Annotated in this window: 55 protein-coding genes (2 of these 55 running past the window's edge); 24 read left to right on the forward strand and 31 right to left on the reverse strand. The window is 61.6% G+C overall.

Translation table 11 applies throughout. The annotated features are described in order from the left end of the window. The 5 genes from YH3_RS13430 to YH3_RS13450 form a co-directional block, all read right to left on the reverse strand. On the reverse strand, nt 1–603 hold the 5' portion of the coding sequence (locus YH3_RS13430; RefSeq protein WP_007730324.1) for a ParB/Srx family N-terminal domain-containing protein. Its footprint begins 441 nt before the window's first position; the window shows 603 of its 1,044 coding nt (coding positions 1–603); the start codon lies at nt 601–603; its stop codon lies off the left edge, out of view. 168 nt (nt 604–771) lie between these two features. Then, on the reverse strand, nt 772–1,632 hold the full coding sequence (locus tag YH3_RS13435) for a 3-hydroxyacyl-CoA dehydrogenase (protein ID WP_064443572.1): 861 nt from the start codon (nt 1,630–1,632) through the stop codon (nt 772–774). Nucleotides 1,633–1,647: 15 nt separating this feature from the next. Next, complete coding sequence (locus YH3_RS13440; protein ID WP_030536169.1) at nt 1,648–2,262, reverse strand: TetR/AcrR family transcriptional regulator; 615 nt, start codon at nt 2,260–2,262, stop codon at nt 1,648–1,650. Nucleotides 2,263–2,346: 84 nt separating this feature from the next. Then, nucleotides 2,347–2,943 carry a hypothetical protein gene (locus YH3_RS13445; protein ID WP_007730333.1) on the reverse strand — a complete coding sequence of 199 codons (597 nt, stop codon included), beginning with the start codon at nt 2,941–2,943 and terminating at the stop codon, nt 2,347–2,349. Between the two features lie 4 nt (nt 2,944–2,947). After that, nucleotides 2,948–3,406, reverse strand: a complete 459-nt coding sequence (locus YH3_RS13450) for a hypothetical protein (protein ID WP_003942982.1) — start codon at nt 3,404–3,406, stop codon at nt 2,948–2,950. A 101-nt stretch (nt 3,407–3,507) separates the two neighbouring features. Between YH3_RS13450 and pip the strand changes: the two genes are divergently transcribed. Beyond that, a complete protein-coding gene (pip, locus tag YH3_RS13455; RefSeq protein WP_058038393.1) occupies nt 3,508–4,467 on the forward strand; it encodes a prolyl aminopeptidase in 960 nt (319 codons plus the stop codon). Here the strand turns inward: pip and YH3_RS13460 are convergent. Then, nucleotides 4,455–5,057 (reverse strand): TetR/AcrR family transcriptional regulator, encoded by a 603-nt coding sequence (locus YH3_RS13460; protein WP_238592613.1) that lies wholly within the window; start codon nt 5,055–5,057, stop codon nt 4,455–4,457. The two genes, pip and YH3_RS13460, sit on opposite strands and share 13 nt — an antisense overlap. Nucleotides 5,058–5,163: 106 nt before the next feature. Here YH3_RS13460 and YH3_RS13465 point away from each other — a divergent pair, with 106 nt between their 5' ends. Then, nucleotides 5,164–6,243, forward strand: coding sequence for an alpha/beta fold hydrolase (locus YH3_RS13465; RefSeq protein ID WP_064443574.1), 1,080 nt, complete (start codon nt 5,164–5,166; stop codon nt 6,241–6,243). On the opposite strand, the gene YH3_RS13470 is transcribed toward YH3_RS13465, so the two are convergent. Then, a complete protein-coding gene (locus tag YH3_RS13470; protein WP_064443575.1) occupies nt 6,214–7,335 on the reverse strand; it encodes an endonuclease/exonuclease/phosphatase family protein in 1,122 nt (373 codons plus the stop codon). The genes YH3_RS13465 and YH3_RS13470 overlap by 30 nt on opposite strands. A 132-nt stretch (nt 7,336–7,467) precedes the next feature. On the opposite strand from YH3_RS13470, the gene YH3_RS13475 reads away from it, so the two are divergent. Further along, nucleotides 7,468–8,760, forward strand: a complete 1,293-nt coding sequence (locus tag YH3_RS13475) for an MFS transporter (protein WP_007730351.1) — start codon at nt 7,468–7,470, stop codon at nt 8,758–8,760. On the opposite strand, the gene YH3_RS13480 is transcribed toward YH3_RS13475, so the two are convergent. After that, on the reverse strand, nt 8,735–9,748 hold the full coding sequence (locus YH3_RS13480; RefSeq protein WP_007730352.1) for an ABC transporter substrate-binding protein: 1,014 nt from the start codon (nt 9,746–9,748) through the stop codon (nt 8,735–8,737). The two genes, YH3_RS13475 and YH3_RS13480, sit on opposite strands and share 26 nt — an antisense overlap. Nucleotides 9,749–9,836: 88 nt before the next feature. Between YH3_RS13480 and YH3_RS13485 the strand changes: the two genes are divergently transcribed. Then, nucleotides 9,837–10,664, forward strand: a complete 828-nt coding sequence (locus tag YH3_RS13485) for a transglutaminase family protein (RefSeq protein ID WP_064443576.1) — start codon at nt 9,837–9,839, stop codon at nt 10,662–10,664. A gap of 12 nt (nt 10,665–10,676) precedes the next feature. After that, the gene (locus YH3_RS13490) at nt 10,677–11,471 is read left to right on the forward strand and encodes a 2-phosphosulfolactate phosphatase (protein WP_064443577.1); all 795 of its coding nucleotides are present in this window, start codon (nt 10,677–10,679) and stop codon (nt 11,469–11,471) included. Here the strand turns inward: YH3_RS13490 and YH3_RS13495 are convergent. The 4 genes from YH3_RS13495 to YH3_RS13510 form a co-directional block, all read right to left on the reverse strand. Further along, on the reverse strand, nt 11,426–12,217 hold the full coding sequence (locus YH3_RS13495; protein ID WP_054780764.1) for an ABC transporter permease: 792 nt from the start codon (nt 12,215–12,217) through the stop codon (nt 11,426–11,428). The genes YH3_RS13490 and YH3_RS13495 overlap by 46 nt on opposite strands. Next, on the reverse strand, nt 12,214–13,155 hold the full coding sequence (locus YH3_RS13500; RefSeq protein ID WP_064443578.1) for an ATP-binding cassette domain-containing protein: 942 nt from the start codon (nt 13,153–13,155) through the stop codon (nt 12,214–12,216). The genes YH3_RS13495 and YH3_RS13500 overlap by 4 nt, the downstream gene beginning before the upstream one ends. 14 nt (nt 13,156–13,169) lie before the next feature. Beyond that, on the reverse strand, nt 13,170–14,045 hold the full coding sequence (locus tag YH3_RS13505; protein ID WP_064443579.1) for a DUF4097 family beta strand repeat-containing protein: 876 nt from the start codon (nt 14,043–14,045) through the stop codon (nt 13,170–13,172). A 65-nt stretch (nt 14,046–14,110) separates the two neighbouring features. Beyond that, nucleotides 14,111–14,626, reverse strand: a complete 516-nt coding sequence (locus tag YH3_RS13510) for a toxin-antitoxin system HicB family antitoxin (protein WP_064444190.1) — start codon at nt 14,624–14,626, stop codon at nt 14,111–14,113. 131 nt (nt 14,627–14,757) lie between these two features. Here YH3_RS13510 and YH3_RS13515 point away from each other — a divergent pair, with 131 nt between their 5' ends. After that, nucleotides 14,758–15,354, forward strand: a complete 597-nt coding sequence (locus tag YH3_RS13515) for a CHAP domain-containing protein (protein WP_003943124.1) — start codon at nt 14,758–14,760, stop codon at nt 15,352–15,354. Here the strand turns inward: YH3_RS13515 and YH3_RS13520 are convergent. Beyond that, nucleotides 15,345–16,115: an acyl-[acyl-carrier-protein] thioesterase gene (locus tag YH3_RS13520; protein ID WP_064443580.1), complete on the reverse strand. Its 771-nt coding sequence runs from the start codon at nt 16,113–16,115 to the stop codon at nt 15,345–15,347. The two genes, YH3_RS13515 and YH3_RS13520, sit on opposite strands and share 10 nt — an antisense overlap. A gap of 124 nt (nt 16,116–16,239) precedes the next feature. Here YH3_RS13520 and YH3_RS13525 point away from each other — a divergent pair, with 124 nt between their 5' ends. Then, complete coding sequence (locus YH3_RS13525; RefSeq protein WP_007730375.1) at nt 16,240–16,584, forward strand: helix-turn-helix transcriptional regulator; 345 nt, start codon at nt 16,240–16,242, stop codon at nt 16,582–16,584. Continuing rightward, the gene (locus YH3_RS13530; RefSeq protein ID WP_230587528.1) at nt 16,584–17,255 is read left to right on the forward strand and encodes a cation transporter; all 672 of its coding nucleotides are present in this window, start codon (nt 16,584–16,586) and stop codon (nt 17,253–17,255) included. The genes YH3_RS13525 and YH3_RS13530 overlap by 1 nt, the downstream gene beginning before the upstream one ends. Before the next feature lie 54 nt (nt 17,256–17,309). On the opposite strand, the gene YH3_RS13535 is transcribed toward YH3_RS13530, so the two are convergent. Next, nucleotides 17,310–17,462 (reverse strand): hypothetical protein, encoded by a 153-nt coding sequence (locus YH3_RS13535; protein WP_007730382.1) that lies wholly within the window; start codon nt 17,460–17,462, stop codon nt 17,310–17,312. Between the two features lie 275 nt (nt 17,463–17,737). Here YH3_RS13535 and YH3_RS13540 point away from each other — a divergent pair, with 275 nt between their 5' ends. Next, complete coding sequence (locus YH3_RS13540) at nt 17,738–18,154, forward strand: hypothetical protein (RefSeq protein WP_003943077.1); 417 nt, start codon at nt 17,738–17,740, stop codon at nt 18,152–18,154. Nucleotides 18,155–18,249: 95 nt separating this feature from the next. Here the strand turns inward: YH3_RS13540 and YH3_RS13545 are convergent, their stop codons facing one another. Continuing rightward, complete coding sequence (locus YH3_RS13545) at nt 18,250–18,462, reverse strand: hypothetical protein (RefSeq protein ID WP_003943015.1); 213 nt, start codon at nt 18,460–18,462, stop codon at nt 18,250–18,252. A gap of 258 nt (nt 18,463–18,720) precedes the next feature. Here YH3_RS13545 and YH3_RS13550 point away from each other — a divergent pair, with 258 nt between their 5' ends. Genes YH3_RS13550 through YH3_RS13560 form a run of 3 tightly spaced genes read left to right on the forward strand, consistent with a single transcriptional unit; the run spans nt 18,721 to nt 21,806 of the window. Next, nucleotides 18,721–19,380: a GAP family protein gene (locus YH3_RS13550; protein ID WP_007730384.1), complete on the forward strand. Its 660-nt coding sequence runs from the start codon at nt 18,721–18,723 to the stop codon at nt 19,378–19,380. A gap of 15 nt (nt 19,381–19,395) precedes the next feature. Beyond that, entirely contained in the window at nt 19,396–20,109 is a 714-nt protein-coding gene (locus YH3_RS13555) for a GAP family protein (RefSeq protein WP_042451601.1), read from the forward strand. Further along, nucleotides 20,106–21,806: a SulP family inorganic anion transporter gene (locus YH3_RS13560; protein ID WP_050655018.1), complete on the forward strand. Its 1,701-nt coding sequence runs from the start codon at nt 20,106–20,108 to the stop codon at nt 21,804–21,806. Before YH3_RS13555 ends, YH3_RS13560 begins: the two co-directional genes overlap by 4 nt. On the opposite strand, the gene YH3_RS13565 is transcribed toward YH3_RS13560, so the two are convergent. From YH3_RS13565 to YH3_RS13585, 5 genes are all read right to left on the reverse strand, one after another. Beyond that, the gene (locus tag YH3_RS13565; RefSeq protein ID WP_003942972.1) at nt 21,798–22,619 is read right to left on the reverse strand and encodes a hypothetical protein; all 822 of its coding nucleotides are present in this window, start codon (nt 22,617–22,619) and stop codon (nt 21,798–21,800) included. The two genes, YH3_RS13560 and YH3_RS13565, sit on opposite strands and share 9 nt — an antisense overlap. A gap of 14 nt (nt 22,620–22,633) precedes the next feature. Beyond that, the gene (locus tag YH3_RS13570; protein ID WP_054188265.1) at nt 22,634–25,333 is read right to left on the reverse strand and encodes a LuxR C-terminal-related transcriptional regulator; all 2,700 of its coding nucleotides are present in this window, start codon (nt 25,331–25,333) and stop codon (nt 22,634–22,636) included. Nucleotides 25,334–25,508: 175 nt separating this feature from the next. Continuing rightward, on the reverse strand, nt 25,509–26,471 hold the full coding sequence (locus YH3_RS13575; protein WP_054188264.1) for an asparaginase: 963 nt from the start codon (nt 26,469–26,471) through the stop codon (nt 25,509–25,511). 15 nt (nt 26,472–26,486) lie between these two features. After that, nucleotides 26,487–27,932 carry an amino acid permease gene (locus YH3_RS13580; protein ID WP_007730398.1) on the reverse strand — a complete coding sequence of 482 codons (1,446 nt, stop codon included), beginning with the start codon at nt 27,930–27,932 and terminating at the stop codon, nt 26,487–26,489. Continuing rightward, the gene (locus tag YH3_RS13585; RefSeq protein ID WP_050655022.1) at nt 27,932–29,371 is read right to left on the reverse strand and encodes an aspartate ammonia-lyase; all 1,440 of its coding nucleotides are present in this window, start codon (nt 29,369–29,371) and stop codon (nt 27,932–27,934) included. Before YH3_RS13585 ends, YH3_RS13580 begins: the two co-directional genes overlap by 1 nt. Nucleotides 29,372–29,587: 216 nt before the next feature. On the opposite strand from YH3_RS13585, the gene YH3_RS13590 reads away from it, so the two are divergent. Then, the gene (locus YH3_RS13590) at nt 29,588–30,298 is read left to right on the forward strand and encodes a FadR/GntR family transcriptional regulator (RefSeq protein WP_039973154.1); all 711 of its coding nucleotides are present in this window, start codon (nt 29,588–29,590) and stop codon (nt 30,296–30,298) included. Next, nucleotides 30,298–31,056 (forward strand): ankyrin repeat domain-containing protein, encoded by a 759-nt coding sequence (locus tag YH3_RS13595; protein WP_007730406.1) that lies wholly within the window; start codon nt 30,298–30,300, stop codon nt 31,054–31,056. Before YH3_RS13590 ends, YH3_RS13595 begins: the two co-directional genes overlap by 1 nt. Here YH3_RS13595 and YH3_RS13600 read toward each other — a convergent pair. Further along, nucleotides 31,041–32,057 (reverse strand): helix-turn-helix domain-containing protein, encoded by a 1,017-nt coding sequence (locus YH3_RS13600; protein ID WP_230587526.1) that lies wholly within the window; start codon nt 32,055–32,057, stop codon nt 31,041–31,043. The two genes, YH3_RS13595 and YH3_RS13600, sit on opposite strands and share 16 nt — an antisense overlap. A gap of 99 nt (nt 32,058–32,156) precedes the next feature. On the opposite strand from YH3_RS13600, the gene YH3_RS13605 reads away from it, so the two are divergent. After that, nucleotides 32,157–32,963, forward strand: a complete 807-nt coding sequence (locus YH3_RS13605) for an alpha/beta fold hydrolase (RefSeq protein ID WP_030536147.1) — start codon at nt 32,157–32,159, stop codon at nt 32,961–32,963. A 30-nt stretch (nt 32,964–32,993) separates the two neighbouring features. On the opposite strand, the gene YH3_RS13610 is transcribed toward YH3_RS13605, so the two are convergent. The 4 genes from YH3_RS13610 to YH3_RS13625 form a co-directional block, all read right to left on the reverse strand. Beyond that, entirely contained in the window at nt 32,994–34,184 is a 1,191-nt protein-coding gene (locus tag YH3_RS13610) for a lipid-transfer protein (RefSeq protein ID WP_030536146.1), read from the reverse strand. Then, nucleotides 34,181–34,657 carry a Zn-ribbon domain-containing OB-fold protein gene (locus YH3_RS13615; protein ID WP_003943075.1) on the reverse strand — a complete coding sequence of 159 codons (477 nt, stop codon included), beginning with the start codon at nt 34,655–34,657 and terminating at the stop codon, nt 34,181–34,183. Before YH3_RS13615 ends, YH3_RS13610 begins: the two co-directional genes overlap by 4 nt. Before the next feature lie 210 nt (nt 34,658–34,867). Continuing rightward, nucleotides 34,868–36,595: an FAD-dependent oxidoreductase gene (locus tag YH3_RS13620; RefSeq protein ID WP_064443581.1), complete on the reverse strand. Its 1,728-nt coding sequence runs from the start codon at nt 36,593–36,595 to the stop codon at nt 34,868–34,870. 33 nt (nt 36,596–36,628) lie between these two features. After that, complete coding sequence (locus YH3_RS13625; RefSeq protein ID WP_003943163.1) at nt 36,629–37,636, reverse strand: diiron oxygenase; 1,008 nt, start codon at nt 37,634–37,636, stop codon at nt 36,629–36,631. 277 nt (nt 37,637–37,913) lie between these two features. On the opposite strand from YH3_RS13625, the gene YH3_RS13630 reads away from it, so the two are divergent. After that, the gene (locus tag YH3_RS13630) at nt 37,914–38,756 is read left to right on the forward strand and encodes an SDR family oxidoreductase (protein ID WP_074447109.1); all 843 of its coding nucleotides are present in this window, start codon (nt 37,914–37,916) and stop codon (nt 38,754–38,756) included. 111 nt (nt 38,757–38,867) lie between these two features. Here YH3_RS13630 and YH3_RS13635 read toward each other — a convergent pair whose 3' ends face one another. Further along, complete coding sequence (locus tag YH3_RS13635; RefSeq protein ID WP_064443582.1) at nt 38,868–40,106, reverse strand: HNH endonuclease signature motif containing protein; 1,239 nt, start codon at nt 40,104–40,106, stop codon at nt 38,868–38,870. A 1,103-nt stretch (nt 40,107–41,209) separates the two neighbouring features. On the opposite strand from YH3_RS13635, the gene YH3_RS13645 reads away from it, so the two are divergent. Beyond that, nucleotides 41,210–41,833, forward strand: a complete 624-nt coding sequence (locus tag YH3_RS13645; protein ID WP_064443584.1) for a hypothetical protein — start codon at nt 41,210–41,212, stop codon at nt 41,831–41,833. Between the two features lie 670 nt (nt 41,834–42,503). Here the strand turns inward: YH3_RS13645 and lanKC are convergent. Further along, complete coding sequence (lanKC, locus tag YH3_RS13650) at nt 42,504–45,086, reverse strand: class III lanthionine synthetase LanKC (protein ID WP_064443585.1); 2,583 nt, start codon at nt 45,084–45,086, stop codon at nt 42,504–42,506. Nucleotides 45,087–45,454: 368 nt separating this feature from the next. Between lanKC and YH3_RS13655 the strand changes: the two genes are divergently transcribed. From YH3_RS13655 to YH3_RS13665, 3 genes are read left to right on the forward strand one after another with little or no spacing between them, the layout of a single operon-like run. Continuing rightward, entirely contained in the window at nt 45,455–46,648 is a 1,194-nt protein-coding gene (locus tag YH3_RS13655) for an acetyl-CoA C-acyltransferase (RefSeq protein WP_030536138.1), read from the forward strand. A 28-nt stretch (nt 46,649–46,676) separates the two neighbouring features. Continuing rightward, nucleotides 46,677–47,438 carry a 3-hydroxyacyl-CoA dehydrogenase gene (locus YH3_RS13660; protein ID WP_003942978.1) on the forward strand — a complete coding sequence of 254 codons (762 nt, stop codon included), beginning with the start codon at nt 46,677–46,679 and terminating at the stop codon, nt 47,436–47,438. Between the two features lie 13 nt (nt 47,439–47,451). Continuing rightward, nucleotides 47,452–48,078 carry a TetR/AcrR family transcriptional regulator gene (locus YH3_RS13665; RefSeq protein WP_064443586.1) on the forward strand — a complete coding sequence of 209 codons (627 nt, stop codon included), beginning with the start codon at nt 47,452–47,454 and terminating at the stop codon, nt 48,076–48,078. Between the two features lie 86 nt (nt 48,079–48,164). Here YH3_RS13665 and YH3_RS13670 read toward each other — a convergent pair whose 3' ends face one another. Continuing rightward, the gene (locus YH3_RS13670; RefSeq protein ID WP_003943212.1) at nt 48,165–49,787 is read right to left on the reverse strand and encodes a long-chain fatty acid--CoA ligase; all 1,623 of its coding nucleotides are present in this window, start codon (nt 49,785–49,787) and stop codon (nt 48,165–48,167) included. Between the two features lie 101 nt (nt 49,788–49,888). Continuing rightward, entirely contained in the window at nt 49,889–51,574 is a 1,686-nt protein-coding gene (locus YH3_RS13675; protein WP_064443587.1) for a dihydroxyacetone kinase family protein, read from the reverse strand. A 54-nt stretch (nt 51,575–51,628) separates the two neighbouring features. On the opposite strand from YH3_RS13675, the gene YH3_RS13680 reads away from it, so the two are divergent. Continuing rightward, nucleotides 51,629–52,492 (forward strand): patatin-like phospholipase family protein, encoded by an 864-nt coding sequence (locus tag YH3_RS13680; protein WP_047269365.1) that lies wholly within the window; start codon nt 51,629–51,631, stop codon nt 52,490–52,492. Continuing rightward, nucleotides 52,489–53,343 (forward strand): LLM class flavin-dependent oxidoreductase, encoded by an 855-nt coding sequence (locus YH3_RS13685; RefSeq protein ID WP_064443588.1) that lies wholly within the window; start codon nt 52,489–52,491, stop codon nt 53,341–53,343. Before YH3_RS13680 ends, YH3_RS13685 begins: the two co-directional genes overlap by 4 nt. Before the next feature lies 1 nt (nt 53,344). On the opposite strand, the gene YH3_RS13690 is transcribed toward YH3_RS13685, so the two are convergent. Beyond that, on the reverse strand, nt 53,345–54,355 hold the full coding sequence (locus tag YH3_RS13690) for a low specificity L-threonine aldolase (protein WP_064443589.1): 1,011 nt from the start codon (nt 54,353–54,355) through the stop codon (nt 53,345–53,347). A gap of 335 nt (nt 54,356–54,690) precedes the next feature. On the opposite strand from YH3_RS13690, the gene YH3_RS13695 reads away from it, so the two are divergent. Together YH3_RS13695 and YH3_RS13700 are read left to right on the forward strand one after the other, a co-directional pair. Continuing rightward, nucleotides 54,691–55,221: an HNH endonuclease gene (locus YH3_RS13695; RefSeq protein WP_099697175.1), complete on the forward strand. Its 531-nt coding sequence runs from the start codon at nt 54,691–54,693 to the stop codon at nt 55,219–55,221. 19 nt (nt 55,222–55,240) lie between these two features. Continuing rightward, nucleotides 55,241–55,498, forward strand: coding sequence for a WhiB family transcriptional regulator (locus YH3_RS13700; RefSeq protein ID WP_003943196.1), 258 nt, complete (start codon nt 55,241–55,243; stop codon nt 55,496–55,498). 4 nt (nt 55,499–55,502) lie between these two features. Here the strand turns inward: YH3_RS13700 and YH3_RS13705 are convergent, their stop codons facing one another. Next, nucleotides 55,503–55,982, reverse strand: the end of a protein-coding gene (locus YH3_RS13705; RefSeq protein ID WP_047269369.1) for a DUF2252 domain-containing protein. The gene runs 942 nt beyond the window's last position; the window shows 480 of its 1,422 coding nt (coding positions 943–1,422); its start codon lies off the right edge, out of view; the stop codon is at nt 55,503–55,505.

Below are 55,982 nucleotides of genomic sequence, written 5' to 3' on the forward strand. Positions count from 1 at the left end.
CCAGACCCACTTGTTCTTTTCCATCTCGGTCCAGAAGGCGCCTTCACTCAGGCCACTGAGGTTGCCGAGAACCCGCAGTCGCACGTGCAGGTCGGGGCCTCCGTCGGCCGTCTCGATGAAGGACGTGAGGGTGTGGTGACCGTCGGTCAGGTAGAGATCGCCGCGGGGTCCGACGACCACGGTCTTCATGGGCGCGATGCTCTCGGCGGTTTCCTGACCCACTGGAATCTGGCAGGTGAAGGACGACGGGTCCTTCAGCGTCGACGCCGCAGTAGCGGTCGCGGCCTGGATCTGGCCGTTCGCCTCACACCAGTCGTCGAACTTCTTGTTGATCGTGTCTTTTCCGAGCGTGTATCGCCCGAGCTTGTAGTACACCTCGTCGTAGCCGAGTGACGGTTGTGTCGCGTGAACGTCGCCGATGCGCACGTCCAGGAGATCACCTTCCTTGGCGCACAGGTACTCCGATCCGCCGGCGGAGCCTGAGAACGAACCGGTGGAGATTCCGCCACACGCGAGGGGAGCGGCGACAGCGGGTGTGCTGACCAATGTTCCGGCGCCGAGCAGTGCCAGTGTTGTGAGTGCCGAGATGGCGGAACGACGCATGTGGGGATCTCTCCTGATGATGGGTTCGCACGTGAAGAAGCTTGCGTCACAATCGCTCAGGGTGGTTTCGGACTTACTGACAACAGACGTCCGCGCGGTGGCTACCACGTGAATTCACGTCGTAACCACCGCGCGGTGAGCCGGTTGGTTGATCAGCCTTGCAGTTGATCAGCCCTTGTAGTTGTAGAAGCCCTCGCCGACAGCAACGCCGAGCTTGCCCTCGTCGATGTAGTTCTTCTTGATGTAGTCGGCGAATTCGCGCTGCTTCTCGCCGCCCTGGGAGGAGATGTTGTAGACGGTGGTCAACCCGACGACGTCCATGATCTGGAAGGGGCCGAACGGGGCTCCGGTGCCGATACGCCACGTCTTGTCGACCATGTCGGGATCGGCGATGCCGTCGATCAGCAGGTCGGAGGCCGCGTTGAGGAGCGGGACCAGGAGCGAGTTGAGTACGTAGCCCGCCTTCTCCTTCTTGAGTTCGATCGGCACCATGCCGATGTTCTTCGCGAACTCGACGACCTCGCGGTACACGGCGGGGTCGGTGGACTCGGTGCCCATGACCTCGGCAGTGTTGTTGACCCACACGTGATTTGCGAAGTGCAGTGCGAGGAACTTCTCGGGGCGGCCGGTGAACTCCTTGAGATCGCTCGGCAGAAGCGTCGAGGAGTTTGTGGCGAACACCGTGTGCTCCGGAGCAACCGTGGCAAGCTTCTCGTAGGTGTCGCGCTTGATGGCGATGTCCTCGGGAATTGCCTCGATGACCAGGTCGGCCTTGGCGACGGCTTCGGCTAGATCGTACGAGTACGTAATACGTTGCAGCGCTTCGTCAGCCTTGCCTTCCTTGGCGCCCTCGACGTTCTCGGCCTTGTAGGCCGCGGCCAACGAGTCGAACCGAGCCTTGGCCTTTTCGATGACCTCGACGTTGATGTCGTACGCGACGACGTCGAAGCCGTGATAGGCGGTCTGATAGGCGATCTGTGAGCCGAGAACTCCGGTACCCAGAACGGTGATCTGCTTCAGTTCAGTCATTTTCGATCCTCAATCCTATTCGGTGGGTAGTCCGGCAAGCGTCAATCGGACCTGTGCGGCAACGATGTTCGTGAGTTCGTCAGCCGTGATCCGGTCCAATGCCGCGCGGGCTATTTCGAAGTGCAGCACGTTGGAAATAGTTCGCGCTGCAGTGGTTGTTCGGGTGGTGTGGTTGGGGTGTGCCTCGTGCAAGATTTGCGCAATCCGCGTTTGCAGGCGCTGCGAGAGTTCCAGGCCTTCGGCCCGGAAACACTCGCTGGGCTCACCGAACAACACCTCGCGTTGGTAGATGCCGGTGTTCTCGTCGTTTCGGCGACTTGCGATCAGCAGGGGTGAAACCAGCTCGAGCACACGATCTTCTGTGCCGGTCGACTTGGCTTCACGCTCTTCTCCCAATTCGATCTGCTTGCGGTATTCCGCGTTGTACACCATGAGCAGCAACTCGGCTTTGCTTGCGGCGTAACGAAAGAGAGTGCCGCCGGCTACATCGGCGCGGTCGGCAATTTCTTGAGTTGTGACTGCGCTGTAGCCCTTTTCCGCGAACAGTTCGGCAGCGGCGTCGAAGATGCGTGTCTGCTTCTCGAGTTTGTTGCGTTCGCGACGGCCCAGCTCTTGGTCCGGCTTCGTCATCCCGCTCACCTCGTTCCATTTCGGATCACGCTCATAAATGAGTCTACTCCGAAATATCGGGAGGGTGGAGTCTCCTCCGTCACATCACCGCAGTCCGCTGACCCAACCGGCGAACACGTCTGAGAACACGTCCGCTTCGCACGCATGCGCCGATTCGGGATAGGCGCACTCTGGGTATCCGGCGACGACGGCGGCAAGTTCGACGTTGCAACACTGCGCCAAGAGGCCACGCAGGAGATCCGCAACCGACCAACCCGCGACGGATACCGCAGGGATTCCCTCTTCCTCGTACACCTTCACCAGATCGGCGTGCCTCCAGGACAATTCCTCGGCCACCAGTGCATCAGGGTTGAAAGACATGGCGCGGTCGAGTGATCCGCGCAGAAGTGAGTGCGGATCGTCCTCGCCGCGAAGCCTGGTCGCGAGGTCCGCCGGCGCCTTCTGCATGACGAACATCCAAGGTTTGCCGTCGGGAAAGACTCCACCGAAGCCTGCCACGTTGAACGGTAGGTGGCTACTGAGAAAATCGGTCTCCACGTCGACGTGTTGATCGTCGCCCAGATGAATGAAGTGGCCGGAGGCAATTTCCTCGCCCATTGCCGGCTCAGCCCATGTGTTGTTCCACAGATCGGTCATCCGACTGCCTTCGGGAAAATCGAGAACCTCGAAGAGAAAACCCATGTCTCTACAACTCCCCGTCGAAGTGGGTGGTTACTCCACCGGTCAGTCGAGAAACCGTCTGCGCCGAGGTCGCGAGGACGACTCGGCTTGTCTCGAAGGTCATCTCGTCGCGTTCGGTGTCCTCCGATTCGGGATCTTCGGCGAGTGAGAAGTCGAGTTCCACCTCTCGATCGGTGCTGGAACAGACCGAGATCATCAGCCCGAGTCGTTCGTCGGTGAACGCCGGAAGCGATTTCTCGGGATGGAAGTCTGCGGCCGCGTGAAAGAAGAACGCCGCCAGCCGTTCGACGAATCCGTCGTCCGTATGTCGGCTGAGATACTGATTGAAGCGGTCGGGGCTGAGCAGCCCGACGTCGAAAACGAGTGTGGGTACGTCGGATTCGAAGACAGTGGCGGGAACCGCATGACTGCGAAGGAAGACTGCGGCGCCGCCGTATCCCGGCAACCTGAACCCATCACGCATCTGGTGTACTCCCGTCGCAGTGGTGTCCTGTCCACGCTAGGCCATTGCTCGGCCGCGTGCTGCCTACTCGAGTAGGCAGCTTGATGGAAGAATCACCGCCTATGACTGCTGTCCTGTACCCGCCCGTCGAGCCGTACGAGTCGGGGCTGTTGGAAGTGGCGGACGGTCAGAGTCTCTACTGGGAGACAGTCGGCAATCCGGCGGGCATTCCGGTTCTCTACCTACACGGCGGTCCTGGTTCGGGATGCACTGTCGGCGCCAGGCGTTTCTTCGATCCCGAAGTCTTTCGCGCAGTTCTGTTCGATCAGCGAGGCTGTGGGCGCAGTCTTCCGCTAGCGAGCAGTCCGGACGTCGATCTGACCGTGAACACCACGGCGCACATTGTGGAAGACATCGAGCGTCTTCGTGAGCATCTCGGTATCGAGCGATGGATCGTGACGGGACTTTCCTGGGGCGTGAGTTTGGGTCTGGTGTACGCGCAGGCGTTTCCCGCGCGGGTGCAAGCGATGGCCCTGGGCGCGATCACCGGCGGGACGAGGGTCGAAATCGAGTGGATCACCCGTGCCATGGGCCGGGTATTTCCGCGTGAATGGGAAGAGTTCGTGGCGCCGTTGCCGGTGGACGAGCGTGACGGAAACCTCCCCGCGGCGTACGCGCGACTGCTTGCCGATCCGGATCCTGTTGTGCGCGAGAATGCCGCGTTGCAGTGGTGCCGTTGGGAAGACGTGCACGTGTCGCTGATGCCGGGGTGGACTCCGAGTGTTCGATACCAGAATCCGGACTTCCGCCGGGTGATGACCAGGCTGGTTACGCATTACTGGGGTAACGACTGCTTCCTGGCGCCGAATCAGATATTGGACGGAATGGACCGTCTCGCTGAGATTCCCGCGATTCTCGTGCACGGACGGTATGACATTTCCGGGCCACTCGACACTGCCTGGGCGATCCACCGGCGTTGGCCGGGTAGTGAGTTGGTGGTACTCGACGACGCCGGGCATGGCGGCAGCGGATTCAACGAGGCAATCGTGGAAGCGCTGAATTCACTGGCTCATTCGGCCTGATCGAGTGCCCCGGCACGGGCCGCAGCCAGCGCGCCGGCAGCAGCACGATCGGCAACCGACTGGTCGACGGGTAGATCGGCGACCAGCAGGCGATAGTAGATGGGTGCGGCGACGGCCGCCAGAAGATCAGCGGCCGAGACCTTCTCGGAGATCTCCCCGCGCTCGACTGCTCGGTGGACGACGATGTCTGCCAGTTCGTAACGTGCGGAATAGAACTCGCGCTTGAGTCTCGCGACCTCGGGCGTGCGGACCGCATCGGAGAACAGTGCAGCCACCAACGCGCCGCCCGACTCGCTGGTCACCAGTGCGACTATCGATCTGGCCATCTCGCGCAGGTCGGATTCGATGGAACCGGTATCCGGGATGGGGACGGTGGTTGCCGATACCTCGACCGCCGCGTCGGCCACCAACTGGGACAGCGTGCTCCACCGCCGGTAGATCGTGGTCTTGTGGACTCCGGAGCGGGTGGCTATGTCCTCGATGGTCATCGCGGCGAATCCGCGTTCGGACAATTCGGCCGCCGTGGCTGCCAGGACGGCCTCGCGCACCCTGGCACTACGCCCTCCGGGCCGTTGTGGTGTCGAAGTCATAAGCCAACCTTATCGCAACAAGGTGTTGTGTTAGCTGGAGGCACGTGGTTCACTGAGCTAATGCAACTGATCGTTGCATTAGAGATGAATTGAGGGGTGTTTTCCCATGTCATACGAATTTCCTGTCAATCACCGAGGTCTCTTCGAAGAGCGCGCAGGACAGTTTCTGAGCTTCGGGCTCCCCGTCTCGGATCTCGAGGAACTGCGCGCGTCCATCCACTCGACCTGGGCCGACGCGCCGGGTGGTTGGTCGTACGAGTGGTCGGCGTTGGCAGCAAAGTACTCCGCCGACGGCAATCATTCACTCGCGGCGATGATCTACGGAATCGCCAAGTTCCCCGTCCTGACCAACGATTCGCGGCGCCGGGCCCTGCAGAATCAGGTGGACGAATACGTCAAGGCAGCACCGGGATTCGGGCTCGAGTTCGAGCGTCGAATCCTGTCCCTGCCCTACCGAAACGGCGAGATCGAGCTACCGGTACACATCCTCTCGGCGGACGGACGGTACGAAGACGCACCCGTCCTGTTGCTCAGCGGCGGCGTCGACGGCTGGAAGATGGACATGCATCCGTTGGTCAGTGCGTTCGCGAAGAACGCCGGAGTGACTGTTGTTGCCTTCGACCAGCCGGGAACTGGTGAATCACCGGTTCCTCTCGACGCTTTCGGTGACGAGGTGATCGACGGACTGGTGGCGACGGCTCGCGCCCTCGGCAATGGCCAGGTGGCACACCTGGGAGTTTCCTTCGGTGGCAACTTCGCCGTGCGGTCGGGGTTGACCGGCGCCGTCGATGCGGTGATCAACATCGGCGCCCCGGTCAAGGGCGCGTTCGAGACCGCGAACGCGGAGCGCCTGGTCTACGGCATGGGTGACATCGTCGGAAACGCACTGGGTTTCGATGCGCCGGCAACCAAAGATGCACTGGTACAAGGTCTCCGTGCTTTCGATCGCAGTGCCTTGATGACCGCAGACGACGGCCGGACCCCGATGCTTGTGGTCAACGGGGCCGACGACGTTCACATTCCGCTCTCGGACACCACTCTCTTCGAGGAGCGCCCGAACACGCAGGTACACGTCATCCCGGATGCGGGGCACTGCGCAGTGACCAAGCTGCCCGAGTTGACGCCGATGATGATCGACTGGCTACGAGATGCCCTGTCAGGAACCGCTCCACGAACCGGTCGATGATCCGCCGCCGAAGCTGGCAAAACGATACGTCGCAAGAACGGCTTTGTGATCGGTCGGCCACGGCGTCGGCGAAGCGATGAAGTTGTCCTGGGAGTTCTCTTCCACTCTTTGGTTGTGCACGATCGTCTTTCGCGGGCCGATGATCCCGACGGATCCCAGCTTCAGGTCCGAAGCGCGATCGGCGAAGATGTAGTCGATCCGATCGCGTTCGTCTGCCTCGGGTGCCCAGGTGAGCTGTGAGGTGTCGACGTCGGGATTGTCGGACGGCCAGGTGAAGCCCGGGTGTGTGGCCGGGTTCGGGTACTTACTGCGGTAAGCGTCGACGAATCCGGTTTGGTCGAGCAGGCGGGTGGATTCCCAAGGAACGACTACACCGTTGTGGTCGAACAGATTTCGCGTGCCGTCGGTCCAATCCAGGGCCGACGGTTCGTTGAAATCGCCACCGAGGATGACGGATCTGCCCTTGGCCCGTTCTTTTGCCGCATCGTCGACGAACGTCGAAATTGCCTTGGGTCGTCCCGAATTGATGTTCACGCGCTGAACCGTCTCGGGGTCCGTGACCGGACCGGACGGCATCTTGTTCCAGCCGAACTCGGAGAACTCTCCGGGCTTGGGAACACCCGCGCCGTATCCGCGCGGTAGATACGTCGCGTAGGACGTGTAGGCCAGATGTGCCGAGTAGGCGGCGATTTGTTTGCCGTCGACCGTCACGACTGCCTTGATCATCGAGTTCAGGTCGGCTGTTTCCTCGATCGGAAACTTGGAGAGAATCCCCACGTCGGAGGACGCTGCTCCGTAGAAGGTGGTTCCTGATTTGGTCAGCATGTCCGCCAATGCAGTTGTCGCAGTGCCGGCTTCCGACAGGAGAACTATCGACGCCTGTGTCGAGATGATCATGTCGGCGATCAGCTGCAGGCCACCGTTGATCTTGGTTCCGCCGTGCCAGGTGTTGAGGGAGAGCACTTTGATCTCCTGCGCGGGGCTCGCCCCCGCGACGGAGGTATTGGCACCCAATGTAAATGCGCTCGCGGTGACTGTGCCCGCGGCTACCGCCATCGCCTTGACCATCTGGCGGCGCGTCAATCCATTCATCAAATCCCGGCTCTCGTTGTCGTGTGCTCGAACCCCCGGAAGATAATTACCATCGCTACCTAAACGGACAGTTAACCAATTGTAAAATGGCAGATTTCCACAGAACGCCGTGCGGGCAATAGTCTTCTGATCGTGGTACTCAGTGAGCGTTTCCCCGGTAACAAGACCTTCGCGAAGGTTCGTGTCCTGCCGCCGGTGGTGAAGCTGCTCCTCCTCTCGATGGTGCTGTTCAACATCGGGTTCTATCTGGTTGTCCCCTTTCTGGCGGTGCACCTTTCGGAGGACCTCGGATTTGCGGCCTGGATTGTCGGCCTGGTCCTCGGATTGCGGATGTTCAGTCAGCAGGGCATGTTCTTCATCGGTGGAAGCCTCGCCGACAGGTTCGGCAAGCGTCCGATCATCCTGCTGGGCATAGCCGTTCGTGTAGTCGGTTTTCTGATGCTCGGTCTGGCAGAAAGCATGAGCGCCGTGATCGTCGGCGTGCTCCTGGTCGGCTTTGCTGCCGCGCTCTTCGCGCCCGCAGTGGAGTCGGCCAACGCGGAGTACGGACGCGAACTCGAGTCCGCCGGAGTTATGCGTCGTACCGATTTGTTTGCAGTGGAACAGATGTGCAGCCGCCTGGGAACAGTGATCGGTCCGGCGCTGGGAGCTGCTCTCCTGATGTTTCCGTTCTCGTGGACGGCGTCGAGCGCCGCGTTGCTCTTCGCGATCATGTGGGTCGGGTTCTTCATCTGGTTCCCCCGACCGGGCGATGCCCACGACGGCCCGGTGTCGACCTATACGCTGCGCGACGTCTGGCGAAGTGTCCTGACCAACAACAACTTTCTGCTCTTCGCGACGCTCTGCAGTTTTCAGCTGGTTGCGTACAGCCAGCTGTACCTGATGCTTCCGGAACAGCTCGAGCGCGGAATCGGTTCGCAGTCGGCGCTGGGATGGTTCTACGTGGGCGCGGCGGTGTTGGTGATCGTCGGGCAGGGACCGACGGTCGCGGTTGCCCACCGCATCGGGCATCGGCGCGCGATCACCTTCGGGCTTGTGCTCATTTCGGTGTCGTTCCTGGTTCCGCTGGTCACCGGCGTCGACTCCGCAGCTTCGGCGTCGACGCAGATAGTCGGTCTGGCGGTGTGGATCGGGCTGCTGCACCTGGGACAGATGTTGATGGTGCCGCCGATGCGAGACACCATCGCGATCCTCGGTCGTGAAAGCAACCTCGGAGCGCACTTCGGCATGCTCAACACGATCGGCGGTCTGCTCGCGCTCCTGGGAACCGTGGGAGTCGGATTCGTGTACGACCTCGTCGACAACGGCCACGCAGCGCCGGCGTCACCATGGGTGATCGTTGCGCTCTGCGTGGCCGTGTCGGCTGTGGTGTTGTGGGTGTGGTCAGGCCGAACGAAAGTTATCGACCAGCGATCGTCTGATTGATCTTTGCGACGAAATCTTCCAGCACAAACGGAATGGTGAGTGGGTTCGGCATGGACACCGCGTCACTGACGATGGGGTCCAAGCTGATCAGGCCTCCGGTCTCGACCACGTTCAGATTGGTGAACGCCGGCTGCGACTCCATCTCGGCGCGAGCCTTCTCGTAGTTGTCGAAGAGCAGGTAGTCGCACTCGAGGAGGTCGTAGTTCTCGGCGGAGATCTCGTAGTTCAGCTTGCCCGCGAACCGATCCTTCAGTGCGGCAGGCGCCGTGAATCCCAATTGCGTGAGCAGCTGAGCCCGCGCTGCCTCGGGGCTGAACGCTCGCAGATTTCCGTCGCTCCAGCGAATGACGAGAGCTGCTGTCTTGCCTTCGAACTGGGGGTTCTCCGCGCGGGTGCGAACGATGAGGTCTTCGACTTCCTGGACCTCCTTCTTTGCCTGCGCGGGAACGCCCACAGCCGTACCGATGCGGGTCGTGACTTCCTGCCAGGGCAGAACCCAATCCGTCTGATCGGCGGCGTGCAGCACCGTCGGCGCGATGGCGCTGAGCTGCTTGTACAGATCCTCGTCGATCGCGTTGTTGACGGCGATGATCAGGTCAGGCGCTGCAGCCACGATCGTTTCGATGTCGAAATCGGTGGTGGCGTTGGCCAATGGCGTCGGCTCGGCGCCCTGGACTGCGGAGTCGGCCCAGACGCCGATTCCGTCGTCGGTCGATCCCTTCCACACCGGGACCAGGACGGGCGTCAGCCCGAGGGAAAGCAAAACGTCCGCGTCGCCGATACCGACCGCTGCGATGCGGCTGGGTGCCTGCTCGATGGTGGTGGAGCCGAACTTGTGGTCGATCGTCACAGGGAAGGCGTTGGCCTCGGCGTGAGCACCTTCGGTGCCGGGAGTGGATTCGTCCTTCGCGCTGTCGCCACAGGCAGCAAGGGCGAAACCGGCTGCTGTTGCGAAGGTGACGGACAGCATGGCACGGCGGCTCAACATAGGGTTCACGGCAACCTCGGGTTTCATGGTTATGGGACCCTAACCATAGTGGAGTTGCTGTGTCGGCAGTGTTTGTTAACCTCCGCCCATGACGGCGGTTCTCGACTACACATCAGCAGGACCGTTCACCCGCATCGACGGGGTGGACATGCTCGCCCTCGAGTCGCTCCCCACCGACCCCATGCAAATATGCCGGGTAGTGCCGTACCTGGTGGTCCAACCCACCGATGCACGGTCGCTGAATCTGCCCACCGACCGATTCGACGAAAACCAGATCCGGCCGGCAAGCGTTCTGCTTCAACGCCTGCTTGCGCTCGATCCGGCACCGGTGACCTCCGCCCGAGAACCCGACAAGCGGCTCGTCGGAACCTGTCGGCACTTTGCTGTTTTGAGTTGTGCGTTTCTGCGCTCTCGCGGAATTGCCGCTCGCGTCCGCTGTGGTTTTGCCACCTACTTTCAACCGGGACAGGGCGTGGACCACTGGATCACCGAGTACTGGGACGACGCCGGCAAGCGGTGGATCCGCATCGATTCGGAGATCCTCGGACAAAACGTCCTTCCTCACGCCCATAACCTGCAGCCGGGAGAATTCCTCAGTGGTGGTGAGGCGTGGCTGGCGTATCGACGCGGCGTGATCGACGGGTCCCAGTTCGGGGTGTACGGCACCGAGAACTGGGGGCCTGCCGAGATCCGCGGCAACGCAGTGAAGGATCTTGCCGCGATGAACAAGGTCGAAACTCTGCCGTGGGACGAGTGGGGTCGTATGACGGCCGCCTACGACGGAAAGACAGGCGCCGACTACGACCTACTGTTGGACGATGTCGCCGCGGTGTGCGCCGCCGACGATCCCGTTGCCGTGCGAGCACTGTACGAGCACGATGACTTGCGCGTGCCGGACAAGCTGATTCGTTTCTGAGATGCTGGTGCGATGAATCCGGAGCATCGCCAACTCGATTACGGACTTCGATTCGACTGGGGGTTGCGCGGCGCCGAAGCGATTGCTGCCGGCGTCGATGTGGCAGTGGTGGTAGACGTTCTCTCGTTCACGACGACGCTGAGCGTTGCCGCCGACGCGGGAATCGACGTACTTCCCTTTTCCTGGAACGACGAGCGCGCGGTCGATTACGCGCGTGATGCCGATGCGGTCCTGGCGGTGAGGCGGAGCGTAGCCGCGGAGGGTCAGATCAGTCTGTCTCCCAAGACGATTCGCGAAGCCGAGGTGTCGAGTCGGCTGGTGCTGCCGTCGCCGAACGGGTCGACTATCGCGTTTGCGTTGGCGTCTCAGGTTGCGGTGTGTGTCGGCGCTTCGTTGAGGAACGCTTCCGCCGTCGCGGATTGGATTGTGCACGAACATGGTTCGAGATCGAGGGTTGCGATAGTCGCGTCCGGTGAAAAGTGGCCCGGTGGAGAGTTGCGTCCGGCGGTGGAGGATCTGTGGGGCGCCGGTGCGGTTGTCACGGCGTTGACCGCGAGTGGTTGGGAAGGGTCCCCATCGCCCGAGGCGCAGATGGCGGCGACTGCCTGGACGGCGGTGTCGGATTCGTACGAGGAACGGTTACGGGACTGCGCCTCAGGGCGCGAGTTGATCGTCATGGGGTTTCCACACGACGTCGCCATCGCCTCGGAACTCGACGACAGCGACACCGTACCTGTTCTCGAAGATCGTGTGTTTCGAGGTCAGCGCACCGGGCGTCGGTTGAACAAACTCCGCGCCCAGAGGTAGGAGAGGAAGGTGATTGCGACGCACCATCCGATCGCGAGTATCGCGTTGTTCCCGATAGCTTCGCCGAGAAGAAGTCCTCGAAGAGTCTCGATGATCGGAGTGAACGGCTGATACTCGGCAAACCATCGCAACACGGTCGGCATCGAGTCGGTGGGGACAAAGCCGCTTCCCAGGAACGGCAAGAGGATCAACACCATTGGAAGGTTGCTGGCCGTCTCGACACTCTTGCTGACGAGGCCGAAGGCGACCGACAACCAGATCATGGCGATGGAGACCAGGACGAGGAGTGCAAACGTCGCGGCCCACTCCACGAAGCCTGCAGTGGGCCGGAAGCCGACGGCTATCGCTACGGCGATGACGACAACGAGGCTCACGATCGTCTGAAGGAGGCTGCCGAGAACGTGACCGGTCAGGACGGACGTGCGCGTGATCGCCATCGTTCGGAATCGTGCAATGATCCCGGCGGTCATATCGGTTGCGACGGAGATGGCAGTACCTTGTGCCGCTGATGCCACGGTCATCAGAATGATCGCCGGTGCAACGTAATTGACGTACTCGGCTCGACCGCCACCGCCGGGGCCGAGGCCGTTCCCGAGCGTTCCGCCGAGCACGTAGACGAACAGCAGTAGGAAAACGACTGGCATTCCGACGAGCATCACCGTCATCGACGGATATCGAAGGATGTGTCGAATACTGCGACGCAGCATGGTTTTCGAGTCCTGATAGGCAAGCGTCATGGTGGTCATCGCGCGTCGGTCCTTTCGGTGGCGGTCAGAGTCAGGAACACGTCGTCCAGGTCGGGTGTGTGCACGGAGAGTTCCTTGACGTCGATCGAGTGAGCGTCGAGTTGGTCGAGAAGAGAGCGCAGCGAGCGGACACCCCCGTCGCTGGGGACCTGGAGGACATAGGCGGCATCGTCACGTGAAGATTCGTCGAAAACAGCTGCAGCAGAATCGAGCTGATCTCGGTCGAAGAAGTGAAGACGAATGTGGCCGCCGGGGATGTGCCGTTTGAGTTCCGCTGCCGTACCTTGGGCGACGATCCGTCCCTGATCGAGGACGGCGATGTGGTCGGCCAGTTGATCAGCTTCCTCGAGGTACTGGGTCGTGAGGAAGATGGTGACACCGCCCTCGACCAACTCCCGGATGATCTGCCACATGGTGCGTCGGCTCCGGGGGTCGAGGCCGGTGGTGGGCTCGTCCAGGAAGATGATCTCCGGTCGTCCGATCAACGTCATTGCCAGGTCGAGCCGTCGACGCATGCCGCCCGAGTAGGTCGACGCCAGCTTGTCCGCGGAGTCGATCAGATCGAACTTCTTCAGGAGTTCTTCAGTGCGCGTTCGACGTTCGTCCTTGCCGAGATGGTGCAGGTCGGCCATGAGGAGAAGGTTTTCCTCACCGGACAGATAGTCGTCGACTGCTGAGAACTGCCCGGTGACGCCGATGCGCGAACGCACCGCGTCGGGATCGTCGGAAGGGTTGTACCCGGCGATGCGGATGTCGCCGCCGTCTGCGGGAACGAGGGTCGAGAGGATTTCCACGATGGTGGTCTTGCCGGCGCCGTTGGGGCCGAGGAGTGCAAAGACGGTTCCGCGGTCGACGGAGATGTCGATTCCGTCCAGTACCGTCTTGTCGTCGTAGGCCTTCTTCAGGCCCGTCGCGGTGATGGCTGGTTTACGGGACATCAGCGTTCCTTTCGCTAGATCTTCTTGTTGGATTCTTCTCGAGGCTCCGAACGTCGAATGACGATGTCGCCGTAACTGGTGTGTGCCCGGACGTCTACCCGGCGTTCAGTGGAAGCCGGACCGTGCGTGGCATTCATCTGGTTGTCGACGCGGCCGAAGGACGTATGAGCGTCGAATCGCGCGGCGGTTCCGGATCGAACACCGATATGGATTCGTCCGGCGGCCGTCTTGGCGGATACGACTCCACTCTCGATGGCCTCGAAGCGGATGTCGCCGTTGGCGGTTGCGGCGCTCGCATCGGATTCGGCATGCTCGACGGCGACGCTTCCGTTGGCGGTCTTCGCCTTCAGTGCGCCGGTGATCGTGCCGATGTTGATGTCGCCGTTGGAGTTCTTGACCTCCGCGTTGCCGTCGACGCGGCCGATGCGGATGCTTCCGGACCCGGTGCTCGTGTCGATGTCACCGGCCACGTGCTCGACGATGATCGCGCCGGCCCCGGTGCTGATGTTGAGCGGCCCGGTGGTTTCCAGTGTGCAATCGCCCGCGGAAACCTTCACCCGTGATCGTCCGAGAGTGCCTTCGCTACGGAGGTTGGCAACTGCGGCAGTGCCTTCGAGTTCCGAGCCGGAGGGAAGCTGAACGGAGATGTCCACAGATCCTGTCTTCCCGAAGATGCCGAGGCCGCGCTGTCTCGGAGTCTTGATCTGCAGCCGGCCACCCGCGAATTCGACGCGTGTTTGTTCGGCGACTCGAACGTCGACCTCGCGAGACGAGTTGCTGGGCAACACTTCCACGACAGTGTCGTTGCGGCTGCTCGCCGTGATCCGGATGTGTCCGACTGCCACGTCGAAGTTCAAGGTGATGGGGTCAGGTGTGCTGAATGTAGGCATGGTGATACTCCCGATGAGGTTGTCTCGGTTGATGAAAGAGGGTGGTGCGAAAGATGAAGCCGGTGTCAGTGCACCCAGCCGCTGAAGCTTTCGGAACCTTGGGACGTGCGCTGTCTCGGAGTGCTTCTGTTCGCGCTGCCTTCCAGAGCCGTTGCAGCCGAGCGAACCAGCCACGCGTTGACGGAGATCCCGGCTTCCCGGGCCGCCGCCTCGATCCGGTCTTTGAGGTCTTGCCCCAGCCGCAGGTTGATTCGAGTCATCGAGGCGTCGTCGGACTCCGTGACGGGGCGCGGTGCCGGAGTCGGGTCCTCTTCGACGGGGGCTGGAACCGGTTCACTGATGGCTGGTGCCACCACGAATTCGGGTTCGCGTCCCCGCAGGCGCAGGTCCACCGAACCCGGGGCGAGGTCACGCGTGATCTCGGCGGCTGCCGCAGACAATGCGTCGAGAAGGGTGAGTCGCACTGCTGATTCCAGCGGTGCGGTCAAACGATCGGCGAGTGCCTTTGCGTCTTCTCCGCCTGCTTCGGCCGCCACCGCGAGTTCGTGGCGAAGGTTGTCTACGTACGGTGTCAAGTCCATGGCATCACTATGGCACCACTTTGGTGCCACCGCAATAGTTTGGTGGCACATTCGTGTGAATTTGGTGAGAATTGCCAGGTCATCGGGGTGGTTGGCGATTCGGTCCGCGGCAGGCTGGCACACTCGTAGGGGTGAGTCCTGCCGAATCGAACCGCCGACGCCGCATCGTGCTCTGGATTGCCGGGGTGCTCGGCGTCGTGATCGTGGTTGGGGTGGTGGTCGTCGCGGTCGCACCATCGCGGTACCTGCCCTGGGACACGGCTGAGTTCCCGGCGGTGGACGCGAGTGCGCTCACGTCGGATCAAGGTCGGGTGCTCGAGCTACTGCAATCCGAGCATGAGCAGGACCGTCCGGGCACCTTCTATTCCGACGGCATCGACGAAGAGTGGTGCGCCGACTTCGTCAGCTGGATCATGAGGGAAGCGGGTCGACCGTTGTCCAACCCGAACTCCGGAAGTTGGCGCATCCCGGGGGTGTACACCTTGCAGGAGTATTACCAAGGGATCGGCGCGTACGCCGAGAACGGCAGCGGGTACACCCCGAATGTGGGTGATGTGGTGATCTACGACAGTTCGAGATGGGTCGGTCAGCACACCAACATCGTTGTGGCAGTGGACGGCAACTCTGCGATCACGGTTGGCGGCAACGAGTTCGGCAAGGTGCGGGTTCATGATCTGGACTGGCAATCCGACTCTGCCGTCGTGGGATTCGGAAAACTTCACCCCTGATCGTTGCTCTTCGGAGACAAGGCGAACCACCGCGCCGACGCACGTGCCTCGTCGCCTGCGTCGATGTGCAGCGTGTTCGTGCCGGTTCGCACGCTCACCTGCTCACCTCTCTTGATGGGCTGGGTGTACTCGAGGATCGCGCGAAAGGGCCCGCTTCGTAATCTGTCGGGCAGCGCATCTTCCACGGGCTGCCAGTAGATTGCGTTGTTCACGTGATCGAAGGGGTCGAAATCGCTCGAGCGCAACGGGAACGGCGTATCCGCTGACGGCGTCGTGTCCGGGGTCGGGTCGATCCACCGACGCCAGTGAAGATGCTGGTCCACGGCCGTCGATGCCAGGGCAGCGGTGAACTTTTCACTGATGGATGCCGGCATTCCCGTCTTCGGGTCGATGTTGATCCAGAACGCCTCGGTTTCGATCAACCCGCCGCCATCGGATCTGATGCGAACTCGCATCGAACACCACTTGTTCGACAGGCCTGAACACCAGCGCTGCAGGTGAACTCGATCCGGCCAGACGACCGGTTGGAGTACATCGATCACCGTTCTTCGTACCATCCACAGCGGGTGTGTATCCATGGCGCCGCGGTCGACGAGATTGTCGAAGCCCGCGTCTTGGAGGTAGCGCGCGATCGCGTCGAGGCGCAGTTGTTTGTCGGTGTGGATGTCACCCGTACGCACCGGCCACGAGGCCTGGAAGATGCTTCCGGTTGTCGGTAGTTCGGCCATCGCTACGTGGTCGTCGACTTTTGTACGGTTCATCGGATGTGGGCTCCCGGTGTTCGCTTGGTTGGGTGGCTTCACGCTTGCGTTACCCGATGGTGGGATCTTGAACCATCGGAGTTCATCGTTTTCTGAATCCAGTTTTCGATGTACTGTCGCACGTATGGATATCGAGGGCGTAGATGTGGTGACCAACGTGGCGGTGCTTGCGAGGTTCGGGCATGCACTGTCCGACGAGACTCGGACACGGATACTGCTCGAACTGAAGACCGCACCGCGGTATCCGTCCGACCTCGCTGAAACGCTGGCTGTGACCAGGCAGAAGCTGTCCAACCATCTGGCGTGCCTGCGCGGTTGCGGCTTGGTGGTGGCCGTCCCGGAAGGGCGCCGGACCAGATACGAACTCGCCGATGTACATATCGGTCGGGCCCTCGACGACCTGCTCGGGGTCGTACTCGCGGTGGATCCGTCGTACTGCCCGGACAGCGAATCAGAGGGGTGCTGCTGATGGTTGCGCCCGTTGACGGTGTCGGGCTCTCGACTGACCGGCGTGCGCTCTTGTCGAGAAGAATTCGCATCTTCGTGGCGATCACGATCAGCTACAACGTCGTCGAAGCGATCATCGCGCTGGCGGAGGGCACACGGGTGTCGTCCGCAGCACTGTTCGGTTTCGGCCTCGATTCGGTGATCGAAGTGTCCTCGGCGGCAGCTGTTGCCTGGCAGTTCTCGGCGCCGGATCCGACGAGCCGTGAGAAGACGGCACTGCGAGTGATCGCATTCTCGTTCTTCGGGCTCGCTGCGTACGTCTCGTTCGACGCGATTCGGTCGCTGTTCGGTCTGGGGGAAGCTCAGCATACGAGCGTCGGAATACTCTTGGCTGCGGTGAGTTTGGCGATCATGCCGGCCCTGTCCTATGCGCAACGCCGAGCCGGTCGGGAGTTGGGTTCGCTGTCGGCGGTCGCGGATTCGAAGCAGACGCTGCTCTGCACTTACCTCTCTGCTGTCTTGTTGGTCGGTTTGCTGCTCAACTCGCTGCTCGGCTGGTCGTGGGCGGATCCGATTGCGGCACTGGTCATCGCCGTCATCGCGGTGAAAGAAGGCATCAACGCGTGGAAGGGTGATCCGTGCTGCCCGGTTGTGGCTGTGCCCGAGAGCGGTGACGAGTGCGACTGCTGCTGAGTGAACACAGGTTTTGTCGAGTGAGCACTCGCTGCGGTGCGTCAGAGCGGGTGTTCACTCGATGAAAGGCGTGCCGACTTCTGCGCGGCCCTTGATGTGCGCGGCGCGTTGCTCGAGAAGGCGCCGCAGATACGGGCCGACAGCCAACCTCAGCGCCAGGTGTCCGAGCGCCCCGAAGGGGGCCGTAACCGTGAAGCGGTCATGCATCCGCGTCCACCCACCCGGCTGAACGTCGAAGACGTGCCGGAGAGCGATGACGAGTGCGACTACTGCTGAGTGGGCACAGGTTCAGCTGAGTGAACACCCCCACAAGTACGCCACAGCCTGTGTTCAGTCGAGGAAAAGGGTGTCAGGCCTGGTTTGCGATCCCGGCAAACGGGTACGGGTCGGTGACCTGCGGTTCATCCGCGACGGGTGATGTTTTCGCCTTCCAGCCCCTCGAGACTGAGTAAGGGAAGTGCATTCTGTCGAAAGGAACGCTGATGACTGCTCCACCGCGGGAACCCGCGAATCACCCTGTCCGGCAGGGTTTCGCGGTAGGTACGACGTTTGCAGCAGCAATTCTGCTGCTCACCGCAGGCATTGTCGCTCTGCTTCAGGGCATCGCGGCCGTTGCCGACAACAATCTGTTTGTCGTGGGTATCAACTACACGTACAAGTTCGACATCACGACGTGGGGTTGGATCCACATCATCTTGGGCATCATCGGGATCGTGGTGGCCCTCGGCCTCTTCACCGGTGCAGTGTGGGCCAGGGCGGCGGCAATCGTCATTGCGTCGCTCTCGATCATCGCCAACTTCTTGTGGATGCCGTATTACCCACTGTGGTCGATCCTGGTCATCGCGCTCGATGTCGTTGTGATCTGGGCGGTCGCGACCTGGGACAGGGACAGAGTCTAGGCACCGAACAACCCGAGAGCAGTTGGTCCCGACCGAGTCGACTCGGTCGGGACCATCGCTCGTGCGTGGGACATTTCGACAGGGTGTGGCTCGGATCAGTCTGGGAGTCGACGCATTTCGGCGACGGTCAGGCCGAGGGAATCGAGACGGGCCATGATGCTCCGCATAGCCGTGTGGTCCGCGACGGGTCCGTACAAACTGGTGAACCCGCCGGCGGCACTGGCGACACTGAGTTCAGGAAATGCGGCCTTGACGCGGTCCGACACTTCGCCGTCGATGAGGAATTGATACCGAGTGGGAGCATTCATCAGTATCCGCTCCATTTCGTAGGGCCATGAGGTTCGAGAAGGCAGCGCTCCGAGCCTCGAAATCGCATGTCGTCAAGTGCAATCGGCGTCGCTGCCCGATCCAGGACTCCGCATCCGTGGGATCCAGTCTTACTCCCGTACGCGCTCGGGGCGTCATCCCCTACGGGTGAATGTCGTCGCGGGTCCGTTCATCCCTTTTGTGTGAGGCTCCGTAGAGTCGCCACCCCTAGTGTCGACCGGGAGAGAGAAGAGGTCGGCATGGGATCTGTCATCGGGGATCTGTTACCCCTCGCGGTCGGCGTTGCGGTATCGCCGATCCCGATCATCGCGGCAATCTTGATGTTGTTGTCCAAGCGTGCCGGCAGCACGAGCGTCGGGTTCGCGCTGGGCTGGATACTGGGAATCGTCGTCGCCACCGTGATCTTCGTGCTTCTGTCCAGCAAGCTCGGTGACTCCGAAGGTGATCCGTCAGCGACAGTGTCGTGGATCAAGCTGGCGTTGGGTGTATTGCTTCTTGCGTTCGGAGTCAAGCAATGGCGCGGACGCGGAGGCGAGCACGAAACCCCGAAGTGGATGCACGCCATCGATGACATGACCGCTGTCAAAGGCCTCGGCTTGGGCTTCGCTCTGGCTGCGATCAATCCGAAGAATCTGATGATGTGTATCGCGGCCGGAATCTCGATCGGATCCGCGTCATTGGGCTCCGGAGAAGTTGTTGTCGCCATTCTGGTTTTCACGATCATCGCGGCCTGCACAGTGTGCGTGCCCGTGATCGGCTACCTCGTTGCCGCGGAGCGACTGCGTGGTCCGCTGGCCAAGCTGAAGGTGTGGTTGCAGGAAAACAACGCCACGGTGATGAGTGTGTTGATCCTGGTTATCGGTGTTGTTCTCATCGGCAAGGGCATCGGCGGTCTCTGACAACTGGAGGTAGTTATGGGATCGCTGCTACTGCAACAGATCCCGCTGGCGCTCGGGATCATCATGAGCCCGCTGGCGGTTGTCGCCGTTGTGGCCGTACTGTTTTCCGAACGAGCGCGTATCAACAGCATTGCGTACCTGATCGGGTGGTATCTCGGAATAGTTGTCGCGCTGGCCGGTTCGTACGTCATCTTGACCGCACTCCAGGTTCATCAGCGCACACACCCTCCGCTGTGGGTGCCCATCATCCATCTCGTTCTCGGGGCAACTCTGCTGGCGGGTGCCTGGTTCGTCTACTCACGCAGTCGTCGCGGGGTTCAGGCGATGGCGGCTGCAGTTGCCCCTGGCGACGTTGTGGCTGCGGCCCCTCAGCTGCCGAAGATGCTGCAATCGGTTGAGCACTTCCAACCAATGCGATCCGGTGTGCTCGGTTTCGCGCTGTTCGTTCTCAACCCCATCGACATGTCGTGTGCCATCGCAGCAGCGATGAACCTTCGTCTCAGCACCGTGGCACCGACGTCGCAGATCGTCTCGGCCGTGATCTTCTCGTTGGTGTCCGTGACCTCGGTCGCGGTACCTGTTGCCCTCCTGCTGATCAAGAAGGACGAGGCAACCGAACCGCTGCTGAAGATCCGCACCTGGATAGCCACCAACACGCACTTGCTGAACGTCGGGCTCCTCGTCCTGATCGCGGCGATGCAGATCAGTAAAGGGGTGCAAGGACTATGAGTGCTCCGCACACGCGGACCTGGTGGGTCTTCGGATCGTTGTCCGACTATCAACGCGCTTGGCTTCGCCCCGACATCATTGCGGGCCTTACGGTGTGGGCTGTCCTTGTTCCGGAAGCGCTCGCGTACGCCACCATCGCCGGAGTTCCGCCGGTGGTCGGGCTTTATGCTGCGGTTCCGTCATTGATTCTGTATGCAGCAGCCGGCAGTTCGCGCCATCTGATCGTCGGGCCGATGTCGGCGACCGCAGCGTTGTCCGCGGCGATGATTGCGCCATTGGCTTCAGGAAACGACGGCCGATTCATCGCGCTGTCGGCGGCATTGGCGATCGTGACCGGGCTCGTCGGACTGCTCGCAGGATTCATGCGCCTCGGATTCATCGCGTCCTTCATCTCCGAGCCGGTTCTCAAGGGATTCATCGTCGGTCTGGCGCTCACGATCATCATCGGTCAAGTACCCAAACTCCTGGGCGTGGACAAGGGGGAGGGAAACTTCTTCGTCCAGACGTGGACAGTGGTGAAGGAACTGGGTGAGGTCGACCTACCGACCGTGATCATCGGATTGCTCAGCCTGGCAATGGTCCTGGGCGTCAAGCGATGGCTTCCGCTCGTACCGGGTTCGCTCCTCGTCGTGCTGCTGGGCATTACCGCAGTAGCGTTGTTCGGCCTCGACGATCGTGGCATCGACATTGTCGGACACATCGACTCGGGCCTGCCGTCGATGGGTCTGCCGAGTGGTGTGGGAGCCGAGGACTACCTCGACCTGGTCGGACCTGCGGTCGGCGTTCTGCTCATCGGTTTCGCCGAAGGTCTTGGCGCTGCAAAGACATACGCGGCCAAAGCCGGCTACACCATCGACGCCAATCGTGAACTGGCAGGACTGGGTGCGGCCAATCTCGGATCGGGTCTCTGCTCGGGAATGGTGGTCAACGGCAGCCTGTCGAAGACCGCCGTCAACGGAGGAGCGGGCGCCAAATCTCAGGTCAGCGGACTGGTGGTCGCGGCGCTGACGCTGGTGACACTGCTGTTTCTCACCGGCCTGTTCGAGAAGTTGCCAGAGGCGACGCTCTCGGCTGTGGTCATCGCAGCAGTGATCGAACTGGTCGATTTCTCCTCCCTCGCAGCGCTGTACCGGGTGTGGACGAAGAGGTTGGGCAGTATCTACGGGCACGCTGCCCGGGCCGATTTCGCGGCGGCGATCGCGGCGATGTTCGGGGTTCTCCTCTTCGACACGTTGCCCGGTCTGATCATCGGAATCGCCGTCTCGATGTTGCTGCTCCTGTATCGGGTCTCCAAACCGCACGTGGCCGCTCTGGCCAAGGACGGCACGCGCTGGGTCGACATCAGTGGGCATCCTGATCTGAAGACACTCGACGGCGTCGTAGTGGTCAGGGTCGAAGCGGGGATGTTCTTCGCCAATGCCGATCACGTGCGTGATCAGATCACCGGTCTGGTGACCGCCGGCACCACCATGGTCGTTCTCGACGCCGAGACGTCACCGTTCATCGACGTCAGCGCTGCGCAGATGTTGGCTCAGCTTCGAGATTCGTTGGCACGCAGAAATGTGAGCTTCCGAGTGGCACGCGACATCGGGCAGTTCCGCGACGTTCTGTCCGGTGCCGACCAGGGCGCGCTGAAGGTCGACGTCTATCCGACCGTCTCGAAAGCGCTTGCAGGTCGAGACAACACCTCAGCGTGATGTCCGTAGCCAGATTCCCAGGGGACCGGAATCTTTGGCCACTGATCCGACGATCGACGACGCGACAACCACGATGGCCGAGAAGATGAACAGCCAGCCGATGACGGTGAACATCACGCCCAGAAGACCGAACTCGTCCTGCGACGTCTTTGTCATTCGGGGGAGGAAAAGAGTGCCGGCCACGTGCAGTCCGGTCAGGCCCGTCGCGGTGAGCAATCCTGACCCGACGCACATTCGAGTGGTCATGCGATTGGCCGTCAGCAGCATGGGCACGGCTGTCCACACGAGTGCCCACACGACGTAGACCGCTGTGAACTCCAGGACTCTGCCTACTCCCGGAACACCATTCAGTTCACGGCACAGGGCCGCACCGACCACCGACGCGGCCACGACGCACACTACCGCGAACCACCGCCACGCCTGACGGAGTGTCGCCGTCGGCACGCTCCAGATCCGTCCGTACATCCGGCCGAGAGCGCGAGCGTAGGACGTGGAACTGATCAGCAGCATGAGCAAGCCGACAATCCCGAACGCTGCCGCGGTAGAGGTACTGGTCAATACGGTGTCGGGGAGTTGGACGCCGAGGTCGTCTTTGGCGGCATCAGCCAACGGCTTCAGCTTCTCCAAGGTCGACGCTGCAATCATGACCGGGAGCAATGACGTAAAGGCCTGGGCCGCCAAAGTCATGGCGCTGTCCACGAGCCCGACTTCGAAGACCCCGATGGTTGCATCAGTCGCCAACCGTCGACTGGGTGTACGTCTCGCCCACACGGTCAATCGATCGCGCGTATCGGAATACAGCTTCGGGGGCATGGAAGCAGTCTTGCTCAGATGAGTCCGCCGCGTCGCGCAGCCTTGAGCGCGTCGCGTCGGTTGCTCACTTCCAACTTGCGATAGATCCCGCGAAGATGCGTCTTGATGGTGTTGACGGAAAGGAACAGCGTGTCGGCAATGGACTCGGTGGTGTCTCCGGAAGCCAGTTCACGGAGCACGGTGTATTCGCCTGGCGTGAGGATCGGTGCACTCACCAATTCTTGTGGGCGAATGCGGCTACGTACCTGTTCGGCAAATGCTTCCTGATCGCCGAAATGTCCACTGAACTCGTCGAACACCGGCCGCAGGGATGCGCCGTAGTCGAGGAAGGGGCGTAGCAGGCTACCGGCTTCCGCGGCGCGCAGCGCTTTGTGGAGGGAGCGAAACGACTTGCGCTCGTGACCTGTTGCAGCGTGGATCCCGGCTTCGAGTGTCCAGGCGTAGACGTGATGTGCGAGCAACGGGATTTCGGAGGACCCGAGAGCTTCGGAAACTTCGACGAGTGCTTCCGCGAACTTGTTGGACGAGAAGGCGACGGCACCCCGTGCGAGATGTATCTCCGACGTTTCTCCGAATTGATCGGCTGCGTCACGCACGAGTCTCGCTGCCCATTCCACCTCGCCGACGGAAAGGCATGCGTGGACGACGGGTGGTAGAAGAGCCAAGGTCGCGAACGCGAAGGTACGTAATTCGATCGCGCTGAGCATCGCGTCGCGGACATCGGCGGCGGTCGAGCGTCGGTCGGTCGAGCCGTCGAGACTGTGAAGGCCGAAGGTTACGACGGAGTGCCACCCGAACACCGGCGCGCTGGCGCCGAGAACGTCTGTGCTCCGGTAGTTTCCGATTGTCGGGATGCGGTACGGGAGTTCGCTCGAAGCGCAGAGATATGTGGCAAAGGCGGCCACCGACGCGGACAACTCGTACTCCGCAGTCGTCGTGATGCGATGTTCGACCGCGTAGTCGAGAGCGTAGACGGAGTGAGCCCTCATCGCCCCGATGTCTCCGCTGAGAGAAGCTACGTAGCCCAGTCCGGTCAGCGACTTCAAGACGAATCGCGCCCTGCCCCGTATTGTCCCGAGTGCGACGGCTTGAGTGTATTCGACAGTCGCCCTGTCGAACTCACGTCGCAGTAAGTGTGCCGTCGCCAATTCCATGTGTGCGTAGGCTTCGATGTCGGAGTGGGTGCTTTTCTGACGCCGCTCCAGACGTGCCGCCAGCGGCTCGTTGTCGGAAGTCGCCGTAACGCAGGAGATTTCCAGGCTCATCGCCAGGAACAATGGATCTTCTGCAATCGGTGGATGAGTTGCCTCGAGAAGATCGAGGCACGTGGTCGCCGAGGTCACGTCACCGGAGTGGAGGGCGGCCGCCGCCAGCACCAGTCGGGTGATCGGGGATTCCGAAACCTGCGTCGACACCGATTCCAGGACTCGCACGACGTCCCCGCAGTGCCCGTCGAGTACGAGGCCCAGCCCGCAGCGTTCGAGAAACGCGAGAATGCGGTGTGGGTCTCCGATCGACACCTCGAGTTCGAGCGCCTCGAGTTCGAAGTGATTGCTTTCGAACCAGCTTGCTGCTCGCAGGTGTACGCGGTTTCTCTCGACGTGATCGACGCGACGGAACTCTGCCCGAAGGTGCTCGCGCAAGAGAGGGTGATAGCTGAACCACGTTGTGTGGTCGGCGGAATCGGTACGGGTCACGGGGAAGTTGAACTGAATCAGCGAGTCGATCTCGGATAGAGCGTTCGAGTCCGTCAGAGTTTCCGCCAGTTGGGCGGAGAAAGAATCGACCACCGATGTTCGCAACATGAACGAGGTGACATGTTCGGGCAAGGACGTCAGTACCTCGTCGACGAGAAAGTCGGCGATCGGGCGGGGTGTGTGCGTGAACTCGTTCAGTGCATCGCCGATGTCACTGCGGCCAGCCAGAAACGCGGCGGTCAGGCGAACGACGGCGCCCCACCCCTTGGTGAAGTTCTCGACGATTGCGAGTTCGTCGTCGCGCAGCGTGATGTCGTACTCGCCGAATATCGCGGTGATCTCGGAGCGATCGAAAGCGAGATCGGTGGATGCAAAGCGGGTGAGTCGGCCGTCGAGAGCCAGACGATGCCACGTGAGCGGTGGTTCGTAGCGGGCGGCAACGATAATCGACAGGTTGCCCGGGGTCTGTGTGAGTATCCGATCGAGGAGACCGATCGACATCGGATCGTGGAGGGTGTGAACGTCGTCGAGGATCAACGTTGTTCGGCGCTCGTGCGTTTCGAGGGTTTCCGCAAAGTGCGCGAGCCACTGCTCGACGGGCGGCCTGGATCCGGTCTGCACGGGGAGCCTCTGGCCGGCCGCATCGACGGAGGTCGCGATCGCCTCGGCGAGGGATTCACACAGTATCGACACGTTGTTGTCGCGCTCGGCCAACGTCAGCCAGGCCAGCGCAACATCAGGGGAGGCTCGAGAATATTCGCGAGCCCAATCGGCCAGAAGTAGGGTCTTCCCCGCACCGGCCGGAGCCGAGAGCAACCCGACAGGCCCGGGGCCTGAGCCTTTGGTGGCAGTGGATGCGGTGAGTTTGCGGTGCAGGCGCGGACGCGCGACCAGTCCTTTCACGGCAGTTGGCGGGTGAAAACGACCGTTGAGTGCGGCGCCTGGCACGTGCGCTTGCCCGACGCGGTGAGCCGCGTCGAGCGTTACTGCAGCGGCATCACGAAATGGGCTGCTCATCCGACTCCTGTTCGACTGGCTGCACTGGACGTGACCGCTGGATCGAAATTTTGAACGAGTTAGATGATGTGAAACTACCCAATTCGGACACCAAATAAGCGTCCAAGTCGAAAATTCGGACCAAAGTCCCTGATTTAGTGGAGTGAATTTCGAACAATGAATGGTGTCGCCAGTTCTACCGCCCGAACGGCGGGGTGCGAGCAAACCTCGAATAGCGGTCGAATACCTTTTCCAGGCCCACGAGATCCGGATCTGACAACAAGGCTGCCAGAAGTACACGTGCCTGCCCGGCTCGAAGATCGGTGGAAAATACAGCGCCTGCGGCGATCAAGTCGTGCCCGCCACCACCGCCACCGTAAACCGGGGAGATTGGCCCCGAGGGCACCCGAGTTGTCACGGCTACCGGAATGTGAGCGCCTACGCAGTCTCGTACGGCCTCGACTATCGTCGGATTGGCATTTCCCGAACCGAGTCCGTCGAGAACAAGTCCCTGCGCCCCGGCGTGCACGCAGGCGTCGATTTGTACGCGGTCTGCCCCGGGATACACGGCGATGATGTCAACGCGGGTGTCCGAAATCGGATGCCACGGCAATGGTTCGGGATTACGCAGCAGGAGCGGATCGATGTGCACGCGGCGGAAGGCATCGAGTGCCGTCGTATCGGACTTTCGCGTACCTGCGGCTGGATGGACCGAACCGCCGAAGGCGATGAGGACACCACGCCCGTGTGACGAGATGTCCAGTCCGGCTGAGATCGCCGCGGCGAGATTCGAACGAGCGTCGGATTCGGGATGGTCGAAAGTGCGCTGCGCGCCGGTGAAGACCACCGGGCGTTGGTCGTCGTGGTGCAGGTCCAACAAGAACGCAGTTTCCTCCATCGTGTCGGTGCCGTGAAGCACGACCACCGAGTCGAGTCCGGGATCTTTCAATTGATCGGCTACGGCGTCGCGAACACGATCCATGTCCGCGAAGGTCATGCTCGAGCTGTCCTTCGACATCACGTCGACGACTCGAAGCTCGATGTCGTTCTGCTCGTTGCCGACCAGATCTGCACCGGTGATTGCGGGCCGGCTGATTCCATGCGCATCCCGGGTGCTGGCGATGGTGCCACCGGTAGTGACAACTGCGACTTTCGACACTGTGGTCCTTTCACGTCAAGCTGCGGGGTGGTGGATGGCCAACTCGCGAATACGATTCCTGGCGGCGTACCAACCAATCATCAAGAGCGGTGCGATGATCGCGATGGATCCGACGGTCCACGTTCCAACAGGGTTGTCGAATGCCATCAACACGATAACGACCGCAAGAAAGACCAGTGTCGCGATCCCGGTGTACGGTGCGCCGAATATGCGGAAGGAAGGGCGAGTGACTTTGCCTTGTTTCGCAAGTTGCCAGAGCCTCAACTGGCACAGCACAATTACCGCCCATGCACTGATGATGCCCAGTGCCGCAAGATTGAGGACTATTTCGAAGGCTTGCGCTGGGACAACAGCATTGAGCCCGACGCCGAACAGGATGACCACGCCGGTGAGTGCGATTCCCCCGTACGGCACTCCGGCTTTGTTCATTCTGGCAGCGAAGGCAGGCGCCGAACCGGCCGTCGCCATCGAATGGAGTATTCGTCCGGTCGAATACAGTCCGGCATTGAGGGAAGACAACGCCGCCGTGAGAACGACCAGATTCATGATCGCATCTGCGCCTTGGATGTTGATCGAACCGAAGAATGTGACGAATGGACTTTCACCGGCGTGGTATTCGGTGTACGGGAGCAACAGCGAGAGCAGCAGGACCGACCCCACGTAGAAGACGAGGATCCGAATGATCACTGTGTTGATCGCCTTGGGTATCACCTTCCGGGGATTTTCGGTCTCTCCAGCCGTGGTCCCCACGAGTTCAATTGAAGCGTAAGCGAACACGACGCCCTGAATCACCACGACTGCCGGGAGTATTCCGTTGGGGAACAGCCCACCGTTGTCGGCGATCAGGCTGAATCCGGAGGAATGCCCTTCGATGGGCGTGCCGAAGAGTACGAAATAGACACCGAACCCGAGGAATGCGGTCAAGGCCACGACCTTGATCAACGCGAACCAGAACTCCAACTCTCCGAAGACTTTCACGGACACGAGATTCAGTCCGAGAACCAGCAACACCGCGATCAGAGCGAACATCCACTGATCGATGTGTCCCAGTGGCGCCCAGTACTTTTTGAAGAAGTTCATGTACAACGCCACAGCCGTGACGTCGACCACGGCAGTCATTGCCCAGTTCATCCAGTACAACCAGCCCGCAGCGAAAGCCATCTTTTCGCCGAAGAATTCGCGTGCGTAGGAAACGAAGGATCCGGAAGTCGGTCGGTGCATCACCAGTTCGCCGAGCGCCCTCAGGATCAGGAACGCGAAGAATCCGCACAGCGCGTACACGAGAACCAAGGCCGGGCCCGCCTGTTGTAGTCGCCCTCCCGCCCCCATGAAAAGGCCGGTTCCGATCGCGCCACCGATCGCGATCATCTGAATTTGTCTGGGGCCGAGCGCCTTCTGATATCCGAGATCCTCCTCAGTGGCAACTTCGGCGCGGCCTGTCTCTTCCCGTTCGACGGTCATCAAACCTCCTCCGCAACAGCGGTGGCATGAGGCTTCTCCCCCGAAACGCGGAGATTGGCGAGATGTTCGGGGCTGAGCAACCGATCGAGTTCCTCGCGGTCGAGCAGGCCGGCTTCGATTACGAGATCGGCGACGCGACGCCCGGAAATCAACGCCTCCTGGGCGATCCGAGTGGACGCGGTATATCCGATGTAGGGGTTGAGCGCGGTGACGAGGCCGATGGAGTCTTCGACTCGGGCGCGCAGCAGTTCGGTGTTAGCCGTGATGCCGAGTACGCACCGGTCCGCCAAAATGCGGCAAGCCGCACCGAGGTGTCGCATTCCTTCGGACAGTGAGTGCACGATGATCGGCTCGAAAGCGTTGAGTTGGAGCTGACCGGATTCCGCAGCCATCGTGATCGTCACGTCGTTGCCGATGACTTCGTACGCGACCTGATTGAGGACTTCGGGAATGACAGGATTGACCTTGCCCGGCATGATCGACGAACCTGCCTGCACCGGTGGAAGATTGATCTCGTTCAATCCGGCTCGCGGGCCCGAAGAGAGCAGTCGGAGATCGTTGCACACCTTGGACAACTTCACAGCGACCCGCTTGAGGACGCCGGAGAGGTGGACGAACTGGCCCACGTCTTGGGTCGCTTCGACCAGATCCGTTGCCAACACCAGCGGCAGTCCGGTCAGTGCGCCCAGGTCGGAACAGGCCACCTCGGCGTAGCCGGCGGGTGCGTTGAGGCCAGTGCCGATAGCAGTCGCGCCGAGGTTGATCTCGTGAACGAGAAGAGCGGCCTCAGCCAGACGCGCCCGATCCTCCTCGATCATGACCGCGTAGGTCCCGAACTCCTGACCCAGAGTCATCGGCACGGCGTCCTGCAGTTGGGTGCGTCCCATCTTCACTGTGTCGGCGAACTGAAGAGACTTGGTCGTGAATGCGTTCTGGAGTGTAAGAAGTGCATCCAGCAGGTCATCGATCGCGAAGATCGTCGAGATATTCACGGCCGTGGGGTAGACGTCGTTGGTCGATTGGCTCAGGTTCACGTGTTCATTGGGGTGAAGCCGTTCGTAGTCGCCGCGCTGGTGGCCGAGGATTTCCAACGCGCGATTGGCGATGACCTCGTTCGCATTCATGTTCGTCGACGTGCCGGCGCCCCCCTGGATGACGTCCACCACGAACTGTTCGTGCCACCGCCCGTCCACGATCTCCTTGCATGCCTGTGAGATGGCCTCCGCGCGCGGGCGGTCGAGGATGCCCAGCTTTTCGTTTGCGCTGGCTGCGGCCCACTTGACGTAAGCGATGCCGCGGATCAGATGCGGGTTCGTGGCGATTGTTCGACCAGTGATCGGGAAGTTCTCCATTGCGCGCAAGGTGTGGATACCCCAGTACGAATCGGCTGGAACCTCGCGATCGCCGAGCAGATCGTGTTCTGTTCGCGTTTCGAGCACTTGATCAATTCCTCGTGTCTCTTCGCGCAAGCATCACTCTGCGCGGTGGGTGTATTTCGGGATCGCAGCGCTGACGGTCGAGTAGTAGTCCCGCCCAGCTATCGGGCTATCAGGCTGTCTGACAGGTGTAATTGTTACCTCGCTCACTCCGGCACGTCAACCCTTCATCAAGTGCGATGTTTGACGCGGGTCTTCGGCAGTCGCAACAATGACGGCATGAACCTGTCAGACAGCTGGGCCACCAGGCGACCCGTCGCCTCGCGGGTGAGTGCTGCCGAGGCGGTTCTCGCCGACCTCCGTGCCGCAATAACCTCCGGCGAACTGGCAGTCGGAGAGCGTCTCCCGTCCGAGGCGTCCCTGGCCGAAAGACACGGGGTCAGTCGATCGGTCATCCGTGAAGCCCTGCGCTCGTGCCATGCCCTCGGGCTCACCGAGACAAAATCCGGGCTCGGCACCTTCGTCGTCAGTGATTCGATAGCGCGAGACCTCGATTTCGGCAGTTACGCGGCCAACGAATTGGTCGAAGCACGGCCTCATGTCGAAATTCCGGCCGCAGGATGGGCTGCGCAACGGCACACCGCGGAGGAACTGGCAGCCCTCCGCGGACTGGTACAGCAGATGCGTGACGAGGACGATCCGCTCGTATGGGTTGCACTCGACGCCCAATTTCACGGACTGATCGCGAAAGCCAGTAGGAATCGTGTCTTCGAGTCGGTAATCGTCGATATCCGTGAAGCGCTGACAAGGCAATCCGAGACACTCAATCTTGTTGCAGGTCGCCAGGAAAAGTCGAACGAGGAACACGAACGAATAGTCGAAGGAATTGCATCCGGGAGTTACGACCACGCCTCCAGGGCGATGGCCGAACACCTGGACGCCGTCAGGATGACGCTCGAAACACTTGTCCAAGAAAGTGATTCGTTGTGATGGCGCGGCCGCGCAAGTCTGTCCTCGCCTGCGCAATCTTCGCGGCATCGGTGACCGGAGCGTTGGCTGGCTGCAGTTCGTCCGACACCCCGCTGACGCCGACAACCGCGGCGTCAGCACCAACAACGGCAGCTGTACCGCCTACGGGTGTAAATCCACCATCGACGCCGGAATCCGAACGCGCGCTCTTCGATGCTGTGGACCGCAATGATCCCGCAGCTGTTACCGCTGCCCTGACTGCCGGCGCGAACATCGAAGCGCGCGGCGAGGGCGAACGGACTCCACTCGTCGAGGCCACCAAGAACAACGCCGTCGCTGCGGCTTCTACGTTGATTTTTGCCGGCGCTGACGTGAACGCGAAGGACTCCATGCAGGATTCGGCCTTCCTGTATTCCGGAGCCGAGGGTTTGAACGAGATTCTGGCGCTCACGCTCGCCCACGGCGCGGACGTCGACAGCGTGAACCGTTACGGCGGTACGGCGCTGATTCCGGCGAGTGAACACGCGCATGTCGAGACCGTCCGGATGCTGATCGCTGCCGGGGTTCCGGTCAATCACATCAACGATCCCGGGTGGACGGCGCTACTCGAAGCCGTTGTGTACGGCGATGGTTCGGCGCGCTATATCGACGTGATCACTCAGCTTCTCGACGCGGGGGCAGATCCCTCGATCCGCGATGCATCGGGGAAGACCGCGTTGGACAATGCCGAAAGTCGTGGTCAGTCGGACGTTGTGGCGCTGCTTCAATCGCGGAGCTGACGCCAACGAGTCGGGCTCAGCCCGTAGGCCTGTCGAAAGCGTCGGCTGAAGTGTCCGGCGTCGACAAACCCCGCCCGGTGCGCAACGGTCGCGATCGGCAGATCGACGGTAGCGGGTCGAGCCAGTTCGTCCCGAGCCTTCTGCAGGCGCTGGGTGATGATCCACTGTTCGATCCGAAAGCCGTTGTCCGAGCAGATCTTGTACAGCTGTCGCAGTGAGATGTTGTGGGCTTGAGCAATTCGTGCGGGATTCAGTGTCGGATCGTGAAGGTGTTCACGGATGTATCGACGGATCGAAGTCATGGCAAGGGCCGATCTCGGAGCGGATGCGTCAGGATTCGCATGTGCGATCGAAGCGACCAAAGCACGTGCGAGTTCGATCGAGGCCTCGCCCAATTGTTCGGCGGCAGGATCGGTCTCCAACAGAGCGGCGCTGCGGAACAATTCACGAACGTGCGCGATCATCACGGGGTACAGATTGCTGTGATGAGGCCGGGTAGCTGCGTCCCGCACGGTGTCGATCGGCAGTCCCAGCCGATCCATCGGAACGTAGAGGCACTGGGAAGCGCCCGTTCCCGGCCAGGAGAAATCGTAGGTCGACGTCAGGTCCGTCATCAACAGCTCACCGGCGGGCACTCTGCGTTGTTCGTCGTGCTGATCTAGATGGCCGATCCCGATCTCCTGCAGGGCAATCGCAAGGACGGGCATCGACGCGGACCGGACGTGACGTGGTGTTCGGGTCAACCGCATACCGGTCGACTCGGAGCGGAACAGTGATGCTGCACCGAGGTTCCACACGTTCATTCTCGCGCTCACCCGTTCCGGGTTCTCCAAGTGGATTGCACACGGGACCGAGGCACGACCCATCGCGTCGACAAAGGCGTCCGCGCGTTGGTCAGGCTCCAACACGGAAGTATCCAGGAGCAAAGCCATGCAGCCCTGATACCCCGCGATGCGGACGCTCAACCAGAAGTTGTGCAGTGTGAGCTCAAAAGTCTGCACGGACAGTCACGTCCGTCGCAGCAGGTATTTCTAGGATCGAAACGGGCGTGTCCCGGCCTACCGCAGTTTCTCGCTTTTCGACGAGAGTGAAGGAAACGCATGAAGATCTCACGTGTATTCACCGCAGTTCTGGCGTTACTCATGACAGTCGCGGCTGGAGTGATCTTCGGCTCCGGCGCTGCGGTGGCGAGCCCCAAGCCAACCGTCGTTCTCGTCCACGGCGCTTTTGCCGACGCGACCAGTTGGGACGGCGTTGCCGCCGATCTACGCTCGCGTGGCTATCGCGTCGTGACGCCGGACAATCCTCTACGCGGGCCCGCTTACGACGCGTCCGTGATCGAGAAGACGGTTGCGGACATCGACGGACCTGTCGTGCTCGTCGGACACTCGTACGGCGGCGCGGTGATCACCAATGTTCACGACCCGAAGGTGCAGTCGTTGGTGTACATCGCGGCGTTTGCTCCGGTTCAGGGTGAGCCGGTGCAGATCACGATCGATCCCATCAGGTTTCCTGGCAGCCAATTGCTTCCTCCGGCTCTGGGATTGAAGATCGTCGACGATCCTCACGCGATCGGCGGGAAGAACGCCGACGGCTACGTCACGGACGAGTATTTCCATTCCGTCTTCGCTCAGGATGTTTCCGACGAGACAGCGGCAACGATGTTGGCGCATCAGAAGTCTGCGGCTTTGTGGGCGAACCTCGAGCTCGGCGGGCCACCGTCGTGGGCGAACACACCGAGCTGGTATCTGGTTGCCGGTGAGGATCGCGTGATCCCAGCATCGGCGCAGCGGTTCATGGCAAATCGGATGGGCGCGAACACCAGCGAACTCCCGACCTCGCACGCATCGCTGGTTTCCCGGCCAGGGGCAGTGGCAGACGTGATCGTGGCGGCCGCTCACGGGTGAGTGTGCGACCGCCACGAAAGTAGAACAGGGTCAGGCGGAAACGATTACCGAGGAGCCGTGTCCGAACAGACCTTGGTTGGCGGTGATACCGATGCGGGCGCCTTCGACCTGACGGCCTTCGGCCTGTCCACGAAGCTGCCAAGTGAGCTCGCACACCTGCGCAAGTGCCTGTGCGGGAACGGCTTCGCCGAAGCACGCGAGACCGCCGGACGGATTGACCGGGATGCGGCCTCCGATACTGGTGTCACCCGCACGCAGGAGGTGCTCGGCCTCGCCCCGCTTGCAGAGGGCAAGGTCTTCGATCCAGTCCAGTTCCACGGAGGTAGCGAGGTCGTAGACTTCGGCGACGTCGACGTCCTCGGGAGAGATCCCGGCTTCTTCGTATGCGGCGTAGCCGATGGATTCCTTGAACGTGCGCTCCGGAGCGGGAACGGCGGAGCTGGAATCGGTGGAGAAGTTCGGCATGTCCATGATCGTCTGGGGGAACGTCGGCGTGACTGTCGAAATAGCCTTGATGCGAACAGGTTCCGCGATGCCCATCTTGCGGGCGTATTCCATCGACGTCAGCAAGATTGCGGCGCCGCCGTCGGACGTCGCGCAGATGTCGAGCAGGTGAAGGGGATTGGACACCACGGGGGAGGCCAACACGTTCTCGACGGTGACTTCCTTGCGGTAGCGCGCATTCGGATTGCTCAGCCCGTGCCTGGCGTTCTTGACCTTCACGTTGGCGAAATCCTCCGCGGTGGCGCCGTAGAGGTCGATGCGACGACGCGCGTTGAGCGCGAAGTACGCCGGGTTGGTCATACCCATGAGGCGGAAGCGCAGCCAGTCCGGGTCGTCCCAACGCTCACCGGCGACGGGAGCGAGGAAGCCCTTCGGCGTGGTGTCGGCGCCGACGACCAGGGCAACTTCGCTGAGGCCGGCCAGGATTCGTGCGCGAGCGGTGTCGAGTGCCTGGGCTCCCGTCGCACACGCGGCGTACGACGTGGCGACGCGAGCGCCGTTCCAGCCGAGTGCCTGCGCGAAGGTGGCTCCGGCGACGTATCCGCCGTACCCGTTGCGGACGGTCTCGCCGCCGACGATGAAGTCGACATCCTGCCAATTCACACCCGAATCGGCGAGCGCGGCGCGAGCGGCCGCAACGCCGTATTTCACGAACGACTGCCCCCACTTGCCCCAGGGGTGCATACCGACACCGAGTACTGCGACGTCCTTGCTCATGACTGCAACTCCTGATCAGCTGCGGCGACAGGCTTCCATCGCCACGTCGTACGTACTCCGGTTTCGTCGGTGTACAGCGGCTCGACAACCAATTCGACGGTATTGCCGACCTTGAGATCGTCGACGCCGAATCCGTCGGCCACCTGGCCGAGGATGACGATGCCCTCGGGCAGTTCGACTGCTGCGAGAGCAAAAGGCTCGTACGGATCCGAGCGCGGGATGTACGGCGGCGGGGGCTGGTACTGCGCGTCGGTGTACGACCAGACAGTGCCGCGGCGGGAGAGTTCCACGTCGTCGAACTCCTCGCTGAAGCAGCTCGGGTTCTTGCAGAACGTCGCCTCACGAGGGAAGGAAATGGTGCCGCAGGATTGGCACTTCGTGCCGATCAGAGCAGGTTCGTCGCCGGTGGTGAACCAACCCTCTACTGCAGGTGTCACACTCCCGTTCGGCGCCGGCGTTGCAGTCTCGCTCATGCAATCCTCATCTGGTTGGCGAGCGTGATCCGGGGATCGTGGCTCGCTGTGCCGCTTACTGGAACAGGTTGCAGTATTACACGATTTCGGCCGCTGACGGGCATAAATTTTCGCTGAGTGGGACGTTGCCGGAACGCAGACGGCCCCGCCGGGCAGACGAGTCTGCAGGCGGGGCGGTGTGCGTGAAAGTAGCTGTTTACCTGTAGTGGATCAGCGAACGCGTACGGGTCGACCGAATCGACGCGTCGGTTTCACTCGGGCCGCAGCGTCGAGGATGGAGGTGATCTCGACCTGATCCAGAACCTTTTCGCGGGCACGATCGTGCGCAGCGCCGCGTTCCAGTTCCGCCTTGTCGATGGCGTGCCAGCCCTCGCGGTCGACGACGTCGGACTGTCGCGCCCGGACCAGACGATCGACTGCGGAGTCGTCTGCGACCGGGTTGGTCAGGCGTCCGTCGTTGAAGTCGTCGACGAGCATCCTGATCGTTTCCTGCGCGCAGGACTTGTTGGTGCCGATGAACCCACTCGGTCCGCGCTTGATCCAACCGGTCGCGTAGACCCCGGTGGCGGGATCACCGTTCGGAGTTTCGAGGACTCGGCCGTTCTCGTTCGGAATGACCGACGCACGCTCGTCGAACGGGACGCCGGGGATGGGCACTCCGCGGTAGCCGATCGAGGTGAGGACCAAGCCGGTATCAATGGTCTCGGTATCGCCGGTTGCTTCGATCTGCACGGTTCCGTTGGCGTCGACAAGAGCGTTGCGAGCGAACTCGATTCCGCTGACCTGATCGTCGCCGGTGATCGAGGTCGGTGTGAGCAGGTAGCGCAACGTGATGCGCTTGTTGCCGACGTCGACGTGATCGCGGTTCTTCAGTGCTTCGAGGAGACGCAACTTCTGCTCGACGGCATGCGGAAGCTCGCCGCGTTTTGCCAGTTCTTCGGTGGCCGAGTCGAGAACCATGTCGTCGGGTCCGACAGAGAGTTCGATGTCCGGCAGTGCCATCAGGCCGGTGAACTCGGGGACTGTGAACGCGGACTGCGCGATTCCGCGTCGACCCACGATGACAACTTCTTCGACGCGACTCTTCCGCAGAGCGGCGAGTGCGTGAGCGGAGATGTCAGTGCCCGCCAACTTCTCGGGATCGGCCGTCAGAATGCGAGCGACGTCGAGCGCGACGTTTCCGTTTCCGATGATGACCGCGCGGCGATGCGAGAGATCGAAGACGTCGTCGGCGTGATCGGGGTGGCCGTTGTACCAGGCCACGAAGTCGGTGGCCGAGGCCGTGCCAGGCAGATCAGCGCCCGGAATGCCGAGACCACGGTCGGACGAAGCGCCGACTGCGTAGAGCACCGCATGGTGATTTTCGAGCAGTTCGCTGTGCGAGATGTGCTTGCCGATCTCGACGTTGAGGTAGAACTCGAAACCCTTTTGTGCGGCGATCTTGTCGAACAAGCGAGTGACCTGCTTGGTCTTCTGATGGTCCGGAGCAACGCCGGCGCGAACCAAGCCGTAAGGCACAGGAAGGCGATCGAAGACGTTGACCTGCACGTCAGGCTGAGTCAGCAACTCGTCCGCGGCGTACATCGCCGACGGTCCGGAACCGACGATCGCAACGCGCAACGGCGGTCGGCCCTTGTCGACGTGGGCTGCCGGGATGACCTTGGCGAGAAGCGGCCTGGGTCGCTCTTCCTTGTAGAAGTCCGCATTGATGGACAGGAAGACTCGCTGCGGGTCGGTCAGCTTCGACTCGGGGACGATGGCGTCGACCGGGCAGGCCGAGACGCATGCGCCACAGTCGACGCAGGCCTGCGGATCGATGTGCAGCATCTCGGCGGTGAGGAAGTCCGGCTCGTCCGGCGTCGGATGGATGCAGTTGACCGGGCAGGCGTAGACGCACGAGGCGTCGCTGCAACAGGACTGCGTGACTACGTGTGGCATGGCGCTATGAGTCCGATCTCGACTGTCCGGGAGCTACGCGGCGGCGTTGTGCGAGCTGCGGTGAGGTTCGCTACGGAAGCGTGATGCGCGGCCGTCCATCTTGCAGGCCTTCCACACCAGGCGCGAGGCACGGTTCATCAGGCCGGTGTCGGTGGCCAGCATGCGGACGTCACCGAAGTAGTTGCGCAGGGTCTGGCGCGACTCGGGCAGATCCCAGAACAGGTCCTTCTTCACGGACTTCGGGATGTCGAACTGCTTCCAGAAGGACTTCGGCGGGATGACGATGGCGTCACAGAGAATGCGCATGACGATCGGGAACAGCAGCGAGAGGACGAACCGGTTCGGGCGTGACATCAGCGGGATGCGACGGCTCAGAAGCTTGTGCGCGAACGAGATATGACGCGCTTCCTCGGCTACGTGGATGGCCATGACCGACTGCATGATCGGGTGGATCTGGCCGCCGGCGCGCAGGATGCTCTTCTGAATGTGGTCGATCGGCTCTTCACCGGCGAGGACACCGACGAAGAACAGTTCGGGGAACGGACCCGCAGCGAGGGGGATGAAGGGTGCAAGCATCTTCATCGGACGGCTCATGCCGGGAGCGTCGGCACCGATGCGGTTGACCATCTCCTGGAACATCATCGTGTGGTTGCACTCTTCGACCGACTCGTGCGTGCAGTAACGCGCCTCGGCCGAATCGTTGGGCAGCGAGAAGACGTACTGCATCATGCCGCGGATCAGAATGTTCTCGAACTGGAGACCGACCTTCGCGACATTGGCCTGGCGCCACATGCCGATTTCGATCTGCCTGGCCTCGGACTGCGACTGGTACCACGGGTGAGCACCCAGCGGATCTGTCTCGGCCGGGAGGATCCAGCGGCGATCGTTCGGGACGACGGCAAACTCGGGGGAGTCCCAGTCGATGTCGAGGTACGGGTCGAAGTGCTTGTGCACCGAGCCCTCGGACAGGAGTCGAAGCGTCTCGTTGTACGAGTCGTCGGATGCTTCTCCGCGCTTGTCGAGCGGCGATGTGAGCGTCATGGCGTCTCCTCTTCGTTTCGGTCACCGCTGGTATTTCTCGCGGTGTTCGGTGGAATCGAGGGCCGGTTGTGTGATCGCTGGCACTCGGTCTGGATTTAATGTAACCCGAGGTATCAGGAAAAGCTAGTGGCAGATACTCCTGAATCCCGACGAATTCTTGACACGGCCGAAACGGCGCCATAACTTACTTTTGAGTAATTTCCGCGGTGCGTCCGAAGTGGGCTGTTCAGGGACGGGTTCGCACCGAATCGCACGCGAAGATCGAACCGAGGCCGACGTGATCAGATCGATTCTCAGCAATCTTGCATTGAGACCGCCGACGCGTCTGCGCTCCCTTGTTCCGTCTCGCGGCGTCACGCTTTCCGACAAGACCATCGTCCTGACGGGAGCCTCGTCGGGGATCGGTGAGGCGACAGCTCATCTTTTGGCTCGTCGGGGAGCCGAGATGATCCTGGTCGCGCGCGGTGAGGAAAACCTCGAACACGTACGGGACGAGATTCACCGCAGGGGAGGATGGGCACACATCGTGCCTGCGGACCTCTCCCGCGGTGAAGCCGTTGACGAACTCGCGGAGACGATCGCGGATCGATTCGGGTCGGTCGACATCCTCGTCAACAATGCGGGTCGCTCGATCCGGCGTACCGCGTTGGATTCGGTCGACCGATTCCATGACTACGAGCGCACCATGGCGCTGAACTACTTCGGGCCGACAAGACTGACGTTGCGGCTACTGCCCGCGATGCTCGAGGCGAAGTCCGGACACATCATCAACGTCGGAACCTGGGGAGTCACTGCGGGCGTGATGCCCAGGTTCAGCGCCTATCACGCGTCGAAGTCTGCTCTCAGTGCATTCGGCCGAAGCCTCGGCGCGGAATGTCACGGCACCGGTGTCGATGTCACCACAGTGCAATTCCCACTCATACGAACACCGATGATCGCGCCGACGGCGGATTACGTGAGCCAGCCGGCGCTGACGGCCGATCAAGCTGCATCGTGGATCTTGAGGGCGATCAATACGCGTCCCGTCGAGCTGTATCCGCGGTACGCGGGGCTGTTACGAGCGATTGACGTTGTATCCCCTTCTGCCACTGACGCTCTCGTGCGAAGGGCTGGGATCTGAGGGGCTGGGATTTGAGGGGTTGGGATTTGAGGGGTTGGGATCTGACCAGAAACGTGCACCAGCACCGAGGCATGGTTCGTCCCCGGTGCTGATGTATTCGATTGTCGCGATTCACGCCGCTGTGGGTGGGCTGTTCCCGCCGATCGGCTGTTGATACGGATCGATCGACATCGGTGGATAGAACACCGTCTTTCGATCCGGGCCGATCTCCACCCGCCACTCCGTGTGGTGCAGCGTCCGATGGTGATGACCGCACAACAGAACCAGGTTGTCGAGATCTGTTGGGCCACCATCACCCCAGTGAACAATATGATGAGCATCGCACCACCCCGACGGAGTCCCGCACCCCGGAAACGCACACCCACCATCACGAACCGCCAACGCCCGCCGCTGCGGCACCGTCGCCGTTCGCGCTTCCTTACCGCACTCGAGCGGAACACCATTCTCGTCCAACAAAATCCGCGTGACCGTGCAGTCGCACGCCAACATCCGCGCGGTATCGATACTGATCGGGCCCACCCAATCCGCCCACGCAAATCCGAGTTCTTCGGTGGACGGCAGGAGGTCCTTCAACGCTTGCAGGTCCGTCATGTCTTTTGCGCTGGCGGTGACCGTGATGTGTGGTTTCACCCCGCCCTCGATCGGTCCCAACCCCGCCCGCTCGTACCGGCGCAACAACTCGCAGAACCCGTCCGCCCGCCGCAGCGCCGGAGTACGCGTGTCCTTCACGCCGTCCTTCTCCGGCGTCGGCGCCGACAGACTCGACAACAACGTGATCAACCGTGCCCCGTTCACAGCATCCAGTTCGCCCTTCACAGTCACTCTGCCGTACAAGCCTTTCGAGGCGTAGAACTCGTTACGTTCGGAATCCTCGCCGACCGGAACGCCGTCCTCACGCTTGCCGTACTGCTTCTCGATCCGCCGGATCGCTGCCCGCACCGCATCACAATCGGCGATGTTCTTCGACGCCAACCCCAACAAGATCCCGCGGGCCTTGTCCACATCCGCCGAGGTCATGTTCTTCGGTGGATGCTGACAAAACGACGCCACCTGACGGGCTTTCAACGCATCCACGTCACCACGATGAAACGCATCGCCCACAACGGGTTCGAGCATCAACAACCGCGCCAACCCGACCAGCAGACTGCACTCACCGATCTCCAGATTCGTCGACCCGTGCAACCACTGCGCGATCGCCCGAAAACCCTTCCCGCCGAGAACGTCCCGGGAAAACATCTCCACGATCAGCAACACCATCCGCGACTGCAACTCGTGCCGGACACGCACCAGATCCAGAACCTCACTCTTGAGGCCCTCGCCATCCAGCTGCCACGCTTCCCGACTGTCCATACTCAAAGTCTAATCGAACAAAGTTTCGAACACAAGATGATGTGGATCGAAAATTGCTGCTATCGAATCGATTTCGGCATTTCCGACATTCGGTTGTAGGTGGGTCGCCGACGTCGTCCACGTGCGCCGACGAGTGCGAGCGCCACCATCAACCCGGAGCACAACAGCATCACGTCGGAATTGTCTGAGCCCCAGCACATTGTGTAATCGGCGTCGATCATGTTGCCGCCTGTCCCCGGCAAGCGCATGGGTCCAGCCGAGCACCAGGCCCAGGAGTGTCATCGCCAGCGTGATGGGAACGAAGACCACCAGGACCCGCAAGAAATGCCCTCGAACAAGGCTGGTGGATTCGCGAAGATCGACGAGTGGTGGAAGCGCCGGACACGACGGACACCGATTTATTACTCATCGGTCTGGTGTCGAGTGCGCATCTGCAGTCCCGAGCCAAAACCAATCTTCAGCGCTTCCGGCGGCCGAACAATACGCCGACAGCCGAGATCATGATCAGCGCCACAAGAACGACGACGATGTACGACCTGTCCGCGGCCGGTGCCACCGTTTCGCTTTCTTTGGTCACTGCATCAGTGAATGTACAGCTTATGCCTGGAGGGAACCATCCCCAGAAGTCTGTAATTCCTGCCGCTACCCTCTCCGCCCGGCCGGGAAGGAGATAATTGAATCGTGATGGGATTCCATAGTGATCAATGCACCAGCTGGGCTGATGTTGGAGGCGCAAAGAAAATGCGTCCAACAAATAGACCAAGGTTAGTGCGATCAGCGATATTGCTAAAGACGCTTGGCTTGCTCGTAATAATCGAATCTTCACGACTCGCCCGCAACAGTCACGTCATCATGGGGTGACGATGGTATTGGTTGCTGCGATCCACCGAATCCAGCCGTGCTCAAAATTGACCTGTCGACTTTGGGAGTCGCCGAGCTCTCCTGACATCGGTAGTTCAAATCGACCATCCTCGCAGCCCTGCCTCCCATAGTCAGCAAAGATAGCACCGTGGACACTTTCTCCGTGCCGAGAAACAATCGATCGTGAGATCGGGGAAGTGGTTACTGCTAGTCCGCGACAAACAGCTCGCTATTCTCATCGAATGGATCAGGCAGTGTCGAACTCGCAGGCAACGAGAAGGTCCGGTGCTCTTCGTTGGGTTGTTTTGGTAAACGCACTTATCGCAGCGTCGGCGTCGGCGATGTATGTCGCAGCGAAATGCCATCTCGCCTGGCCCGAACCTGCGGATAGTGCACTCTCGATCGCCGGTGCGGTCGTTCTCTGGGTCCTCACGGCGAGTGTTGCAATCGTGCTGCTCGGAGTGTGCTGGTGGCAGCGACGCCGATGGTTGTGGTCCGATGTCGCTGTTCCGGTTCTCGTGGTGATCGCACTCGGGATCGCGGCCGCGGGGCAGCCACATTTCGATCAGTATCGGGCAGACTTCGAAACCGTTGCACAGCAACTACTTCAAGAACCTGACGATCCCTATTCCGATGGGTATCATCGTGATCTACGAATCGGCAGATTCGATATCTCCTATGCCAACGTCAGCAGTGAAGGCCACGTCTATTTCTATGACGCACGAGATGGATTGGACATCTTGGACAATCCCGGCTGGGTGTACGCACCCGATGGTGTGTCCGACAAGACCTTCAATCAGCTCCGGCTGGAAGACATCGGGGGCGGATGGTACCGATTCCCTCATCTTGTCGTTGACAGCTATTGAAACTCAAACCACCAGACCCTCCGCTCGAAGTCTCGGGCGAATGTGGTGACGCCGACCAGCATTCCTGAGGCGAAGGGAAGTAGGAGTACGAAAAGCGTCGTGAAGGTCAAGGCGGTGGCGGCGCGGCAACCGCCACCCCCCGTCGTACCAGCGCGAGCAGATGTCCCCGAAGTCCCAACTCTCGCCCCAACGCTGAACGAACCAGCCCGAAAGTGCGGCTGTCAGGATCAGTAGGAATATCGTCGCCAGTGACCATGCGATCTACCCTCGGCATTGCCGCCAGGTCGCACACATCATCGGCGAATACAGCTCGGTGAAGTGCGGATGCGTCTCATGATGAAACAATATTGTTCGTCTGATGATCCGCACGGATTCCGAAAGCCGATACCCCGGACCTGCTCCGAGGTATCGGCCTGAGGTCAGAGGCAGAAGAAACTGAGCGAACTGATTGCCGCGTTCTGCTCGAGTTGGCCTGCGTCTCCGACGTTGCCGGCGGCGACTGACAGATCTTGAAGGGAGAGAATAGCGTCCATTGTCATTTCCTTTGTTGATCGGCATGTTTACCGATGGATTTGATCGATCGAATTGTCTTGCGGTGCTGATTCCATTTCAGGTTTTTGGCCTGATGCTTCTGTGCTCCAATCTTCCGGGGTGATAACTTTCCGAACAACTAGGAGATGTGGCAGTTCGACACGCACATCAGTGGAAACGACTGTCGGACAGTTGGCAATCCGGCATGACGGAGCAATGCCAGTATTCCCGCGGATCCGGTTGCCCAGTCTGTCGAGAGTCTCAGGTTCTGTTCACCTGGAAAGTGCAGGCCTCCTGCGTGATTGAGGCTGTGCAAGCCCAGAAGCTGAAACTGCTGTGCAAGCGTCTGTTCACAATCGGCGCCGGCGTATGGAGTCTTGGAGAGTTCGCTGAGAAACAGAATCAGCCCGGCTCGCCCGTTGAGTAGTCCGGCTTGGGCAGTGAATTCGACTGTGGCGGCGCGGGATATCGCACGCACCGCAGCTGCGTAACGCGGTTCGTCGACATGGCGCAGAAGTTGTAGAAGTACCAGGCCCACACCGACAGACCCGGATCCGAGATACGGCATCGTCCGGCGCTCCTCTCTCAGCTGCATCGACCCGTCAGGGCACATCGACATCACAGACAGATCGATGTCGACGAGCTGGCGTGCGTGTTCCAGCGATCGAGGATCACCACTCAGTTCGTAGTGGCGAGTCCAGAACAGTGCTTGTCCGCTCGGTCCCCGCATCAGCCCACCTCGGCCGGCCACTGCCCAAGGTGTTCCGCCGGCGTCGCGGACATGCAAGCGAGCAGCTGAAATTCGTTCGCGCAGAGTCTCGGTCACGACAGCGAGAGTGGGTGACACAGTCGGTCGTGAAACCGATTCCTCGAGTAGGAGGCAACCGATTCCGGAAAGGCCGCTGAAAAGGCTGGAGTCGATGTCGTCGAGTGGGGCTCGACGCAAAGTCTCGACCCACCTGTCGGCTGTCGAATGTCGCCCGTGATGCCGAAAGGTGTGCACCGCACCCGCGAGCCCGTCGAAGAAACCGAACTGTGGTTGCGTATCCGAATCAACCTGATGTTCAGTCCATTCCAGGACTGACTCCAAGGTGTCGGTGGGAAGATCATCGGCGAGCAGGTTTCCGCACGAGCCGTGCGCAATGCCGTAGCCGTTCACCTCGAACTGGGCGATGTCGCCGGGAAAGAGTCGATCAGCGCGGGCGAGATCAAGCGAGGCGAGGATGCCGCAGCGCAATAGAGCGGCCGTGCGTTGCAAGGTTTCGTTCGACGACGTGTCCCAACGATGCGGGCGATTCTTCGGCGCCGGCGCCTGTACGTCGAGCATCGAATAGAGCGAGGCACCGAAGGCGCGGGGAAGATCGAATCGAGACACCGCATAGTCGATGAGTTCGGGAATCTTGTTGCGATCGAGAGGGAACAATGTAGTAAGTGGAACAAAGAGTCCCAGCTCGATGCAGCCCAACGAGTATCGATCCGCCGCGATTCCTGTCAACTGTCGAGGTGCTGTGTATCCGGGGGCTCCGGTGGACCGGGGCGGATGCTCGTCGATGTTGTGGGCCATCTCGAAGTCGATGATCCGAATACCGGACGGTGAGCACATGACGTTGCCAGGGTGAAGATCGGCATGAACGATTCCGGCGTTGTGGAAGCTCTCGACTGCGGTAGTCAACTGTTGTGCAATGTCGAGTGCCCAGGTTCTGTATTCCGTTCGGGAACTGAGTGTCTGGTCCGCGCGTATCAGTGGGTGGCGGAGCGCAACTTCCTGATTCAGGGGAGTGCCGGCAGCGCGCTCGGTGACAAGGAAGTGGTGTCCCTCGCGCTCGAACAAGCTGATCGCAGAAGGTGTGTACGGGTTGTCGGCAAGGTGAGTCAACTTGTCGTACTCGTTACGGATGCGGTCGATTGCGTACCGGCCGTTTGCGTCCGGGGCGGTAAAGGGACGGCCTTCTTTGATGACCAGATCGATGCCGGCGTCGTCGAATGCGGAGTAGATCCCCCCGCTGTTGCTGAAGTGCAGGGCTTCATTGATCGAATAGGGGAATTCGTCATGTGATTTCAGCTTGTCTTGCTGCGCGCGAACGAAGTCCGGGATTTGTACCCAGTCCGGAGTTCTGAAGGAAGTGCCGCGCACATCGGGTTCGAGCGATCCGTCAGGACGCCGAATTGCGGGGACGCGATCGCCGAATGAATCGTAGGTCTGCATGGGCAGATACGCGCCGTACCGTAAGTAGAGCGGTCCCCGGTTCCATCGCACATCGCTGAGGATGTACGGCCCGTCGGCACCGGCGACAAGCTTGTCCAGTTCGGTGATGACACGTTGTGTGGCAACACCATCCGCCGGATAGATCGTGATGAATTTTCCGCTGGAAGTTCGATTGGCCTGCTTGCTGTTGGACAACATGAGGTCTGCTGCCGTCCGAAGAAATTTGAACGGCACATGATTGTGACCGCAATACACGGAAACGGTATCGAGCAGCTCCTGCGCGTTGGCTCGGGTAGCGGAGCAGTGAATCTTCCATCCTTGTTCTGGCAGCAGACCGTCGGGCGGTTGGAAGTAGTTCCACGGTCCACTTTGGGGACCGCGCCGCCAGAGCGACCAATCCACCGACTTCGCGGGGATAAAGTGCTGGTCAGTTGATGTATCTGGTCGGGTGACCGTTCTGATTCGGTCGTAGAAATGCGGGTCGGCACGCGTGAAGGCAACGTATCGCAGGTCCACGCCAAACCTCCCGGTCAGTCCCCCTGCGGTTGTCATCGATTGGTGCCACGCCCCGAATCCCCTGTGGCTTGGATTGCTTGTGGCGGAAGGTTATCCGATTCCGGACATTTCGGGCGAAGATTGAAAACCTATCATTCGAAAGTACTAATGAATGGCGTGGGCCAGGCGAGGTCACTGATCGCCCAGCTTTTAGTCGGCCGCATTTGTTTCGAGTTCGGAGGCCCCCTCTTGACGAGAGGATCAAGTCGGTGGTAGTTCTTTAGCGAGCGCTAAGTCAGGGTGCTCCCTCGATCTCGGTCCGGTACCCGGCGCCACGAAACACGGGTGCCGGACCGCCCCAGCAATGCACGTCCTCGAAGGGAACGAAGATGACCAAGGCAGTGATCGTCGATGTAGTCCGGATCGCGTCCGGCAAGGGAAAGCCGGGCGGAGCACTGTCCGGGACGCACCCTGTCGAACTGATGGCCCACGTTCTGCGTTCCATCACCTCGCGAAACGGCCTCGACCCCGCCCTGGTGGACGACGTGATCGGCGGTTGCGTCGGCCAGGCCGGTGAGCAGGCGCTCAACATCACCCGCAGCGCGGTCCTGTCGGCAGGGTTCCCCGAGTCGGTACCCGCCACCACGATTGATCGCCAGTGCGGATCAAGTCAGCAAGCTGCGCACTTTGCGGCGCAGGGCGTGATCGCCGGGGCCTACGACATCGTGATCGCGGCAGGCGTCGAATCCATGAGTCGTGTCCCGATGGGTACCACGACGATGGGGAAGGACGCTTCCGGTCCGGGCGTCGCGGCTCGCTACCCCGAAGGCCTGGTCAACCAGGGAATCTCTGCAGAATTGATCGCCGCCAAGTGGAAGCTTGACCGCGACGCTCTCGACGCATTCTCCGCGCAGTCCCACCAGCGGGCAGCAGAGGCAGCGGCGAAGGGGCTCTTCGACAAGGAGATTCTGCCGATCTCGGTGACCAACGCCGCCGGTGAGACCGTCTCGCATATCGTCGACGAGACGGTTCGCGCGTCTACTACCGCCGAGGGACTCGCCGGTTTGAAGCCGTCGTTCTACTCGGAGAAGTACGCGCAGCGCTTCCCCGAGGCGCAGTGGTCGATCACTCCCGGTAACTCGTCGCCGCTCACCGACGGCGCGTCCGCAGCACTGATCATGAGCGAAGAAATGGCGTCGAAGCTAGGGCTGACGCCGCGAGCTCGTTTCCATTCCTTCTCCGTTGCGGGCGATGACCCGATCTTCATGCTCACCGCACCCATCCCAGCCACCCACAAGGTGCTCGCTCGCGCGGGTCTGAGCATCGACGACATCGACACCTACGAGGTCAACGAGGCATTTGCTCCCGTTCCACTCGCCTGGGCTCACGAGTTCGGCGCCGACCCGGCAAAGCTCAACCCGTGGGGCGGCGCGATTGCACTCGGCCATGCCCTGGGGTCCTCGGGTACTCGTCTGCTGACCACGATGGTCAACCACCTCGAGGCCACCGGCGGACGCTACGGATTGCAGACCATGTGCGAGGGCGCCGGCATGGCCAACGCCACAATCATCGAACGCATCTGAAACACATAACCTTTCGAAAGGAACTCTCATGATCGTCAACGACAGCGTCGCCGTCGTCACCGGTGGAGCATCCGGCCTCGGCCTGGCTACGACCAAAGCCCTTCTTGCCGACGGTGCCAGCGTCGTCATTATCGACCTTCCGTCGTCCAACGGTGAAGCCATCGCCAAGGAACTTGGCGACCGGGTCCGCTTCGCGGCTGCAGACGTCACCGACGAGGCTGCGGTCACCGCGGCACTCGACGTGGCCGAGTCCCTCGGACCCCTGCGCGTGGCAGTCAACTGCGCCGGAATCGGCAACGCAGTCAAGACGGTCAGCAAGAAGGGCGCTTTCCCGCTCGACGCGTTCAAGAAGGTCATCGACGTCAATCTGATCGGCACCTTCAACGTCCTTCGTCTTGCTGCGGAACGTATTTCGAAGACCGAGCCGATCGACGGTGAACGCGGCGTCATCATCAACACCGCTTCGGTCGCAGCGTATGACGGCCAGATCGGGCAGGCTGCGTACTCCGCGTCGAAGGGCGGCGTCGTCGGTATGACGCTTCCCATCGCCCGTGACCTCGCGTCGCTGCTGATCCGCGTCAACACCATTGCACCCGGCTTGTTCAAGACCCCGTTGCTGGCTGGACTGCCCGAAGCAGCCCAGGCGTCGTTGGGTCAGCAGGTGCCTCACCCCTCTCGCCTGGGTGATCCCAGCGAGTACGGCGCGCTTGCTGCGCACATCGTTTCCAACCCCATGCTCAATGGTGAGACGATCCGCCTCGACGGTGCAATCCGTATGGCACCGCGGTAATTTCGGCTATCACATGACTGGCGAGGTGGAGTCGGTGAGCTCGGTGGCAGTGGACTGGAGGTCCTTCCCGCCGCTGGTGATGACCGACATCCTGACGGCTTCGCTCGAGCTGTTCGACGAGAACGGTTACCACGGCACGACGGTGCGCCAGATTGCCAATCGTGTCGGGGTAACCGTTCCCGCGCTCTACTATCACCACGCGAACAAAGAGGCAGTTCTCGTCGCTTTGTTCGAGATCTCGATGAGTGAGCTGAATACCAGAACCGAAGCGGCAGAAGCGGAGGCCGGCGAAAATCCGGTACGACGCTTCGCCTTGGTGGTGGAGGCGATTGTTCTCTATATGACCCACCGGTCGCGGCACGCTGCGTTGGACACCGAGATCCGGCATGTCTCACCGGAAAGTCGAAGTCGGTACGCCGCCAGTCGTAAGCGGCTCGAGTTGCTGATGCGCAGGATCGTCGACGACGGTGTGGCATCGGGAGATTTCGCGGTCACCGATACCGAAGAGACCGTCCGGGCAATACTCGGTATGGCGCAGTCACTGCCGCGTTGGTTCCAGACCGGCGGTCCGATGTCGCCGTCGCAATTGGCGCAGAAGTACGTCGACATCGCTTTTCGCACGGTCGGCTATCGGCCGTAAAGTGCCTCGCTCGTGAACGAAGGTGGGCAACAGGTCGAAAACCTGTTGCTCACCTTCAGTATTCAGACTTCGACATTCACTCCGTGTCAGAGTCGCGTAACTTCGAGTCCGCCCTCGTGGTAGTCGGCGCGAAGGCGTTTCTTGTCGAACTTGCCGACGCTCGTCTTCGGGACTTCCTGAACCACGGCCCAGTTCTCGGGCAGCTGCCACTTGGCAACCTTGTCCGAAAGGTACTGTTGCAGTTCGGACATGGTGGTTTCGGAACCGGCGCGAAGGACAACCGCAACCAACGGGCGCTCGTCCCACTTCTCGTCCGGCACGCCGATGACGGCAGCTTCGGTGACGTCGGGGTGACCCATGACGGCGTTCTCGAGGTCGACCGAGGAGATCCATTCGCCGCCGGACTTGATGATGTCCTTGGAGCGGTCGGACAGGCTCAGGAAGCCGTCGGCCGTGATGGATCCGACGTCGCCGGTCTTGAGCCAGCCGTCGTTGAACTTGTCTTCCGCGTCGACGCCGTAGTACGACCCGGTGATCCAAGGGCCGCGCACTTCGAGTTCGCCGACGGAAACTCCGTCGTGTGCAACAACTTTGCCGTCGTCGTCGATGAGACGCGCCTCGACGGATGCCGGGAATCGACCCTGCGAGTAGCGGTACTTCCACATCGCGTCGCCGGTGACACCGGCCGGCGGACGGGCAACGGATCCGAGCGGGGAGGTTTCGGTCATGCCCCAGGCGTGCAGGACGGAGACGTTGTGATCGGCTTCGAATGCGTGCATGAGGGCGGGCGGTACCGCGGACCCACCGATCAGAACCTCGCGCATCGAGGAGATGTCCTGCGGGTTCTGCTCGAGGTAGAGGTGCAGGCCCTGCCAGATGGTGGGGACGGCTGCGGCGAACGTCGGCTTCTCGCTGGCGATGATCGCAGCCAACGGGGCAGGCTGGAGGAAGCGGTCGGGCATGATCAGCGAAGCACCGATCATGAATGCGGCGTAGGGAAGTCCCCACGACATGGCGTGGAACTGAGGCACCACGGCGAGTGCACGATCGCCCTGCGCGAGGTTGGGGCCGTCGCTCATGCAGACCTGCATGGAGTGCAGGTAGATCGAACGGTGGGAGTAGACGACGCCCTTGGGGTCACCCGTGGTGCCGGACGTGTAACACATTGCGGCAGCGCTCAGTTCGTCGACCTCGGGCCAGTCGAACTCGGTGGGCTGATCGGCGATCAAGCCCTCGTAGGTGTGAACCTGCACTCCCTCGGGAGCTTCGAGTCCTGCAGTGGAGGAGCCGGTGACGACGATGTGTTTGACGGTGGTCAGCGACGGAAGCTGCGGAGAGAGAAGCGGAATCAGGGACGGGTCGACGATGATCACGCGGTCCTCGGCGTGATTGGCGACATGGATCAACTGCTCGGGGAACAGACGAATGTTCAGGGTGTGGAGCACAGCGCCCATCGAGGGGATCGCCAGGTACGCCTCGAGGTGCTCGGAGTTGTTCCACATGAACGTGGCGACTCGCTCGTCGCCCTCGACGCCGAGCCCGCGCAGGGCGTGCGCAAGCTGAGCACAGCGCTTGCCGACGTCAGCGTAGGACACACGGCGCGGGCCGGACTCGGTCCACGTGACAACCTCGGAGGCGCCGTGAACGGAGGCACCGTGGCGGAGAAGTTGAGCAATGGAGAGGGGGGCGTCTTGCATGGTGCTCAGCATGGGCTGCTCCTGTGTGGTGTGTGAGACCGGTGCTTTTGCCCACGGGTCGTCACAAACGATGTGCTGTGGCTGCCAGATTAGTCACAGCCCCGAAGTGCTCGCTAGTGACCCACTGCACTGGCGAAGAACCACGCTATGAGTAGCGCTCCCGGATCGACTACTCCGCGAGCGGCTTCGCCCACATAACTTGCACGTCCGCGGTTCGCGAGCATGGTTTCGGTCGACTCCGCCCCGGCCGCTGCGGCTTCCGCTGCGCTCGCCAGCGCAGCATCTCGATCGGCTTCCGAGCTCACGGATTGCTCCAACGACTCGACCGCCGGAACTATCGCGTCGACCATCGTCTTGTCGCCGACGCGTGCGCCGCCGAGCGAGGTGATGTTGTCGAGTCCCGCTCGCGCTGCAGCCGCGATCGCGCCGAGGTCGAGTTCGGAGTCCGCCGAGTCTGCGGCAACGCGGAAGAAATGCCGGAACCAGATGCCGAACAATGCGCCGGAGGTGCCACCGGCGTGGCCGAGGTACGCCTGTGAGACTGCATCGAATATCGTTGCGGTGGAGTACGTGTCACGGATCGCCGAGATGTCGAGTTGATCCAGTGCGGCCACCATGTTTGTCCCGAAATCGCCGTCGCCCGCTCGTCGGTCGAGATCGGTCAGTGCCGGTTCCTGATCCAGTACCTTCTCGGCCCAGTCCGCAATCCAGCTTCCGACGAAGCTGCTTTCGGCGGTGCGTGAGGTGTCGGGTGTGAATGTGGGACCGAAAGATTCGCGCGTGCCCATGCCGGTGTACTCACGCGCTATAACATTCGGCCAGGCGGGCGCTTTTGTTGGTGCGTCCCATAATTCGAGGATTTCTTTGTCTGTGCGAACAAGGGTGATGGACGCGCCTGCCATGTTCAATGCAGTGACGAAGGTTCCGATCAGTGTCCGCTCGATGTGAATTCCCTGTTCGTCCAGATAATCTCCGAGTTCAGCGAACAGAAGTTGCAACTCCAGCGGGTGGGTGGCGCCGAGACCGTTGACGACGGCGATGACGCGGTCACCTTCGGCGAGACTCAGGGATTTGATGATCGGGTCTGTCAGCCGCCGCACCAATTCCGGTGCGGGCAGGGCGTCCAGGCGTTCTGTGCCGCGTTCGCCGTGGATGCCGATACCGAGTTCCATCTGACCCGCCGGCAAGTCGAACGACGGCTCGTCAGCCCCCGGCAAAGTGCATGGGCGAAGGGCGACGGCCATGCTCCGAGCGGAGTGCGCGACGTGTTGTCCGATCCGGGTCACCTCGGCCAGGTCGTCGCCGCGGGCGGCGGATGCGCCGCAGACCTTCTCCACCACGATGGTTGCCGCAGTACCGCGTCGCCCCGGGCCACTGCCGTCTGCGCGTTCGGTCGCGACGTCGTCGTCGACCAGGACGACGTCCGTATCGATCTTGTCCTCGCGTAGCAACTCTCGGGCGATACCGAAGTTCATCACGTCGCCGGTGTAGTTCTTCACGATGTGAAGGACGCCGCCGCCGGCGTCGGCAGCCTTGGATCCCTCGTGGATCTGAAGTGCATTGGGTGAGCTGAAGACCAATCCGGGGCAGACGGCTGTGAGCATTCCTTCGCCGATGAATCCGGCGTGCATGGGTTCGTGGCCTGAACCGCCGCCGGAGACGAGCGCGACCCGTCCGCGGGGAAGTGGCCTTGCGCGTGTGAGGTACCCAGGGTCGGGATTCCACGCGATGTCGTCGGTGGATGCGATCAAGCCACGGAGTGCGTCGGGAACAAATGTCTTTGCGCTGCGCATGAACATCACTTCAGAGTAGGTCTAACGTCGACTTCGGGCACGGATCACGATCGACGAGAGGTGGACGGCGTGAAATTGGGGTTGGTACTTGCCGGTGGCGGCGTTGCGGGAATCGCCTGGGAAACAGGTTTTCTGTTGGGCCTTCAGGACAAATCACCGGACACTGCCGCTGCGCTGCTGACGGCGGACGTGTTGATCGGCACTTCCGCAGGTTCCACGGTGAGCGCTCAGATAGCGAGCGGCGTGACACTGCAAGAGCTTTTCGACGCACAAACAGCGGAGGCGACCGGCGAAATCGACCCGAAGGTCGATGTCGAGGTACTCGGTCAGATGTTCGTCGACGCGATCGCAGGATCGCAGGACCGGGCCGAGCAGCTCCGTTTGCTCGGCGAAGCAGCGATGAGAGCCGATACCGTCGAACCTGCCGTGCGTCGCGCGGTCATCGAGGCGAGGCTGCCCAATCGGTTGTGGCCCGACCGGGAGTTGCGCATCCCGGCGATCAACGCACAGACCGGTGAGTTGAGGGTGTTCGGCAACGCTGACGGCGTAGAACTGATCGACGCAGTCGGAGCAAGTTGCGCCGTACCAGGGGTGTGGCCGGTAGTCGTGATCGAGGGCGAGCGGTACATGGACGGCGGAATGGCGAGTGGCTCGAATGTTCATCTGGCTGCCGACTGCGATGTGGTCGTGGTTCTTTCACCCGCAGCCGACCCCGCCCCGAATCTTCTGGGCGGCAGTCTACGAGAGGAAATCGACGTGATGACGCCCTTGCCCGTGCTGCCTGTCTTCGCCGACGACGCCGTCGTCGAAGCGATCGGAACGAACTCGCTTTCACCGACAACCAGGCGCCCCGCAGCCGAACTCGGCCGCGAACAGGGTCGCCGAACAGCTGACGAGATCGCTGCGTTTCTGGTGACGGCATGAGCGCCGCACGGATTGCCGTCGTCGTGCGCCCGGAGCAATCTCCGGAAGATCTGGTTCGACATGCCAGGTATGCAGACGAAGTCGGTATCGACGAGGTCTGGTTGTGGGAAGACTGCTTCTTCGGCGGAGGAATAGCCACTGCTGCAACTGTATTGGCTGAGACCGATCGCGTGGGTGTGGCGATCGGTGTGCTGCCGACCCCGATGCGCAACACCGCGATCACGGCGATGGAGATTTCAGCGCTGGCCAGAGTTCATCCGGATCGACTACGGGTTGGCTTCGGTCACGGCGTTCAGAGTTGGATGCGGCAGATCGGGGCCAAAGCCGAATCGCCGTTGACCCTCCTGCGGGAGCAGTTCGGAGCAGTCGAGCGGCTACTGGGCGGTGAGTCGGTGACGGTGTCCGGTCGATACGTGAATCTCACGGACGTCACGCTGGCGTGGCCACCGGAGACGGTGCCGCAGTTGCTCGTCGGCGCTACGGGGCCAAAGACTTTGGCGCTCAGTGGCGAGTTGGCGCAGGGCACCGTGCTCTCGGGTGGGACGACCCCGGACGGCGTGCGTCGGGCGATCGCTCACATCGGGGCGTCGGATCACGAGGTCGTCGTCTACGTCATCTGTGCTTTCGGTTCCGGCGGTCGTGAGCGCGCCCTTGCCGAGCCCGCAGCGTCCGGTAGCGAGTCGCCGGAGGATGCGATTGCCGTGGGCAACGCGGCCGAAGTCGCGGCAGCAACACGGCGATGGGTTGCAGCAGGTGCAACCACCGTGGTACTCCAACCGACTGTTGACGAGCCGGATGTCCGCGAGTTCATTCGCTTTGTCGCGCAGGAGGTTCAACCCCTGGTGGCGTAGTTCAGAAGGTTACTCTGGACAGAACCGCGTCGATGTCGGCAGTGCTCACGTCGCGATGTGTCACGAACCGAACCTTCCCGGCAACGGTGACCGCGCCGACATCGACAGCGGCGAGCTGAGCAACGGTGACCGACGGATCGGCTGTCGCGGCCAGAACGATGTTGGTGGCAGGTTCGTCGACGGCCCAACCGCGTTCACGAAGCCCCGACGCGAGGCGCTGCGCGTTGTCGTGATCGTCGGAGAGGCGAGCTTGTGAGCGCAACGCGACGATGCCGGCTGCGGCCAGCACTCCGCCCTGACGAACGCCGCCGCCGAGCATCTTGCGGATCCTTCGGGCTTCGGTGATCAATTCGGGTGATGCGGCGAGTATCGAGCCGACCGGCGCACCGAGTCCCTTACTCAGGCACACCTGAACGGTATCGGCGCCGGAAGTCAATTCGGTGGGCGAAACATCGAGTGCAACAGCGGCATTCCAGAGACGGGCGCCGTCGAGGTGAATCTTCAAGCCGCGTGATCGCGCTGCGCCGACCAGCTTCGTCCATTCGGTCGGATTCATGACGGCACCGCCGGCGAAGTTATGAGTGTTCTCGAGACAGAGCAGCGTGGTGTTCAACGCGAAGTACGGGCCGGGGGAGCCCGCCGCCTTCACGACAGTCTCGGGGGTGGGACGTCCGGGTCCGCCGTCGTGCGGCAACGCCATCGGCATTCCCTGGGCGAGCCAGGCAGCGGTGCCCAATTCGGAGCCCAAGACGTGAGAGTGTTCCGGTGCCAGGAACTGATCGCCGCGGTGAAGGTGCAGCATCAGCGCAATCAGGTTGCCCATCGATCCGCTCGGCACCCACAGTGCCGCCGGTAAACCCAGAGTGTGCGCCACCTCTTCCTCGAGCGCCGCCATGGTCGGGTCGTGATCGAGGACGTCGTCACCGACCTCGGCGTCGGCCATCGCCTTCCGCATCTCCGCATCAGGCTTGGTGACGGTGTCCGAGCGTAGGTCGATGTACGACGAAGTCATGGCTCATTCGATCAAGCCGCGTGTTCCGGCGTCAAACCGCGGTATTTCCAGGACGGCTCTTCCGGCCTGATAAATCGATATCGCTGAGGATGCCTTCCGTGTGATGATGAGCGCCGGCAATCGCCGGTGACGAGAACAAGAAGTGGTAGGGGACAGGCATGCGCGACTGGAAGCAAGCGTTGCACCTGCGCGGGCACTCACCCCGCGGTATTTCCCATCCCGCATTCGGGGAACAGAGCGGCGCTGGATATATGCCGTTCCCCATTTCTTGCATTTGCTCCTGACCCGTCTTCGTGTCCAGGAGTTTCACTCCTCGACACGAACTGAGAACTCTCATGCGGAACCCGAACCGCGCACTTGCTCACAGTTGGATGAACCGCCCCGTCCGGGTACTCAACGCCACGTACGAGTACCTCGGTGAAGTGAGCGCCGATCGTGCGGTCGTCCTGATCGCCACCGGCTCCGCGCAGTCCACCGAAGACGTGACCCCGATATTTCCGGTGCGCTCCAAGCACGTCGAAATCCCACTTCCGAGGACGATCCTGCTCGCCGAGTACGTGTACGTTGCTCACCGGGTGACGGTCACCGATTCCAGTCGGGCCACTTTTGCCGGTGTCTTCGACCGGGACGGTCGTCAATGTGCGTACTGCGCCGCCCGGGCAACGACCATCGACCATGTCCAGCCGCGGAGCCGTAACGGGCCCAACACGTGGGGAAATCTGGTGGCGTGCTGCAGTTCCTGCAATCAGCGCAAGGCGGATCGCACTCCGGCCGAGGCCGGTATGCGGCTGCTGTGGGAGCCGAAGGCACCTCGGCGCATCGAGAAAGTGCAGCAGGAGATCTGGCGTGAATTGAGTCGGACGTGACAGTCGAAGGGAGCCAGTGATGTGCGCTGACGAAATCTCCAATTTGGCTGAGCTTTTGCCGATCTCGGACGACCGGACGTGGTGGCAGGCGGAATGCCGAGGAGACCCCGAGCCGGACCGGTGGTTTCCCTTTCCGTCCGAGGGATACGACTACGCGACCGACGTGTGCAACAGGTGCCCGATTGCGGAATCGTGTCGCGAATTCGCCTCTGCCACTGGCCAGACCGGAATCTGGGGAGGAGTGAAGTTCGAGCAGGGCAGGATCGTCGCGGCGTGAGGGATCAGATTCCCGGCTCCGCGGCGATCGTACCGGCCGATACCGCCCGGCACAGAGCGTCGTGGTCACGTTCGGTTTGATCGGCGTAGAGCCGAGCAAACCGGGTGAGGGCGGTATCGACCGCGTCCGAGGTTCCCAGGTAACCGGAAATCAGTGACGCGCCACTGGTTCGTGCGTGTCCCTTGGCCAGTAGGCGACCGCAGATCGCGACATAGTCGGTCAAGGCCGCTGCATCGATATTGTTCAGGTCCACAGAACCTTTCATGTTCCGGAACTGACGGACGTAGTACTGGCGGTCGTCCACGGTGCACCACCCGAGCAGTGGATCGCTGACTGTCTGGAGAGCCTGCTGGTATTCCGCGACGCGTCGTCCTTGATGGTCGTGCCAGGCCGAGTCACCGTGCACGAAGGGTGCAACGACGGATCGGCGAGCCTGCTTGAGCTGCAAGAAGATGACGTCGTCCGGGATGCTCCCTTCGCACAG

This window comes from Rhodococcus sp. YH3-3, assembly GCF_001653035.1.
Taxonomy (GTDB): Bacteria; Actinomycetota; Actinomycetes; order Mycobacteriales; family Mycobacteriaceae; genus Rhodococcus_F; species Rhodococcus_F qingshengii.

What these genes read in the sequence shown, in the direction of transcription:
- YH3_RS13435 (WP_064443572.1), bottom strand. Translation starts at nt 1,632, where the DNA reads ATGACTGAACTGAAGCAGATCACCGTTCTGGGTACCGGAGTTCTCGGC.
- YH3_RS13440 (WP_030536169.1), bottom strand. Translation starts at nt 2,262, where the DNA reads ATGACGAAGCCGGACCAAGAGCTGGGCCGTCGCGAACGCAACAAACTC.
- YH3_RS13445 (WP_007730333.1), bottom strand. Translation starts at nt 2,943, where the DNA reads ATGGGTTTTCTCTTCGAGGTTCTCGATTTTCCCGAAGGCAGTCGGATG.
- YH3_RS13450 (WP_003942982.1), bottom strand. Translation starts at nt 3,406, where the DNA reads ATGCGTGATGGGTTCAGGTTGCCGGGATACGGCGGCGCCGCAGTCTTC.
- pip (WP_058038393.1), top strand. Translation starts at nt 3,508, where the DNA reads ATGACTGCTGTCCTGTACCCGCCCGTCGAGCCGTACGAGTCGGGGCTG.
- YH3_RS13460 (WP_238592613.1), bottom strand. Translation starts at nt 5,057, where the DNA reads ATGACTTCGACACCACAACGGCCCGGAGGGCGTAGTGCCAGGGTGCGC.
- YH3_RS13465 (WP_064443574.1), top strand. Translation starts at nt 5,164, where the DNA reads ATGTCATACGAATTTCCTGTCAATCACCGAGGTCTCTTCGAAGAGCGC.
- YH3_RS13470 (WP_064443575.1), bottom strand. Translation starts at nt 7,335, where the DNA reads ATGAATGGATTGACGCGCCGCCAGATGGTCAAGGCGATGGCGGTAGCC.
- YH3_RS13480 (WP_007730352.1), bottom strand. Translation starts at nt 9,748, where the DNA reads ATGTTGAGCCGCCGTGCCATGCTGTCCGTCACCTTCGCAACAGCAGCC.
- YH3_RS13485 (WP_064443576.1), top strand. Translation starts at nt 9,837, where the DNA reads ATGACGGCGGTTCTCGACTACACATCAGCAGGACCGTTCACCCGCATC.
- YH3_RS13490 (WP_064443577.1), top strand. Translation starts at nt 10,677, where the DNA reads ATGAATCCGGAGCATCGCCAACTCGATTACGGACTTCGATTCGACTGG.
- YH3_RS13495 (WP_054780764.1), bottom strand. Translation starts at nt 12,217, where the DNA reads ATGACCACCATGACGCTTGCCTATCAGGACTCGAAAACCATGCTGCGT.
- YH3_RS13500 (WP_064443578.1), bottom strand. Translation starts at nt 13,155, where the DNA reads ATGTCCCGTAAACCAGCCATCACCGCGACGGGCCTGAAGAAGGCCTAC.
- YH3_RS13505 (WP_064443579.1), bottom strand. Translation starts at nt 14,045, where the DNA reads ATGCCTACATTCAGCACACCTGACCCCATCACCTTGAACTTCGACGTG.
- YH3_RS13510 (WP_064444190.1), bottom strand. Translation starts at nt 14,626, where the DNA reads ATGGACTTGACACCGTACGTAGACAACCTTCGCCACGAACTCGCGGTG.
- YH3_RS13520 (WP_064443580.1), bottom strand. Translation starts at nt 16,115, where the DNA reads ATGAACCGTACAAAAGTCGACGACCACGTAGCGATGGCCGAACTACCG.
- YH3_RS13525 (WP_007730375.1), top strand. Translation starts at nt 16,240, where the DNA reads ATGGATATCGAGGGCGTAGATGTGGTGACCAACGTGGCGGTGCTTGCG.
- YH3_RS13530 (WP_230587528.1), top strand. Translation starts at nt 16,584, where the DNA reads ATGGTTGCGCCCGTTGACGGTGTCGGGCTCTCGACTGACCGGCGTGCG.
- YH3_RS13535 (WP_007730382.1), bottom strand. Translation starts at nt 17,462, where the DNA reads ATGCATGACCGCTTCACGGTTACGGCCCCCTTCGGGGCGCTCGGACAC.
- YH3_RS13540 (WP_003943077.1), top strand. Translation starts at nt 17,738, where the DNA reads ATGACTGCTCCACCGCGGGAACCCGCGAATCACCCTGTCCGGCAGGGT.
- YH3_RS13545 (WP_003943015.1), bottom strand. Translation starts at nt 18,462, where the DNA reads ATGAATGCTCCCACTCGGTATCAATTCCTCATCGACGGCGAAGTGTCG.
- YH3_RS13550 (WP_007730384.1), top strand. Translation starts at nt 18,721, where the DNA reads ATGGGATCTGTCATCGGGGATCTGTTACCCCTCGCGGTCGGCGTTGCG.
- YH3_RS13555 (WP_042451601.1), top strand. Translation starts at nt 19,396, where the DNA reads ATGGGATCGCTGCTACTGCAACAGATCCCGCTGGCGCTCGGGATCATC.
- YH3_RS13560 (WP_050655018.1), top strand. Translation starts at nt 20,106, where the DNA reads ATGAGTGCTCCGCACACGCGGACCTGGTGGGTCTTCGGATCGTTGTCC.
- YH3_RS13565 (WP_003942972.1), bottom strand. Translation starts at nt 22,619, where the DNA reads ATGCCCCCGAAGCTGTATTCCGATACGCGCGATCGATTGACCGTGTGG.
- YH3_RS13570 (WP_054188265.1), bottom strand. Translation starts at nt 25,333, where the DNA reads ATGAGCAGCCCATTTCGTGATGCCGCTGCAGTAACGCTCGACGCGGCT.
- YH3_RS13580 (WP_007730398.1), bottom strand. Translation starts at nt 27,932, where the DNA reads ATGACCGTCGAACGGGAAGAGACAGGCCGCGCCGAAGTTGCCACTGAG.
- YH3_RS13590 (WP_039973154.1), top strand. Translation starts at nt 29,588, where the DNA reads ATGAACCTGTCAGACAGCTGGGCCACCAGGCGACCCGTCGCCTCGCGG.
- YH3_RS13595 (WP_007730406.1), top strand. Translation starts at nt 30,298, where the DNA reads ATGGCGCGGCCGCGCAAGTCTGTCCTCGCCTGCGCAATCTTCGCGGCA.
- YH3_RS13605 (WP_030536147.1), top strand. Translation starts at nt 32,157, where the DNA reads ATGAAGATCTCACGTGTATTCACCGCAGTTCTGGCGTTACTCATGACA.
- YH3_RS13610 (WP_030536146.1), bottom strand. Translation starts at nt 34,184, where the DNA reads ATGAGCAAGGACGTCGCAGTACTCGGTGTCGGTATGCACCCCTGGGGC.
- YH3_RS13615 (WP_003943075.1), bottom strand. Translation starts at nt 34,657, where the DNA reads ATGAGCGAGACTGCAACGCCGGCGCCGAACGGGAGTGTGACACCTGCA.
- YH3_RS13620 (WP_064443581.1), bottom strand. Translation starts at nt 36,595, where the DNA reads ATGCCACACGTAGTCACGCAGTCCTGTTGCAGCGACGCCTCGTGCGTC.
- YH3_RS13625 (WP_003943163.1), bottom strand. Translation starts at nt 37,636, where the DNA reads ATGACGCTCACATCGCCGCTCGACAAGCGCGGAGAAGCATCCGACGAC.
- YH3_RS13635 (WP_064443582.1), bottom strand. Translation starts at nt 40,106, where the DNA reads ATGGACAGTCGGGAAGCGTGGCAGCTGGATGGCGAGGGCCTCAAGAGT.
- YH3_RS13645 (WP_064443584.1), top strand. Translation starts at nt 41,210, where the DNA reads ATGGATCAGGCAGTGTCGAACTCGCAGGCAACGAGAAGGTCCGGTGCT.
- YH3_RS13655 (WP_030536138.1), top strand. Translation starts at nt 45,455, where the DNA reads ATGACCAAGGCAGTGATCGTCGATGTAGTCCGGATCGCGTCCGGCAAG.
- YH3_RS13660 (WP_003942978.1), top strand. Translation starts at nt 46,677, where the DNA reads ATGATCGTCAACGACAGCGTCGCCGTCGTCACCGGTGGAGCATCCGGC.
- YH3_RS13665 (WP_064443586.1), top strand. Translation starts at nt 47,452, where the DNA reads ATGACTGGCGAGGTGGAGTCGGTGAGCTCGGTGGCAGTGGACTGGAGG.
- YH3_RS13670 (WP_003943212.1), bottom strand. Translation starts at nt 49,787, where the DNA reads ATGCTGAGCACCATGCAAGACGCCCCCCTCTCCATTGCTCAACTTCTC.
- YH3_RS13675 (WP_064443587.1), bottom strand. Translation starts at nt 51,574, where the DNA reads ATGTTCATGCGCAGCGCAAAGACATTTGTTCCCGACGCACTCCGTGGC.
- YH3_RS13685 (WP_064443588.1), top strand. Translation starts at nt 52,489, where the DNA reads ATGAGCGCCGCACGGATTGCCGTCGTCGTGCGCCCGGAGCAATCTCCG.
- YH3_RS13690 (WP_064443589.1), bottom strand. Translation starts at nt 54,355, where the DNA reads ATGACTTCGTCGTACATCGACCTACGCTCGGACACCGTCACCAAGCCT.
- YH3_RS13695 (WP_099697175.1), top strand. Translation starts at nt 54,691, where the DNA reads ATGCGGAACCCGAACCGCGCACTTGCTCACAGTTGGATGAACCGCCCC.
- YH3_RS13700 (WP_003943196.1), top strand. Translation starts at nt 55,241, where the DNA reads ATGTGCGCTGACGAAATCTCCAATTTGGCTGAGCTTTTGCCGATCTCG.